The organism is Caryophanon latum (assembly GCF_001700325.1).
In the GTDB taxonomy this organism is placed as follows: Bacteria; Bacillota; Bacilli; order Bacillales_A; family Planococcaceae; genus Caryophanon; species Caryophanon latum.
On the sequence record NZ_MATO01000061.1, the window covers coordinates 1 to 57,671 of the forward strand.

The following is a 57,671-nucleotide window of genomic DNA, read 5'->3' on the forward strand; positions in this document are numbered from 1 at the left end:
GGTGGTGTGAGAGGTCGGGAGTTAATCACTCCCTCCTACTCGATGTGCGAAATGCTCACGTAGCAGTGGAACGAACGTTTTTGTTTCTGCGTGCAAGCTCATCGTACTAATGAGCCCGTCTAACAGCGTAGTACAAAGCGTCGGCGTTTGTAGCTGCTCAATGAGTAAAGTAGTCGTGTTGCGCAGTAAATCGTCTTGTAGCTCGCCTACAGCTTGCTGGAGCATATCGATTGTTTGCTCTTTTGAAATACCGAGCGTTGTAGATGAAAAGAGCATATTTGGCTGAATGATAGCGATCGTTGCGTGCTGTGCGTGAATCGTGATTTTTTCGACGAGCGCTGTGCAAAGGGTGTGCAAACTTTCTGGGTGTGTATGTGAATGGAAGAAGAGCGTACCATATGAGCCGACCAATCCACGAATGAAAAATACGGTCTCGTCAACCATGTTTTGTGCAAGCGTTGGAAATTGCTTTTTCACAATGAGCTGCACTTTGGACGTAATAATATGGTCGTAGTGCGTAACGTGCTCAAGCAAGCTTTGATTAATCGTGTGAGGTACGTCAGTCATGAGTACTTTGGCGAAGCTTGCGTGCTCAGTAAAACATGTATAAATGTGAAACAAGTATTGATACAGTAAATCGTCGTTAGCATTTGCTTTAGTGACCATTGAGTCAATACTTGTGATTAAGTTTGTCATAAAGTGATGAATCATGGCTAGAATGAGCTCGTCCTTTGATTTGAAAGATAAATAAAAAGCACCTTTCGAAATGCCTGCGCGCTCGGTAATTTGCTGAACGGATGTCGCTTCAATGCCTTGGCTTGCGAACAATTCGAGGGCACTTTGTATAATAAGTTGTTTTTTGAGCATAATATGAACACCCTCCGTTGCGATTAATTGACTTTTGACCAAGTAGTCATTAGTATAAGAAATGTTCTATTGAAAGTCAAATTTCATAAAGGTAGGTGCAGTTGTGAAAGGTTTAGTAAATTTCGTGCTGAAAAATAAGCTTGCTGTATGGTTATTAACGATTATTATTACAGTCGGCGGTATTTATTCAGGTACGCGAATGAAAATGGAGTCGATTCCGGATATTTCGATTCCATACTTAATTGTAATGGGGGTTTATCCAGGGGCAACACCAGAGCAAGTAATGGAAGACGTCTCGATACCGATGGAGAAAGCGCTTGAAGGTTTAGAGGACGTGAAGGCGGTATTTTCAACATCATCATCTAACGTTGCACAAGTACAAATTGAGTATGAATACGGCGTAGATATGGATGAGAAAAAACGTGAACTACAATCAGCGGTGGATGCGATTGCGTTACCTGAGGAAGTAGAAGCGCCGTCGATCATGGCGATTAGCATGAATATGATGCCAGTTGTGGCGTTATCGGTGAGTGACAAAGATGGAGATGTTGTTTCACTTACAGAAAAAGTAGAGAAAACGGTATTACCAGCGATTGAAAAAATTGATGGTGTAGCATCTGCATCTGTAACAGGCCAGCATTTAAATGAAGTACAATTCACATATAATACTGAAAAAATGGCTGAGCTTGGTGTAACAGAGGAAAGCATTAAGCAAATGATTGAAGCGAGCGACTTATCGTTATCGCTTGGTTTATATGAGTTTGACAAAGGGGAAGAAGCTGTATCAGTTGATGGTAAAATTACGACAGTTGATGCGTTAAAGGAGTTTTTAATTCCAGTAACGCCGACAGCTGAAAATCCATCACCAGTCGTTCCACTTGGTGAGCTTGCAAAAATTAAAGTAGTAGGTAAAGTGCAATCGATCTCTCGTACAAATGGCGAGGATGCAATTGCGATTCAAATTATTAAAGCACAAACAGCGAATACTGTAACAGTCGTAAACGCGGTAAAAGATTTAATCGAAGAGCAAAAGGATGAAAACCCATCTTTAGTAATCGATGTAACACTTGACCAAGGTGAGCCGATTGAAAAATCAGTATTTGCAATGATTGAAAAAGCATTGTTCGGTGGCGCGATTGCCGTATTAATTATTTTACTATTTTTACGCGACTGGCGTTCGACAATCATTTCAATTATTTCGATTCCAGTGTCAATTTTCATGGCGTTGCTTGTTTTAAACTGGTTAGAAATTACGTTAAACATTATGACGCTCGGTGCGATTACAGTCGCAATTGGTCGTGTAATTGATGACTCGATCGTCGTAGTGGAAAACATTTACCGACGTTTACATTTAAAAGGTGAGAAGCTAACAGGTCGTGCGCTCATTCGTGAGGCGACGATTGAAATGTTCAAGCCAATTTTATCGTCAACGTTAGTAACGATTGCGGTATTCGCACCACTAATCTTCGTAGGTGGTATGGTTGGAGAGCTATTTTTACCGTTCGCATTAACGATGTCGTTTGCGCTAATCGCATCATTAATCGTAGCGATTACAATCGTTCCAGCATTATCGCATACGATGTTCTTCAAAAAGCTATATAGCGAAAAAGAAGAAAGCAACCATAAAGAAGTTGGCAAAATGGCACTTTGGTTCAAGCGCGTATTAGAGAAATGCTTAAACCATAAGTGGATTACGTCGATTTTATCGATCGCATTATTAGTCGGTTCATTAATGTTAACGCCAATTATCGGTTTCTCATTTATGGGATCAGAAGTAGAGAAAATGATGTATGTAACGTATACACCAGCAACAGGTGAAACGATGCGTGAGACGTTACACAACATTGAAGAAGTAGAAGAAGAAATGAACTTCCGTAAAGATATCGACATTACGCAACTATCAATCACGACAGAAGCAGGGGCAGACCCAGCTGCTATGATGATGGGTGGCGGCGGTGCTGGTGGCGGCTTAATGTACTTAATTTTCGATGACAGCATTTCAAATGATGCGTTCATGAAAGCACAAGATGACATTATGGCGTACTTAGAAGGCTTAGACCAATCAGGTACATGGAAGCAACAAGACTTCTCAATGGGTATGTCGTCAAACTCTGTGAGCTACACGTTCTACTCAGAAAATTTAGATGATTTATTAGCAGTGATCAAAGAAGCAGAAGAAGCGTTACAAGATGTAGACGGTTTAGAAAACGTATCATCGGATGCAGAAGATCCATACGTAGAGCACGTATTTAAAGTAGAGCAAGAAAACGTTTTACAATACGGCTTAACGACTGGTCAAATTGTGATGGCGTTATCACAAACGTCGACAAAAGAAGTGTTAACGACAGTCGAGCATGACGGTCAAGACATTGAAGTAATCGTACAGCGCGAGGCGAAAACAGCAGCGAGCAATATCGATGACGTATTAGCGACAGAAATTTCAACAGCGACAGGCGAAATGATGACAATCGGTGAGCTTGTTGATGTAGAGAAAAGTTCAACATTAACATCGTTAGCACGTTCAGAAGGTGAATATTACGCTTCTGTATCAGCAGATATTACAGAATCGGATATTTCAGGACCAACGACGGCAGCACAAGAGGAAATCGACAAAATCGATCTTCCAGAAGGTGTAACGATTAATGAAGCAGGTGTATCAGCAGACATCGCTGAAACATTTACAAAGCTTGGTGTAGCAATGGTTGCGGCAATCGCGATCGTCTACTTCATCTTAGTTGTAACATTCGGTGAAGGATTAGCACCGTTTGCGATTTTAACATCGTTACCATTTGCGGTAATCGGTTCATTCGTCGGCTTATTAATTACAGGTCAAACGATTTCAGTTTCAGTAATGATGGGTCTTCTTATGTTAATCGGTATCGTTGTAACGAATGCAATCGTACTCGTTGACCGCATTATCCAAATGGAGCAAGAAGGTATGGATATGCGCGATGCCATTTTAGAAGCGGGTGCAACTCGTTTACGTCCAATTTTAATGACAGCAATCGCAACAATTGGTGCAATGATGCCAATGGCCGTATTAGATGGCGGTGGCGGTTTAATTTCAAAAGACTTAGCAGTAACAGTAATCGGCGGTTTATTCTCGTCTACATTACTAACGTTAATCGTCGTGCCAGTTGTGTACGAAGTGTTATCGAAGCTATTTAAGAAAAACCGTAAAGATGTGCAAGATAACTAAATAACATGAAAAGCCGCAGAGAACTGTATCGTTTTCTGCGGCTTTTTTGGCGTTTCAAGTAAGTTAACATCGAATTGGGCGAGCTCTCCACTAGCAATGCGAGCTACAAAAATCGACAAAAAAAGCAGTAGAAGAACATCACGTCCCTCTACTACTACATCAACCGTACAATCGCTCGTAATCACGCTTTAACATGCTCATATGTATTTCATCAACGAAGCGTCCGTTATAGTACGTCGCCTCACGTGCAATGCCTTCCATCATAAAGCCAACTTTCTCATACACATGCTTTGCGCGCGGGTTGTACGCAAGCACTTCCAGCTCTAGACGGTTTAGCTGCACGTCCTCAAACACGTAACGAATGAAGTGGAGCATCGCCTCTGTGCCGTAGCCTTTATCTGCATCGTGCAGCGAATGAAGCATAATGCGCATCGCCCCGCGCTTGTTTCGTTCATCTACATCTAGCAGCGACACTTCACCAAGCATCGCGTCCGTTGTCGTATCGCAAATCGCAAAGTCCATGCGCGAGCGATCACTAGAGGAACGTATAATGAATTGCTCAATCGCCTCGACCGTAAAGCGCTCGGTCGTACTTGTGTAATAGCGAATTTCCTCGTCCTCGGTTGCGGCGTGAATTTGTGTCGCATCTTGCATTTGTAGCGGGCGTAAATATACACGGTTCATGTGAATCACTCCTTTTGTCGTTTGTTTCTATTGTAGAGGAAAATGACGAAAAGTACGTCAAAAATATGTAAGTCGTCGTTGCGAAAAGCGAGAGAAATGCGCATATATGGAAGAAGCAAAAACAGGCACTCATTCGTGAGATGCCTGTTTTTTGTATGATTTAAATTGTAAAGCGTTTTGTAAGGGCTTCTTGTTCTAGCGAGCGGTTAGTAAGCTCATCTGAAATTTCTCCAAGCTGTGCCATAACATCTGCCATGCCAAGTGTTGCAGTTGTGACATCATCAAGCTGCTCTGATTCGGTTTCAATTGCACGTGCCATATCACTAATTGAAGCAGAAACTTCCTCCGCTGAAGCAGAAAGCTCCTCTGTTACTGCAGAAACTTCTGTAATTTCATGTTGTATGCGGGCAAACGCTGTGGAAATATCGTGGAACGTTTGACCAGCAGACTCAATCGTTTTTACACCCACTTGTACGGATAGATCGTTTTGTACAATGGTATTTTCCATGCGTTTTGTCGATTGTTGGATTTCTTCAATTAATGAACCAATTTGAACCGCTGATGTTTTCGATTGTTCTGCTAATTTGCGCACTTCGTCGGCAACAACGGCGAATCCTTTGCCCGCTTCACCTGCACGTGCCGCTTCAATGGCCGCATTTAATGCAAGTAAATTTGTTTGGTCCGTAATATCTGAAATAACTTGAATAATTTTTGTAATCTCGTCCGATTGTGATGCAAGCGTGCGAATTTGAGCCGTCGTTTCATTCGATTTATCCGAAATATCCGCCATTTGTTCTGCTAAATTCAAGATTGCACTTTGCCCTGTTGATGATAGTTGAACAGACTCAACTGCGACTTCTTGCAAGCTTTGTGTCGCTTCTGCAATCCGCTGCACACCACTTGCAGTTTCATCCATCGCAAGTGCTGCATCATTTGCAATCGCCACGTTATTTTTCGCCAACGATAACACATCTTGAATGTTTTCTTGAATAACTGTACTACTTTCATTCGTTTGCTGTAAGCTTTCGTCCATTGTTGTTGCGGTTTGCTGTACATTTTCAACGCCTGACTTAATCGAACCAATGACATCGCGTAACGACTCTTTCATCGTGTTAAATGCTGTCGCAAGGTTTTCAATTTCATCCTTCGTGCGAATATCGATATTAGGAGATGATAAGTCACCTGCTGATACTTTTTGTACGGCATCATTTAGTTGATTAATCGGTGCTGTAATCGTTTTACGTAAGTAGGATAATAGGGCAATCGTTGCTAAAATGATGATAACAACAAGCACTATACCAACGATCGTTGTTGTAGTAGCTGTTTTTGTATTTTCAGTATTCGCAATCGCTAAGCGCTCCGCAAAGGCATCTTGAATCGCGAGTCCTTCTGTATCGAGTGCCATTGCTGCTTTAATACCAGTTGAAAACAATACTTCGCGTGCTTCTTCTGGTTTACCTTCATCTACAAGTGCGACGATACTAGCCATTTCGTCTTTAAACGTTTGAAATGCGCTTTCGAGTGAAGCGATTGTATTTGCTGAAACCGTATCGGCGCTAGCAGCTTGTTCATTCATTGAATCCATAAACGCATCAATCTCTTGCATACCTACTTCATAAATGTCTCTACCTTCCTCTTGTCCAGCTGTATATGCTTGTACTTGGTAAGCAATACGTGTTAAGACGATTGAAATGTCTGCAGTTGACAGGAGTGCAGGGGTTAACGTATCGATGCTATTTGTGTACACCTTGTCTAGACGCTGCAGTTGCATAATAAAGTTACCACTAACTAAAATAGTAAGTACGACCATTACACTAAAAACAATTGTTAATTTTCGATTAATGGACATGAAAATCCTCCTTGATTAGTTATACTGAAAAACAATTTTATTATGTATAAAGGTTAGATATATTTCTTTTTATACAGTTCTAAATACTTGTATTATTTCCATTTATACAGCAGTTCAAACATTTGGAATGTCAACGCTAAACTGGACAAAAATTATCGGGGTTGCTGCTTGAATTTCATAGGCGTTAAATCATATTCTTTGGCAATATCCGCACGCGTCTATCCATTTTCATTGAGCTTCATCATTTGCAGTTTAAATTCGGCTGTATACGTTTTTCGTTGACGTGTCATCAAAGCACGCTCCCTCAATTTAGTAGTTTAAGTTTACTTGTTTTGACTCTTTACGATAACTTAAGGTTACAAAAACGGTTTAGGCATGAGCCGATGCGAACGCTAATGATGGCAATAGTCGTCTTGTTCGCCAAAGTCTAAAGGAAAGCAAGATAGTGTCTTTATATTGTACCTAACCAGCAATATCGGTTGATGGGAGAGTAAAGAAGAAATCTTTTATACTTTAGAACCCCACTCATTTATAGGTGGGAGCGTCAGTTGTGGTATATTTAATATTATAGATGTAAGTAAAGGAGTATGAAAAAATGGCAAAAAGTTTAGTAATTGCCGAAAAACCATCCGTTGCACGTGATATTGCAAACGTATTGAAATGTACGAAAAAAGGAAACGGGTTTTTAGAAGGCGACAAATATATCGTCACGTGGGCGCTTGGACATTTAGTGACGCTTGCAGATCCAGAAACGTATGATGTGAAATACAAAACGTGGAATTTAGAAGATTTACCGATGCTGCCTGACAAAATGAAGCTCGTTGTCATGAAGCAAACAGGGAAGCAGTACAATGCGGTAAAATCACAGTTAACGCGCGGTGATGTAAATGAAGTCATTATCGCAACAGATGCAGGACGTGAAGGAGAGCTTGTCGCACGTTGGATTATCGAAAAAGCGAACGTGAAAAAGCCGCTGAAACGTTTATGGATTTCATCTGTAACGGATAAGGCGATTAAAGAAGGGTTTGCGAACTTAAAGCCAGGGCAAGCGTATGAAAATTTATACCATGCTGCAGTTGCGCGTAGTGAAGCGGACTGGTATATCGGTTTAAATGCGACGCGTGCATTAACGACGCGCTTTAACGCACAATTAAACTGCGGTCGTGTGCAAACACCAGTAGTTGCAATGGTCGCTGCACGTGAGGACGAAATTAAAAACTTCAAGCCACAAACGTATTACGGCATTGAAGCGAAAACGAAAGATAACTTGAAGTTAACGTGGCAAGACGCAAAAGGCAATAGCCGTAGCTTTGACAAAGATAAAATTGATGCGATTGTGAAAAAACTTGGCAACAATAACGCACAAGTAGTTGAAATCGAGCGCAAGCCGAAAAAATCATTCGCTCCAGGTTTGTATGATTTAACGGAGCTTCAGCGTGACGCGAACAAAATTTTCGGTTACTCAGCAAAAGAGACGTTAAACATTATGCAAAAGCTATACGAGCAGCACAAAGTATTAACGTATCCACGTACGGATTCACGCTTTATTTCAAGCGATATTGTCGGCACGTTACCAGAGCGTTTAAAAGCGTGTGGCATCGGCGAATATCGTACGTTTGCGAACAAAATTTTAACGAAGCCAATTAAAGCGACGAAAGCGTTTGTGGACGATGCGCGCGTATCAGACCACCATGCGATCATTCCGACAGAGGAGTACGTGAACTTTGCGAACTTCAACGATAAAGAGCGCAAAATTTACGATTTAGTCGTGAAACGTTTTTTAGCTGTGTTATTCCCAGCGCATGAGTTTGAGCAATTGACGTTACGTGCGAAAATTGGCGATGAGCAATTTGTCGCCAAAGGAAAAACGATTACAGTTGCAGGTTGGAAAGAAGTATACGAAAACCGCTTTGATGATGAAGAATCAAACGATGATATGAAGGAGCAAGTTTTCCCGCGTATCGACAACGGCACGACGTTAAACGTGCAATTAATTGCGCAAACGTCAGGGCAAACGAAGCCACCAGCACGTTTCACCGAGGCAACGTTACTGTCAGCGATGGAAAACCCGACGAAATATTTACAAACGAACGATAAGCAATTAGCCGAAACGTTAAAATCAACAGGCGGGCTTGGCACAGTAGCAACGCGCGCAGACATTATCGACAAACTATTTAACTCGTTTATGATCGAGCAGCGCGGTGGTAAAGACATTTATATTACGTCAAAAGGTCGTCAGCTACTTGATCTAGTACCAGAGCAGCTGCGTTCACCTGAAACGACAGCACAGTGGGAACAAAAGCTGGAGCTGATCGCTAAAGGGAAACTGAAAAAAGAAGTATTCATTAACGAAATGAAGCAGCATACGCAAAAAATCGTAGCCGAAATTAAGGCGAGCGATAAAAAATATAAGCACGACAACATTTCAACGAAGTCATGCCCAGATTGCGGCAAGCCGATGCTTGAAGTAAACGGCAAGCGCGGCAAAATGCTCGTATGCCAAGACCGCGACTGCGGACATAAGAAAAATGTAGCACGTGTCACGAATGCACGTTGCCCACAATGTAAGAAAAAGCTTGAGCTACGCGGCGAGGGCGACGGACAAATTTTTGTATGTAAATGCGGTCACCGTGAGAAGCTATCTGCATTTGAAGCGCGTCGTAAAAAAGAAGGCGGCGGTAAAGTCGATAAGCGCAGCGTACAAAAATTCATGAAAGAGCAACAAAAAGAAGCGGAGCCAATTAACAACGCATTTGCGGATTTGTTAAAAGGCATGAAGTTTGATTAAATTTATATAACAGAGCCATTAATGAGAATGTAAAAAGTCTCATTAGTGGCTTTTTCGTTTTACCCCTAAATAAAAGGGAATAGTATACAAATACCCTAATTATGACCACCATCTATGCTAGTAGCTTGAGCGACATGAACAAATAACACGATTTTACGAAGTGCAAAATGACTAATATTGTATATTTTTGTGTGAGTAAAAAATCATTATTTATAGATAATTTTAGATTTTTTATTTATTTTTAGGAGTAAATACTTATGTGAAGATATATTTTTTATTTATAAACTTTCACTAGTAATTTGTAATTATTTTTACAATTTCGTTCATTTCATCATTTTTTCACATTCTGTCTACGAAACATTTTTGGTAAACTAGGTGAAAGAATAATGGACATATAGCGACCAGAACAGAAAGGAGGACATTTGTATGAAAATTTCATCGTTAATGATACAAGACCGTCAATCACAGTCCCAAACGTTAGAGGAGCGCCGTAAAGCAATAGGGCGTAAAGACGCAGGACAAGCGTACCGTAAAAGCGCAGAATATTTTGGAGAAAAGCGCAACGATGCGTTAAAAGCATTAGAGGACTTACTATCAGGGAAGCTCGATAAAGAGACGAACAGCGATGTAACGGATAAGCCAAGATCGAAGGAAGAAGAGCTTAAGCAACCAGAAGTACAGCAGGAAATTAAGCAGCTTCGACAAACGGATAAAGAAATTCGTGCGCATGAGCAGGCACATAAAGCAGTAGGTGGCTCATTAGCAGGGCCGGTTAGCTACGAATATACGACAGGGCCAGACGATAAGCAATATGCGGTAGCAGGCGAGGTGCCAATTAACGCGCCGCAAATGGAAGATAAGGAAGAGATGCTGACGATTTTGGAGAAAGTTCGTCAAGCAGCACTTGCACCAGCAGAGCCATCTGCACAAGATTTACGTGTAGCAGCAAACGCATCAGCGCAAATTCAGCAGCTTCGTGGGGAAGTAATGCGAGAAGATGCTGTTGAAGAAACGGAAGAAATTCCTGATTATGTAACTGCTTCGACGAAAATCGATATTCCAGAGCGTTTCACACGCGAGCAGCAGCTAGATGGCTCGAAGGAAACAGCATTTGATAAAGACTATTCGCAAATATTAGCAGAGCGTAAAAAGCTATTAGCGTTAAACAACTACCAATCTCATATGACAATGGTGAAAAACGGTTACCGCGATCCACTAGAATCGAAACTATCACTCATTGCGTAAGGGGCTGTCATATTGGCAAACAAGATACAAAAGACGAACGCGATTCGTCTCGTAGAACAACAAAAGGTCGCGCATGACATATTTCAATACGATGTAGACCGAGACAATGTAGACGGCATAACGGTTGCACAAAAAATTGGGCATCGCACCGACGAAGTGTTTAAAACGCTCGTTGCTACAGCCGGCACATCGAAATATTTCGTGTTCGTTATTCCGGTACAAGCAGAATTAAATTTAAAGCTAGCGGCAAAAGTCGTTGGCGAGAAAAAAGTGGAGATGCTGCCGGTGAAGGAGCTGCTCGGGCTGACAGGCTACGTGCGTGGCGGCTGTTCACCGATCGGCATGAAAAAGCTATTTCCGACTGTGATTGATGCATCGGCACAAGCATTGCCGCACATGATCGTCAGTGCAGGGAAGCTCGGTATGCAAATGCAGCTGGCGGTGGATGACTTAGCGCGTTTAACGAAGGCGACGATTGCACCGATTACACAATGATGTGAGATATAGCTCCGTTTAAGACAAAATAAAGCGTTATCGGAAATATGAATTTTTCCGATAACGCTTTTTTGCTATTTTGCTACGCTCCGTCATCGTAACGTTTTTTACGTGTCAGGAAGCGGGCTTCACTGTCGTTAAGTCGTATTTCGATGTCATGTCGTCTAAGTTTTGCACGAATGATGATAAATCGTTTACTGTGTGCTGAAGAGATGTTACCGTCGTTTCTTGTACATCAACGGCTGCTACGACGTGTTGCGTTTCTGCTAATACTTGCGTTGATGCAACAGTTGATTCGTGTAGGGCGCCGTGCACTTCCTGCATACTTTGATGCATTTCCTCTGTCGTGATCGTAACTTCGCTTACGCGTGATTGTACATGTTTTGCTGCTTGTAGCACGTCTCGTAAATTGTCGCTAATCGCTGTTACGAGTGCGGCACTTTCTGTAACTTCGCTCGTGCTATGCTCCATGCTCGTTAATACTTGTTGTGTTACATCTTTAAAATCTAAAATGTGTGTGCGAATATCCTCAGCTGATGATTTCGTCATTTCTGCAAGCTTTTTCACCTCGCCCGCAACGATCGAGAATCCTTTACCAGCTTCACCGGCACGCGCTGCTTCGATTGCGGCGTTTAATGCAAGTAAGTTCGTTTGCTCGGCGATGTTTTGGATTACAGTAATCATGTCTTCGATTGATGTGTAGCGTGCTGATAAAACGTTAACGTTATTCGCTGTTTCGACAACTGATGAAGCGACTTTCGTTACTTTCGTTGATACGGCATTCGCATCGTCTGCATTTTTTTCGATTAATGAAGATGCTTGCTGTAAGCTTTCGACTACTTCCTCGACCGATTGTGTAATGCTCGTTACACCTTCGTCTAACGCTTCCATCGCTTGGAACGATTCCTCCGCTAAACGTTGCTGCTGCTCCATACTACCGTTAATTCCTTGCACGCTCGTTTTTAGCTGACGCTGTGCTTCATCTACTTGAGTTGACGTGCTGTTTAACGAGTTCGTCGCATCGTTCATTCCTTGAGCCATCGTCGTTAAATCGGCAATCATCGTATGCACATGCTCAATTGCAGATGTGAAATCTTTGGCGAATGTCGAAATGTCGTCGTTGTTTGACGTGTCGATGCTATGTGCTGTTTGAAGTGCTTGTTCGATTGCACCTGCTTCTAGTTCGTTTGCAGCGATTCGCATTTTTTCAACGGGCTTCAACGATTTGGCCACGTATAAATAAATAGCACTAATGCTTAGTAAGCTCATTACGATAATGATACCGATAATTAGTGGTAACGTCGTTGTAAGTGAAGCGCTTTGAATCGTTTGGATAAATGACACTTCTTCGTCAACACCGACAATGGCGAATGTGTTACCTGAGCTATCTTTTAATGGTACGTAATTTGATAGGAAGTTACCCCAACCTTCAGCCTCGACAAATTCTGTATACGAGCCTTCTTGCTGTAAATTTCGCTCAATTAATGCGTAATCGATCGCATCCGCCTCATCTCCATATCCGTAAGTTTCATCACTCGTTAAATCACCTGCATCGACAAGTACTCGGTTTAAAATGCCTTCTGGTGCCGGTGCTACAACATATAAATACGTAATTTTGTTAGCTTCTAATAATGTCGTTAATTGTTGCTGAAGTTCGTTATATAATGTTTCGTCATACGTGTTCGCGAGCGTTTCGTATTTCGTCGCATCGAGCTGGTCTGCAATATGTGCGACTGTCATCGTATTGTTTTCGGAAATCGTATGTTGGATGACGTTGTTGATTGTCATATAAACGACGAAGCCAATTGAGATAGTTAATAATAGAATGACGGCGACTAATATATAGAAAAAGCGTTTTTGTAAGCTTGATGTTTGGTTAATCATAATAATCTCTCCTCTTAGCTGTTTGTTACATATAAAATACCTTCTAAATGATAAAAATAAACGCTTCTTTAAGTCTAAATAACTAATTCGTTCTTTCGGATTGTAACGTAAAAAAATAAAATTAGGTAGCAGGACGTTTTATTGCATGAAAAAAATGCTTTTTCCATGAAAAAAGTGAATTTCATAGAAAAAGCAAATTAAATTAGTTCATTTTCAGTTTTTTTACAAAATAAAATAATATAAAATACTCCCACTAATGACGATGTTGTGCACGAAAAAGACGATTCCCCATACTTGTGCTGGTATTTTCGTTTCATTTGCTAGCACATGAGCGTCGTGATAAAGTCTCGGTTCATGCCACGCCAGCAGTAAAATACGATAGCCTCCATAAAGCGCTGCAACGAAAAGTAACGCGACGAAAAAGTAGCTAACGTGTAAAATGAACCATGTAGGTGTGTACAATAACGTGACAGCAAGCAAGCTAATGAAGCCGAGCAGCCAAAAAAAGCCGTACATATTACGAATAAATACGAATGAAAATATTGCGATCATGAGATAACCATATAGTGCAAACGCCGCATGAAAATGGATTAGCCAAATGAACAAAAAGGAAATGTAACACGGCAGCGTATAGCCAGCGAGTGTCGTTAAAATGCGTGAAAACTTTTTTGACGACGTGCTAACGACACTGCCGCTTAAATTATGATGTAGTGTAATTTTTTTGATGCGCCCAGACGTAATGAGCGCAACGATTGCATGTGAAAATTCATGCACGAGCGTGTAAGGCACTTCAACAACTTGCTTCACCGCGATAATGAGGCGGTTGCGATAGCCGAAGTGGTATAAAATATATTCTAAAAACGTTACTGCGATTGCGATGGCGCAGTAAAGTGTAAACAAGTACATATTGAACATTAAAACACCCCCTTCAACTATTGTAAAAAATACAAACAGTTACTACAAGTGCATGCAAAGAACTGTTCAAAAAGGTGTATAATAAAGGGCAGAAAATGAGGTGTTTTGATGATTTCTCGCATCAATCAATGGCTTCAAAAAATGATGCCGATTTTTACACCGCTTAGTTTAGTAATCGGTGTGCTACTCGATGAATGGATGATTCCGCTACTATTTTTAGTGCCGTGGCTATTTGCGTTCATGACGTTTGCGGGCAGTTTGACGATGAACTTGTCTGCGTTCAAAAGCTTTCGTCGCTATAGCGTTATCATTGTCGTAACGATTGCGTTTTTACATATTGTGATGCCGCTTTGGGCGTATTTCATCGCCGAGTTGTTATTTAACGATCCACTTTATACGATTGGCTTCGTGCTTGCAGTCGCTGTACCGACAGGCGTGACGAGCTTCATTTGGGCAGCTGTAACACGTGGCAATTTAGCGCTATGCTTGTCGATTATTTTAATTGATACGGTGCTGTCGCCGCTTGTCATGCCAGGGCTTGTGCATATTGTGGCAGGCGACACGATTCACGTCGATATTTGGCCGATGATGGTCGATTTACTGCTTATGATTGTTCTGCCGTCAATTGCCGGTGTGCTCGTCAACGAATGGACGGACGCGCGTGTTAGTAAAACGATGGCTGCGACGTTTGCGCCATTTTCGAAAATTAGTTTATTTTTAATTGTCATGATTAATAGTAGTGCAATTGCGCCGTATGTCGAAAATATTACGTGGGAGCTAGCAAAAATTATTGCGGTCGTGTTTTTCGTTGCGCTATCTGGCTACGTCATTTGTTACGTAGTAGGGAAGCTCGTATGGAAAGATGAGGAGCTCGTCGTGACGTTTGTGTTTACAGGTGGTATGCGAAACATTTCTGCTGGTGTTGTGCTTGCTACGACGTATTTTCCAGGGAAGGTTGTCATGCCAGTCGTCTTTGGCATGCTGTTTCAACAAATACTCGCCTCGCAGTTTCATCGTTTGCTTATGAAGCGGCAGGAGCGTGCATAAAAAATGAAAAGCTGTGCTAAACGGGGAATGTAACGTTGGCACAGCTTTTCGTATTCGTTATCGTTTATTTCACCGCGGCGTGCAATAAGTTTTTCGCTTCGACGCGTGCGATGAATTCACATAAGCGCTCTTCTGAAACGAGTAAGCCGACGCGCACGTAACCTTCGCCGTATTCGCCAAAGCCGTTACCCGAAGCGACTGCTACGTCACATTCATTAAGCAGTGCGTCCGCAAATTGTGCGCTCGTATAGCCTTCAGGAACGCGCAGCCACGCGAAAAATGATCCTGTTGGTGCTGTAATGTTCCAGCCGATGCGATGCGCTTCTTCAACGAGCACGTTGCGACGGCGTTCATATAAATCGCTTAGTTCATCAAGCTCGTGCAGCTCCTTCGTTAATGCGGCAACTCCTGCGTGCTGAATAGCAGGGAAAATGCTGCAAAACAGGTGGTCTTGAATTAAGTTAATCGCGGCAATGATGTCTTTGTTGCCGACCGCAAAGCCGATGCGCCAGCCTGCCATGTTAAACGACTTCGATAGTGTGTACATTTCAACGCCGACATCTTTTGCACCTTTTGCTTGCAGGAAGCTTACTGGTCGCTTGCCATCAAAGCCGATTGCACCGTACGCAAAGTCGTGTGAAATCGCGATGTTATGCTTTTTCGCAAGTGCGACCGTTTCCTCGAAAAATTCAAGTGTCGCCGTTGCACCAGTTGGGTTGTTCGGGTAATTTAAGTACATGAGCTTTGCTTGCTCAAGCGTTTCAGCATCAAGCTTCGTATAGTCTGGTAAAAAGTCGTTGTCCGCAGTGAGTGGCATCGTTTTCATTTCGGCACCAGCAAGCACGACGCCCGATAAATAGTCAGGGTAGCCTGGGTCTGGTAGCAGCATGACGTCACCTTCGTTTAGCAGCGCCATTGGCAACTCAACTAAACCGATTTTCGTACCGCCTAAAATCGCCACTTCCGTTTGTGGGTCGATGTCGACGTTGTATGTAGTTTTGTAAAAGTCTGCTGCGGCAATGCGAAGCTCCTCGATACCACGAAACGGTGAGTACTTATGCGTTTGTGGATTTTGTGCCGCCTCTTGAAGCGCTGCAATAATGTGCTGTGGTGTCGGCTGGTCAGGATTACCTTGCCCTAAATTAATAATGTCGCGTCCTTGTAATAGCGCTGCGTTCACCTTTTGTACGAGTGCAGCGAAAAATTGATCAGGTAGTTGTTGTAGTTTTCGTGAAAATTCCATGCGTTTTCCTCTTTTTCCGAATATAATGAAAATAATAAGATTAATGATAGTATTTTTCATACAAAAAGTCTAGGTGGTGCACAATATGAAAATCGGATGTATTCAAATGAATATGGGGTTTGGTAAAGTCGAGCAAAACTATGAGCGTGCAGAGGTGCTCATTCGTCAAGCAGCAGAGCAGGGCGCTGAAATCATCGTATTACCGGAAATGTGGAACTCAGGCTATGCGCTTGAGCAATTAGATGAGCTAGCAGATGTACACGGTGAGCGCACGCAAGCATTTTTATCCGCTTTATCGAAGGAGCTTGGCGTACATATTGTCGGTGGCTCGGTATCGACGAAGGAAGAGGACGGCTTCTACAATACGATGTATACTTACAACAAAGATGGCGAAAAAGTCGGCACGTACAATAAAGCGCATTTATTCCGCTTAATGGACGAGCATTTACATTTGCAGGCGGGCGACAAAATGAATCGCTTCGCACTTGGTGACATTGAAGCGGCCGGTGTTATTTGCTATGACATTCGATTCCCTGAATGGCTGCGCGCACATGCATTAGCCGGCGCAAAAGTGCTGTTCGTATCAGCGCAATGGCCGACGCCGCGCATCGATCATTGGAAAACGTTATTGCAAGCACGTGCGATTGAAAACCAATGTTTCATTATCGCCGTCAACCGCATTGCGAACAAAAAGGAAAACTTCAACGGACAATCGATGGTGATTGAGCCGTGGGGAGATGTGCTTTGGGTCGGTGGCGATGACGAAGAGCTCGCAATTATTGATGTTGATTTCTCTGTTGTCGATGAAATTCGCGCACGCATTCCGGTATACGACGACCGTCGCCCAAGCTTATACGAGGATGTTGTGACGGTAAAATAATACCGATTGTAAAAAAATCATTCGAAGCCGCATCGTTTCGAATGGTTTTTTTATGCGACGTTTTGTTTTCTATCATTTTCCAAATAAATTATAATAGAGGAGAGGTGATGATATGAACGGAGCAATGATTTTTGTTGATTTCGAATTTCAAGCAGAGCGCGGTATGCCGTTAAAGCTTATTGAAATCGGGGCGGTGCGTATACATAACGGGGAAGTCGCTACATTTAGCTCGCTCGTACGCCAAAAAGGAATTCAAGCAGAGGTGCTAGCATTTACACGCATTCAACGTGAACAATTACAGAAAGCACCGCTATATCAAGACGTCTCGGAGCAGTTTATCGAATTTGCGGGTAATGCCCCGACGTTTATTTTTTTTAGCTCACAAGACCGTGAAATTTTTTACGCCAATCGTTTTTGGGAGGAGCTCGTTGCTAGCAGTAGGCTCATTGATTATCAAGAAAAGCTAATGGTGCATTTAAATGAGCTTCGGAAGCCTTCACTCGTCGCATTGCTCGCACAGTATGACGTCCAGCATGAAGTACAGCACCGCGCGTTAAGCGATGCTGAGGCGCTGCGCAAACTTTACATCGCGTCAAACGGTGATGCTATTATTGAAGCGCAGCAAACGACAAAGCTATTTGCACCGTTTGTACGTCGTTCGTTTGACAATCGACGAGAAACAATTTCAGTAACGCTATACGAATATGATGTGTTAACGAAGGATCGGCAAACGTATACATGGCATTTTATAGTACCGCAGCAGGAGGTCGAAGTAGAAATTGAGCTGTCACATAGCGGCCTACTTAGTTCGATGCGCACGACGGTCATCGAAAAACAGCTGCTATACGGGCGCACAGCAGAAAGCGAAGCAGCATTCGTACAAATTAATGAGCAACTTACAGATGGCGCGTTGTTTGCACCGAGTGAGCGCTGCGGTTTAATGAATGTTTTTTTTGACTACGGCATGACGCTTCGAAAATGCACGCTATTGCCATATTATTTACTTGAAGGGCATACGTATAATAAGGAGCAAACGGAGCGCGTCTCTAAAATGATGAAAAATGCGCACTATCGAACGACGACGCTAAACGGAGCGATTTTTGACGTCCTTGAGCAATACGAAGATCAACTGCTACGTTATATGACCGAAACAGCACTTATATAATAACGCGAAACTAGTAGAGGGAGCAGCACTGTTTCTTCTAGTAGTTTTTTTCATTTTCTCATCATAGTAGAAGCAAGATATATATTCAAGATATATATTAATGAAGACAGAAAATTCTGTTTAAACAACAGTAGAACGATTACGAAAAAGGACGACGAAAACACAAAATATAACTAACAATATCAAAAAAATATCACTAGCTATCGGCGTATTTACTCGTAAAACGATTGTGTGAAGTATTTGTGAAAAAATGCACAAATACAAAATTGTTATTGGATTTTTCATGTTTGTTTATTAAACGTTCGCGCATACTAAACGGCAATATTGTTAGCACTATGTAACGTTTGGTGCTAATCTTTCGTTTATTCATCGATTGTTTTTCATCGTTCGGTAAATGATTTTATCGATTTTTATATGCGGAAAATAAACGTTATTATTATTTTGATATATAAAAATGTCCATGCAGGGAATGACTTACATTTGTTAGTTCGAATGTAATGAACTTAGCATACGGGTAATATTTTCATTAACGGAGCGTCGGAATGCTATATATGATAATAATGCCGCAATTAAATCACAAGCAGCACAATCATTTCGCCAGTTTGAAAGCGGCGTGATTATTATTTCAAAAACAATGTCTATTGGATTAGGTCAGATGTTCCAATTTACAAAAAAACGCACGTAAACAATGTAAGAAAAATAGGTTGAGTAAAATAATGGTATTTTATTGAGGGATTTTACCTTCCAAATATGAATAGCTAAATACAGTAGAAATAAATGAGGAAATGATAAATGGGAGCTGTCTATTCAAATAGCAAACCTAAAAATGTTAAAAAAACGTCTGAATATCTATTTTTTATTATGATTAGTTCGAAAGTCTTTTATTACTTTTGCGTATAATTTCTGTTAGTTACGAGACTATTTGCTCTTTTTTAAAAAGTAGGTAAAAATGTCTATTTTATTTGCTATAATGAATAAAAAGGATGACGGGAGAGGTGAATGCAAAGTGAAACGAATGAAAACGATTGGGCGAATTGCTGCATTTACAATGATGCTCGCTGTATTTCCAAACGTAACATCAGCAGCCTCATTTACAGATGTATCAGCAAAGCACGGAGCGAAGCAAGAAATCGAATATTTAGTAGATAAAGGTGTTATTAAAGGCTTCCAAGATGGGACGTTTAAGCCGCAAAAAGAAGTAACGAAAGCCAATGTCGCAACGATGTTAGCACGTGCATTAAAATTAGACTTAACAAATGTAAAAAATCCAAACTTACCAGACGTACCGACAACACATACTTCATATAAAGAGATCGCCGCGGTAGTGAACGCAGGCTTCATGCCAGGTGGCGAATTTAAACCATACGCAGCGATTACACGCGGTGAAATGGCACGTGCGATTACAAATGCATTCGGCTTAAGTGGTGATGGGCGCGTATCATTTAGTGACGTAAATAGCCAATATTGGGCGTATAAATATATTGATGCATTAGCGACGAACGGCATTACGATCGGTTACGAGGACGGAACATTCCGCCCAGCCGCGTCATTAACACGCGCGCAGTTCTCAAGCTTTTTAGCACGTGCGTTAGATCCAGCATTTGTGAAGAAAAATGATGCATCGGGAGTTTCCACTATTCCAACAGTGTCAGCATCGAAAAAGCCTGCTGGAACAGTAAGCTTTAACTTCAACGAAAACTATATTTACACATATTCAACGCGCACGATTGCAGGTGGCGATCAATGGCATAACGAAGAAATGAAAGCAATCGGCAAAAACGGCGATGGTTGGATGGTTTGGGAAATGAACGTAGCGAAAAAGGCGACATACAAATTCCAAACACGCAATACGACGAACAACTTCGAATACACATTGCCACAAGCAGCAACTTCTGTAGGTGGGCACGTTTACCAGCTACCATATGACGCAGAAATCGGTAGCACATGGGAGCATAAAGGTATTTCGTATAAGCTAGTAGCGATTAAAAACACGCATACTACGAAAGCTGCGACGTTTAAAAATGTTTACGTCGTTGAATCGATTGAAAACAATAAAAAGATGCAAACATATTATGCGAACGATTTCGGTGAGATTTTAAAATTAACGGCTGACGGACAAGTACAGCGCGAATTAATTCGTATTAAATTAGTGCATTAAAAAACTCCTATTCAAAGCGATGGTGCTTTGAATAGGAGTTTTTTTATTGTTGAACGGTTTTCGTTGCCGCAACGAGTGCTTCAATTGATGCCCAGTCGTCACGCGTTAACGCATCGACAATTTTACTGCCGACGATCACACCGCTACTCATTGCACCGAGTGTTTGTACGTGCTCTGGTGTTGAAATACCGAAGCCTGCTAAAATTGGCGTCTTCGTGTAAGTCGCAAGCTGTTTGAAGTGCTGCTCTAGCTCGTCTTGGAACGCTTGGCGCGCACCTGTAATGCCGTTTACTGTTACCGCGTAAACGAAGCCTTCGCTCGCCGCTGTTAGTTTTGCAATACGTTCAGGTGAGCTTGTCAGTGATACGAGCTGAATTAAATCAACTTGTTCATTGCGAAGTGCGCCGTGAATGATGTCGCTTTCTTCTAGTGGCATGTCTGGAACGATAATACCTTCAATGCCGGCTGCTTTTGCATCTTTTGCGAACGCTTCTGCGCCGTACGCTAAAATCGGGTTTAAATACGTCATCGCAACGAGTGGCACTGTAATATCATCGCGGAATGACGCAAGCTCTGCAAGCACTGTGCGAAGTGTTACGCCGTGCTTTAATGCGCGGTAGCCAGCTTCTTCGATCGTTGGGCCGTCTGCAACTGGATCAGTAAACGGAATGCCGACTTCGATTGCTGTGACACCAATTTGTTGCAGACGTAAAATTGTCGGGCGAAGCGTTTGTAAGCCGCCATCACCAGCCATAATATACGGTACGAACGCCTTGTTGCCGGCTGCTTGTACGCTTTCGATTGCTGCTGTTAATGTGCTCATGATTGGCTTCCTCCTAATGCATCGATTAATGTGTGCACGTCTTTGTCGCCGCGACCTGATAAACAAACGACGATGATGTCATCTTCTTTATATTGTTTCGCAAGCTTCGATACGTATGCAATTGCATGCGCACTTTCTAACGCTGGCAAAATACCTTCTGTTTTACAAAGTAGCTTCACACCTTCAAGCGCTTCTGCGTCGGTAATATGTGGGTATTGCACGCGACCGATATCGGCTAAGTAGCAATGCTCTGGGCCGACGCCTGGGTAATCAAGCCCTGCTGAGATCGAATGTGCCTCTTGAATGAAGCCGTTGTCATCTTGCATTAAATACATAAGCGCTCCGTGTAATACGCCGATTTTACCATCGTGAATTGCGGCGGCGTGCTTGTTCGTATCAACACCGTGACCTGCTGCTTCGACACCGTACATCGCGACTTCTGCATCGTCGACGAACGGATAAAACATGCCGATTGCGTTACTGCCGCCACCGATACATGCAACGACCGCGTTCGGTAGGCGGTTTTCTTTTTCAAGCATTTGCGCCTTCGTTTCGTCACCGATAATGCGCTGGAAATCACGCACGATTAACGGGAACGGGTGTGGACCGAGCGCCGAGCCTAAAATGTAATGCGTATCGTCAATGTGCGTTACCCAGTAGCGCAGCGCTTCGTTTACGGCGTCCTTTAGCGTTGCTGAACCTTTTTCGACTGGCACAACTTTCGTACCGAGCAGCTCCATGCGGAATACGTTTAGCTGCTGACGGCGAACGTCCTCAGCACCCATGAACACGACGCACTCTAAGTTAAGTAGGGCACACGCAGTCGCTGTTGCAACACCGTGCTGACCTGCGCCTGTTTCAGCGACGATTTTCTTTTTGCCCATGCGCTTTGCCAGTAGTGCTTGACCGATTGCATTATTAATTTTATGCGCGCCTGTATGGTTTAAGTCTTCACGCTTTAAGTAAATTTTCGCCCCGCCAAGCTCCTTCGTTAACCCTTCTGCGTAATAAAGAGGTGTTGCGCGTCCAACGTATTCACGTAAGTAATAGGCTAATTCCTCTTGAAATGCGTCGTCGTTTTTTGCGACTTCGTATGCGTCCTCAAGCTCCTGTAATGCAGTCATTAATGTTTCAGGCACGAACTGTCCACCGAAGCGGCCGTAGTAGCCTTTTTTATCTGTAGCTGTCATTGTAATACTCCTTTTGCGGCCTGTAAAAAGGCACGAATTTTCCCCGAATCCTTTTGCTTCTCTGTTTCGACACCGCTTGAAACGTCCACGCCAAACGGTTGCACTTGTGTAATGGCATCGGCTACGTTGTCTGGATGCAGTCCACCTGCAACGATCACTTTGTCGTTTGGAATGCCTGCGTGCTGTAGTAGCGACCAATCAAACGTATGCCCGCTCCCACCGCGGAAGTCCGTTCCTGGTGCATCGAATAAATAGTAATTGACGTTATAGGCAGCGGCTGCTTTGACGTCGTCTGCTGTTTTAATTGAAAATGCTTTAATGGCAGGCAAGCCGACTTCATCGATAAACGATTGTGGCTCGTCGCCGTGATATTGAATGTAATCAAGCGGTACTGCTTTTGCTAGCTCATGAATGCGCTCGGCTGTTTCGTTCACAAACACGCCGACTTTTTTTACGTGCGGCGGAATGTGTGCAGCGAGTGAAGCAGCTTCTTCAAGCGTCACTTCACGGCTGCTTTTTGCAAATACAAAGCCGATGAAATCCGCGCCATTTTGTACTGCGACGTCGACGTGTTCCTTTGTGCGCAGCCCGCAAATTTTTACGTGCGTCATTGTGCTACTCCTAAAGGTACGCGTAATGCATGAATTGCCCCTTGCACCGAATCGCTTTTCATTAACGATTCGCCGACAAGTACAGCGCGCGCACCAGCTTTTGCAACACGCGCTGCATCCTCGCTCGTCCAAATGCCACTTTCGCTAATGAACACGCGCTCCTCATCGAACGGGAAGACTGCCGCAATTTCTTCCGTATGAGCTAAGTCGATTGAGAAGTCGTGTAAGTTACGGTTGTTGACGCCGATAATTTTTGCATTAATCGCAAGTGCACGTTGTAGCTCCTCAACGTTATGTGTTTCTACTAACACGTCTAGCGATAAGCTCGTTGCGTAGCGGTGAAGACGGTCTAGCTGCTCGTCGTTTAATGCCGCAACGATCAGTAATACGACCGATGCGCCAGCTGCTTTTGCGTAATCGATTTGCACTTCATCAATGACGAAATCTTTGCAAAGTAGTGGAATGTCGATGGCGTTTGCGACGTTTTTTAAATCTGCAAATGAACCTTTGAAATATTTTTCGTCCGTTAATACCGATACGCACGCAGCACCAGCTTGTTCGTATGCGCTCGCCTGTGCGACAGGGTTTGCCCCTTCAGCGATGAGCCCTTTAGATGGTGAGGCACGCTTCATTTCGGCGATTACTTGTACGTGTGTGCTGCTACGAAGCGTTTCAAACAATGATGGACGCTTTTTTTCGACTGCTACTTCTGTTGGCGCTTGTGCTTTTAATGTTACAAGCTCCACTTCTTTTTGCGCTAAAATTTCCGTTAAAATCGTCATGAACGAGCACCTTCTTTTTTAATTTTTTCACTAAATGCGATGACTGCTTGTAATTTGTCGTTTGCGCGCCCTGATAAAATGCTGTCGCGCGCCATTTCGACACCTTCTTTCACGCTTGCCGCATGTCCGTAAGCGAAGAAGCCGATGCCGCTATTAAGTAATACGGTATCGAAGTAAGGTGATTGTTTGCCATTTAATAAGTCGCGTAAAATTTGTGCGTTTTCTTGTGCGTCGCCACCGCGAATTGCTTCAAGCGGCGTTTCAGGTAAACCTGCATCCTCAGCGCGTAACGCAAACGGAATGAGGTCTCCGTTATCGACGAGCACGAACGTATTTTGCCCTTCTAATGACGCTTCATCCATGCCGCGTGTACCGGATACGACGACAGCGCGATCACGTCCGAGCATTTGTAATACTGACGCATATTCCATGACGAAGTTCGGGCGGTTAATGCCGACAAATTGCGTCTTCAGTGGCACTGGGTTTGTCAGTGGTCCGACTAAGTTGAAAATCGTTGGCTTGCCGATTGCACGGCGAATTTCGCCAAGGCGCTTTAATTTCGGGTGAACGCTCGGTGCATATAAAAATGCGATACCTTCTTGCTCAAGCAATGTGAGCGTTTCTTCAACAGTTGCGAACGTATGAATGCCGAGTGCCTCTAATACGTCTGAGCTTCCTGATTTTGACGAAATTTTACGGTTGCCGTGCTTCGCGATCGGAATGCCACCGCCAGCTAATACGAAAGCGCTCGTCGTACTAATGTTGAACGTATCAAGTCCGTCGCCACCTGTACCGCAGTTATCGATGTAAATGCCAGCTGGTGCGTCTACTTGTAGCGCGTACGATTTCATAACTGTTGCTAGTGCGGCGACTTCGTGTGCTGTTTCGCCTTTTTGCGATAGCGCCACTAAAAATGACGCAATGTCGTCTGCTGGTGTTTGTTCATTAAATAAAAGCTCCGCCGCAACGAGCATGTCGTTAAACAATAAATGCTCGCCTGCTAAAACGTTTTGTGTAAAGTGCTGTAATGTCATTTCGTTTCCTCCGTTCGCTTTGAAAACGTTGCGTCAAATGCATTTGTGAAATCGAGCTGTCCGTTAAAGCCGATGTAGCCAAGCGCGTTATGAACGTGTTGCTGCATCGTGCACGTCGTCAGCGCATCAATCGGGTGTAATACTGGTGAAAGCTCTGATTGCAGTACGCTGTGCAAGTGAATGGCATCAAAGCTATGCAGTGCGGCTGTATGCTTTAGTAGCTGGACAGAAGCGGCAGTGCTCACTTTTTTTAGCTGCTCTGTGCGCGCTTCAATTTCCATTGCGTGTAGCTTTGCAATTTCTTCGTTTTGGCGTAAATCTTGAATGAGCACGGCGTTTTCACGGTAGCTGTTCCCTTTTGCGATGCCACCTGTAATAATGTGCGTTTGGACGTGCTGCTGTTGCACGTTAATGAAGCTTTCAGGCGCTGTGCCAAAAACCGTTTCGTCGGCGAACTCGATGTAATATAAGTACGCAGACGGTTTTTCCTTGCGCAGCTGACGGTACGTTTCGAACTCATCACGATGCGGTAAGATGTCGCCGTTTGTTAAATCATTGACGATTTCTTCGATGTTTGGCGTAATCGTTTCAGCGTCGATGTTCGTATGAATGATCGTTACCTCGTCTGTCATATGATCAAAAATGATAACTGTCTCATAAATGTGGAAATGAACGATTGGCTGCTCCTCGTGCTGAATGAAGCCGATTGCACCGCCTGAAAACGGGAAGTGCGTCACATTTGAAATACGTGGCATTAAGCGTTTTAGCAAAATGTGCAAGTTGCCTTCGTGCGTATACGTGTTGTCTGTTGCGCGCACGTATTCCGTTAATCGTTCGCCGCGCCCTTTATACGTTTTGCGCGGGTTGCTGCCGATGAACGAGTAGCGTCCGCTATTTTCATGCTTGACTGAGCTTTCTAATAAAAATTTTTCGCTTCCTTTTAGGCGACGGAATAATAAAATCGGTGTTAACGAGTCGCCGTTAAATGTATGCATCGTCGTGCGTGAACTACGTTTTTCCATAAAAACTCCACTCCCTTGAAATAAAGGTTCTTTTTTGTGTTTCTTTGCTGTAACGATTGTTTAGCATGTAGTAGGTGAGAGCGCACGGCGAGACTCCTTCGGGAAAAGCTCGTGACTCATGACCAACATCGTGTTCGCCGCCGAGTCCCAGGAAAGCGAGCCGCATAGCGCGATCACTACATCATGACAAGAAAATAAAAAAAGCCCCTACATGCTTTTACACATGTAGAGGACGATTGTTACCGCGTTGCCACCTCAAATTAGAAGTACCGCTACTTCCATCTCAAGCTCCCTTGTAACGTAGGGAAGACGTCTGGTATTAACAGCTCTCATAAGTCCATTCGTATAAACGGTATACTAGTTTGCACCGACCACTAGCTCTCTATTAATACGTCGTTTACAGTACTCTTCTTATGTCATCAATTTCTCAGCTATACTCTGCTCAACTTTTCTCTACTCAAATCCGTTCGAAAAGTTATTTTTGATTGTAGAGGAAAATGTCGTAAATGTCAATATTTTCAGATAACTATTAATAGGTAGTAATGCAACATGACATGAGCGTGTAAAAAAATAATCGTGTCTCGCGATCGCTATGCATAATACGTCAAATACTGTTGTGAAAAGCACTATACACGTCTATATCATATTAACATGGACGAAAAAAAGAAAATGAACGATGTACTTCATTACACGATAACGATATATTTTATTATTTTTAAAAAAGAAAATTGCTTGATGTAGCAATATTTTGTATAATCGAGAAAGGATATTAACAAAATATTCAAATAAAGGGGAATTTACAAATCAGGGGAGGAATGCGTCATGATGGACACGCAACTAGTATTAACGTCTTTTTTAAAGCGTGCAGAAACGTACTTTGCGCATAAAAAAATTATTTCACGAACAAGTGACACAGTAACGCACGAGCTTACATATGGGGAGTGGGCAAAGCGTACACGTCGATTAGCGAGCGCATTAACGAAGCTCGGCATGACAAAGGGGACAAAAATTGGATCGTTCGCATGGAATCAGCATCGCCATTTGGAGGCATATTTCGCTGTGCCATGTACAGGCGCGATTTTACATATGGTAAACATTCGTTTATCGGAGGAACATTTAATTTACATCATTAATCATGCGCAAGATGAAGTGCTATTAATTGATGTTGATTTATTGCCGATTATCGAAGGCATTCAAGATCAGTTAACGACAGTGAAGCACTACATCGTTATGACAGATGATGAAACGCTTGAAACGACATTACCGAACGCGATGTCGTACGAGCAGCTATTAGCAGAAGCTGACGAAAGCTTCGAATTCCCGGAAGATTTAGATGAAAACTTACCAGCGGGCATGTGCTACACATCAGCGACGACAGGGAATCCTAAAGGCGTTGTGTACACGCACCGAGGTTTATACTTACATAGCTTAATGCAAGCGGCGACTGACTCGATGGGTATTTGCGAGCGTGATACAGTGTTACCAATCGTACCGATGTTCCACGTAAACGCATGGGGCTTACCGTTCACGAGTGTCAATGTTGGCGCAACACTCGTATTACCTGGACCACAATTTACGACCGGCTTAATTGTTGACTTAATCGAACAGCATCGCGTAACGGTAACAGCAGGCGTGCCGACAATTTGGCTCGGCGTGCAGCAAATTTTAGAAAAAGAAACGCGCGATATGTCGTCGTTACGTACAATTTTTGCGGGCGGCTCGGCATCGCCAAAAGGGCTTATTCGCACGTTTGAGAAGAAGTTTAACATTCCGTACACAATTGCTTACGGTATGACCGAGACGACGCCAATCGTATCACTCGGCACGAAGCAATCATGGATGGACGATTATTCTGAAGAAGAATTAGCAGACGCATTATCGACGCAAGGGATGACCGTAATGGGCGTTGAATCAAGCATCGTAAACGAGGACGGAGAAGTACCATGGGACGGTGAGACGATGGGAGAGCTACGTCTTCGCGGTCCGTGGATTTCACACGAGTACTACAACGACGAGCGCACGTTAGATGTGTACCGCGACGGCTGGTTATACACAGGCGACATCGCAGTGCGTACGAAAGACGGGCTCATTAAAATTACGGATCGCACGAAAGATTTAATTAAATCAGGCGGCGAATGGATTTCTTCTGTAGATATCGAAAACGCCCTCATGTCACATGAAGCAATTTTCGAAGCGGCAGTAATTGCGATTCCACACGTGCGCTGGCAGGAGCGACCACTTGCATGCGTCGTACTACACGAAGGTGCAGAAGTGACGAAGGAGGAAATTTTAGAATACTTATCGACGCAGTTTGCGAAATGGTGGATTCCAGATGATGTTGTATTTTTAAAGGAAATTCCGAAAACGTCTGTCGGTAAGTTTTTAAAGGCGAAGCTGCGTGAAGAATTAAACACGCTATACCCGATGCAGTTGTAAAATGACTAGGTTGTTGATTAGCCTTTTTATGGTTCATCACCGTAAGCTGGGGTTGACGTATAAAAGTTGCTTGAAACGAGAGGCGGACTCCAGCGGGAAAAGCGCGAGCCTCGAGACCCCGCAGTCGTGAGGCACGAACGACGAGGAGGCTTGAGCCGCGCCCGCGGAAAGCCTGCCTCGACGTGAAAAGCAACCCCAAGTTATGGTGAAGAGCCCTTTTTATACAATTAACGCTGAAAATAAATGCTACATGTTAATAGTAAGGAGCGTGCGCCGAGCCCGAGGGACGCGAGCCGCAACACGCTTCTGCTAATCAACAGATTGGATAAAATGATAAAGGAGCTGTTCGAAAAATACATTTCGCACAGCTCCTTTCCTATGTAAAGACCGCCTAACGCAGTCTATTTCATCATGTTTTCAAATGATAAACGTTTATTTAACGTATACATAATCGGCATACCAATGGCAAGGACGATAAACTCGCCAATTGCTAAGTACAGCCACGTTGCGAAAAATGGCAGCTCAAGGACGAGATTTAACTCATACGCAATAATAAACATCGTCGTCGTAAAGAGCAGCGAGTTCATGACAAGTCGAGCCCAAATATTTTTTACAAACTTAAAAATGATGAGCGCGATCACGAACGTAATAATCGTATGACCGACACCGAAAATTAAATCGGCAACACCTAAGCTAGAAAATAGCCAGTTCGAAATAAAGACGCCAATGACGACACCGATTCCGTATTTCGGGCTAAAGACGATTAAGTGATTAAACATTTCGGAAAAGCGCAGCTGCACCGCTCCGAACGATAGTGGCGCAAATATCATTGTTACCGCGATGTACAACGCTGCAATAATACCGCTCACTGCTAAAAATTTTGTGTTCATATTCATTTCTCCTTAGTTTTTTTGCGTGGGATGGTTACGAACCACGGTGTATTGACACACAAGGCTTTATTGTAAAGCTTCACACGTCTGACGTCAAATGAATAAAAGAAGAAGTCACTATGTATTTTAACTGTTGGAAATTTCAGAATGTTGTTGACTGATAGAAAATTCAGTATTAATATAAACGTTATCTTGAAACAATTCAGCACTTCAACGTAATAAAAGGGGGAAAATAAATGAAGAAAACAAAATGGACGCTCATGCTCATGTTACTAGCTGTTATAACAGTACTTGCAGCATGTGGCGGAGAGGACGAAGCAGCAGATGATTCGTCTTCAGATACAGGAGAAAAAACGTATAAAGTCGGCATTACACAATTAATGGAGCACCCGTCACTTGATGCGGCGAGCGAAGGGTTTAAAGCAGCATTAGAAGAAGCTGGTTTAAACGTAGAATACGATGCACAGCTTGCACAAGGCGATAACAGCTTAAACACAACGATTGCACAAAACTTAGTAAACAGCGACGTTGATTTAATTTTCGCAAACTCAACACCGTCTGCACAAGCGGCGTTAGCACAAACGACAGAAAAGCCAATCGTTTTCACATCGGTAACAGATGCAGTAGCAGCACAGCTCGTTCAATCGATGGAGCAACCAGGTGGTAACGTAACAGGTACGATTGATTTACATCCAGAAACGATCGACAAAACGTTAGCATTCGCACAAAAGTTACAATTAAAAACAATCGGTATGGTGTACAACGCGGGTGAGCCGAACTCTGTAGAGCAAGTGAAGCAAGTAAAAGAAAAAGCAGCGGCACTTGGCTTAGTCATTCAAGAAGCATCAGTATCAACGTCTGCGGAAGTAAAGCAAGCAGCCGAATCGTTAGTCGGTAAAGTAGATGGTTTCTACATCATTACAGATAACACTGTTGTATTAGCGTTAGAATCAGTAATCGAAGTAGCGAATACGAACAAATTACCACTTCTTGTAGGCGAGCTTGATTCAGTAGCGCGCGGCGGTTTAGCAGCGTACGGCTTTGAATATTACGACATCGGCTTTGAAGCAGGGCAAATGGCTGCAAAAATTTTAACAGGTGAAGCAGCACCAGCTGATTTACCAGTACAATATCCGCAAAACTTAAAACTATTAATCAATAAAGAAACAGCAGATACGTTAGGTTTAGACATTCAAGACTCTTGGGGCGCGGAGCTTTTACAATAAACGAAAGGGCAGTTCTGTGAAATATAGCAGAGCTGCCTTTCTTTATGTGAAGCAAAAAGCGTACGGCGAAATGAACGCATCGTCAGTTCAATATATTCATTCAAAATAGAGGAGGAACAATATGTTTACCGCAATTTTCGGTTCGGTCGAGCTCGGCATTATTTATGCGATTATGGCGCTCGGCGTATTTATTACATTTCGTATTTTAGACTTTCCAGATTTAACGGTAGATGGTAGCTTCGTAACAGGGGCAGCAGTTGCAGCGGCGATGATTACGCTCGGCTACAATCCACTGCTTGCGACATCTGTAGCGATCGTTGCCGGTTTTATTGCAGGGTGCTGTACAGGTTTACTGCATACGAAAGGAAAAATTAATGCGCTATTATCAGGGATTTTAATGATGATTGCGTTGTACTCGATTAACTTACGCATTATGGGGACGACGACAGAAGCGGCGACGCGTCCAAACATTCCACTATTAAATACAGAGTCGGTTTTCTCTTTATTTGGCTCATGGTGGACGACGCTGCCGATTGATGAAAGCGTTAAAAATATGTTAAGCAGCTTTGTGACAGGTGCGATTCCGTCAACGGTAGGTACGATTGTGTTAATGATCGTCATTACGCTATGTATTAAAGTAATTGTTGACTGGTTTTTAAAAACGGAGATGGGCTTAGCGATTCGTGCGACAGGCGACAACAAGCGCATGATTCGCAGCTTCTCGGCAAATACAGATAACTACATTATTTTAGGGTTAGGTTTATCAAATGCGCTTGTGGCGTTTTCAGGTGCGCTCGTTGCACAGTATTCAAAATCAGCAGATGTGAGCATGGGTGTCGGCATGATCGTCATCGGTTTAGCTTCTGTTATTATCGGTGAAGCAATTTTTGGTACGAAAACGATTGTGCGCACGACGCTAGCTGTTATTTTAGGTGCGATTATTTACCGCATCGTATTAGCGATTGCGCTGCGCATCGAATGGTTAGATGCAGCAGACTTAAAATTAATTACGGCAATCATCGTTATTTTAGCGCTCATTTTACCGCAAGTGCTTGCGAAAATGAAAGAGCGTAAACGTAAAGCAAAACGAAAAGAGCAATTTCGCAACAAAGTAAGGGGGAATCCAGGTGCTTAAATTAACGAACATTAATAAAGTATTCAATGAAGGCACACCAGACGAAAAGGTGGCGCTCGGTGATATTAATTTACATTTAGCACCAGGAGACTTCGTAACGATTATCGGCAGTAACGGCGCAGGGAAGTCCACGATGATGAATATGATTTCAGGTGCGCTTACACCAGACTTTGGCACAATTCACATTAATGGCAAAAATGTGACGGGTGATGCAGAATACAAGCGCGCACGTCATATCGGTCGCGTATTCCAAGATCCGATGGCGGGTACAGCACCGTCTATGACAATTGAGGAAAACTTAGCGATTGCATATAACCGTACGAAAACGCGCACGCTCGGCTTCGGTGTGAACAAAAAGAAAAAAGACATTTACCGTACAGCGCTTGAAATGCTGTCGCTCAATTTAGAAAATCGTTTAAACGCAAAAGTCGGCATGCTGTCAGGTGGTGAGCGTCAGGCGTTGTCGCTACTTATGGCGACGTTTACACAGCCGTCAATTTTACTATTAGATGAGCATACAGCGGCACTCGATCCGTCGCGTGCAGAGTTGATTACGAACATTACGAAGCAGCTTGTGGAAAAAGATTCGCTTACGACGCTCATGGTCACGCACAACATGCAGCAAGCGCTCGACCTCGGCAACCGTCTCATTATGATGGATAAAGGGCAAATTATTTTAGAAGTTGGTGAAGCGGAAAAGGCGAACTTAACGATTCCGGATTTAATGGCGGCGTTTGAGAAAATTCGCGGCGAGAAGATGAACAGCGACCGCGCGTTACTTGGATAAATAATATGAAAAAGGGTGTGTGAAAAGTTTCGACTTTTCACACACCCTTTAATCGTTATACGAGCAGCGCAAATAGCGTGCTATCGTTATTTACTTCTTTATATTCAAAGCCGTTTTCAGCCATGCGTTTTAGTAAGCCAGGGTAATCGTCTGGGTGCGATACTTCGATGCCGACAAGGGCTGGTCCGCTTTCTTTGTTGTTTTTCTTCGTATACTCAAACGTCGTAATGTCGTCGTTCGGTCCGAGTACAGACGTTAAAAACTGACGAAGTGCGCCTGAACGTTGTGGGAAGTTGACGATGAAGTAGTAAAGTAAGCCTTCATAAATAAGTGACTTTTCTTTAATTTCTTGCATGCGTCCGATGTCGTTGTTACCACCGCTAATAATGATGACAACCGTTTTACCTTTAATGTCATTTTTATAAAAATCAAGCGCTGCTACTGGTAATGCACCAGCTGGCTCTGCAACGATTGCGTGCTTGTTATACAGCTCTAAAATCGTCGTACATACTTTGCCCTCTGGAACGGTAATGACATCATCTAAATAGTGCTGGCACACATTGTACGTGTAATTGCCGACACGTTGTACTGCCGCACCGTCGACGAACTTTTCGATATGTGGTAACGTCACTGGCTCTTTATGCTCGAATGCAGCGCGCATACTTGCTGCACCAGCTGGCTCGACGCCGATTACTTTCGTTTGTGGCGACAAGCTTTTCACGTATGCGCCAACGCCTGACATTAAACCACCGCCGCCGATGCTGCCGAACACGTAATCCATCGGTGCTTCAATGTCGTTCATAAATTCAACAGCGACTGTACCTTGCCCAGCCATCACGTCGACATCATCGAACGGGTGAATGAAAATTTTGCCGTGCTCGTCGCAATAGCTTTGTGCTGCTGTTGATGATTCATCAAACGTATCGCCTGCTAAAACGATTTCGACAAATTCACGTCCGAACATGCGCACTTGTGTTACTTTTTGCTTCGGCGTCGTCTTTGGCATGAAAATCGTCGCTTGAATTTGTAGGTGAGCACAAGCGTACGCAACACCTTGTGCGTGGTTGCCGGCACTCGCACAAACGACACCTACTGGACGGGCATCTTTTTCGATTTTTTTAATTTTGTAATACGCACCGCGCAGCTTGAATGAGCGCACGTGCTGTAAATCTTCTCGCTTAAAGTAAATGTTCGCATCGTACAACTCTGATAAATAATCGTTACGTTGCAGCGGTGTGTGCGCTACGACATCTTTTAAAAAATGATGAGCGATGAGCACATTTTCCACTTGTAACATTTTTGGTTCTGCAACTTCCATTAGTCAATTCCTCCGCATAACTTAAAAATCGTGTTGCACTATTCTATCATATTTTCCACTGCCATGATGAAAATATTTTGTTAATTCTAAAAATTGTGTGAGCATGAAAGCGCTATAATTTTGTGGGGCGCAAATTGGCATTATTTTGCTTGAACTTTTATAATGAATAAAAGGAGTAATTTTTTTGAAAAATGAAACTTTTTTTGCGTGAAAGCGTAAGCAATAGTATAGCAACAAATTACACATGTAAGGGAGTTGTATATTCGTGGTAGTGAATTTGCAAAAAGGGCAACGCATCGATTTAACAAAAGGAAATGCGGGTCTTTCGCGCTTACAGGTCGGCTTAGGCTGGGATCCTGTTGAGCAAAAGAAAAGCGGTGGTTTGTTCGGTGGTGGCGGTGGCGCAAGTGTCGACTGTGACGCATCGGTAATCATGCTGCAAAACGATCGTTTAGTCAACCAGGAAGATGTTGTTTATTTCGGGCGCAAAGCAAGTATAGATGGCTCTGTGAAACATTCAGGAGATAATTTAACGGGTGAAGGTGCAGGGGATGATGAAACAATTTTCATCGACTTAAATGCTGTACCGACTCAATATAACAAATTAGTATTTGTCGTAAACATTTACGAGGCGAAAAAGCGCAATCAAGATTTCGGCATGATTCAAAATGCGTATATTCGCGTGTTAAATCCGGCGAATAATGAAGAGCTTTTACGTTACAACTTAACGGATAATTATGGCGGGCAAACAGCTCTTATTACAGGCGAAATTTATCGCAACGGTAATGAGTGGAAATTTGGCGCAATTGGAACAGGTACGACAGATGACGGCTTAAGTGGCGTAATCAATCGTTACCGTTAATACATGAACATATTTAAAGGAGGAAACATTACATGGTAGTTTCATTATCAAAAGGTCAAAAGGTAGATTTAACGAAAACAAATCCAGGCTTAACGAAGGTACATATCGGTTTAGGCTGGGACACGAATAAATATGATGGCGGGCAAGCTTTCGACTTAGATTCTTCAGTGTTTTTATTAGGTGAAGACGGCAAAGTAACAGGTCCAGCAGATTTCGTCTTTTATAACAACACAACAGGTGGTAACGGCTCAGTTGTGCATTCAGGCGACAACTTAACAGGCGATGGCTCTGGTGATGATGAAGCTGTAGTGATCGCGTTAAATGACGTACCGGCAAGCATTCAACGTATTACATTTACTGTAACGATTCATGATGCAGATGCACGCGGTCAAAACTTCGGTATGGTATCAAATGCATTTATTCGCGTTGTAAATGAAGGATCAGGAGAAGAAGTTATTCGTTACGACTTAGGTGAAGACTTCTCAATCGAAACGGCATTAGTTGTTGGTGAACTATATCGTCATAGCGGCGAGTGGAAATTTTCAGCGATCGGCTCAGGCTACCAAGGCGGCTTAGCAGCATTATGTAACGATTTCGGTTTACAAGTAGGTTAATAACAACAAGAAAAATGTCCAGCGCTCGCTCGACATTTTTCTTTTCGACATTTGTTGTAATGAAGTAAACGAAATGTAAATGGGGTGACTAGCTCGTAACGAGAGGCGGACTCCAGCGGGAACAGCCCGAGTGTCAAGACCCCACAGCTGTGAGGGACGAACAGCGAGGAGGCTTGCGCCGGGCCCGCGGAAAGCCTGCCTCGACGTGAAGAGCGAATGCGCACATATTCTTCTAAATTCAAGGGGGCATTCCAATGGCAATTCAATTAAGCAAAGGTCAACGCATTGATTTAACGAAAAATGATCCATCACTTCAAAATATTGTAATCGGCTTAGGCTGGGATGTGAAAACGTTCGACGGCGGTCAAGATTTTGACTTAGATGCATCCATTTTTTTATTAGATGAATCAGGGAAATGTCGCAGCGACAACGATTTCATTTTTTATAACAACTTGCAAAGCTCAGATGGCTCAGTGACGCACTTAGGTGACAACCGTACAGGTGAGGGCGATGGCGATGATGAGCAAGTGACGATTAAGTTATCGCAAGTGCCAGCGAATGTGCACCGCATTGCGATTACGGTAACGATACACGACGCCGAGCAGCGCAATCAAAACTTCGGGCAAGTGACGAATGCATTTGCGCGCTTAGTAAATCAAGATAACGATTATGAAGTGTTGCGCTTCGATTTAGGTGAGGACTTCTCAATTGAAACAGCGGTCGTATTTTGTGAGCTATATCGCCACGGTGCGGAATGGAAATTTAACGCAATCGGTTCAGGCTACCAAGGTGGTTTAGCGGCGCTCGTGCGTGCATACGGCTTATCAGTTTAACAACATGCGAAAAGGTGATACGTGGAAACGGATCACCTTTTTTGTATACATGCAGACTAGTTAGTTTGTTTTTTGGGAAAATAGGGTAAATATGTGGGTAGTAAAATTGTGATATACAGCAGAAAGGAGATTAGTTTATGCGTTTTTTTTCATACAACGAAGAGCGAAATGACGCGATTTTTTTTAAGCAGCCGATGCAGTTTAACAAGCTGACACCGCGCGAGGATTTAGCGTATTGTTTAGGCGGTGCTTTGTATATGCCAGCAACGAGACGCGGCTTAGCGCAAGAAGTATTAATGAAAAAGCATCCGTATTTAACGTCGATGATTATTGATTTAGAGGATGCGGTTGGTGATGAGGAGCTAGAGGAAGCGTTTCATATTTTAATAGGGAACATGCGGGAGTTTCAAGGGTTTATAGACGACGGTATATTAACGATTGACGATTTGCCGCTTATTTTTGTGCGCGTTCGAAATCCAGAGCAGCTAGCAGAAGTAATTGAAGCGTTAGGCGATACACAAGCGGTATTAACGGGCTACGTATTTCCGAAGTTCGGTCAAACAAATGGCAAAGCATTTTTTGAGCAAATCGTTGCGCAAAACGAGCTTGGTTACACGCTGTACGGCATGCCAATTTTAGAGTCCGACGACGTCATTTTTAAAGAACGCCGCTTTGACAGCTTGCTCGCCATTCGTGAAATTTTAATTGAATACTATGACTACGTGTTAAATGTACGCATCGGCACGACGGATTTTTGTGGCTTATTCGGCATTCGTCGCCGTGTTGATTCAACAATTTATGATGTGACGATTGTGCGTGATTGCATCGCGGACATCATTAATATTTTAAATCGCACCGAGCATCGATTCGTCATTTCTGGCCCGGTGTGGGAATACTTTACGAACAAAACGCGCATGTTCCGTTCGACGCTTCGTGAAACACCGTTTAGCATGCGCTACGGTCAAATTGGTTTAGAAGCACGCGAACAGCTCATTAACGAATACGTTGACGGCTTAATGCGCGAGGTGTTTTTAGACCAAATTAACGGGCTTGTCGGCAAGACGATCATTCATCCGACCCACATTTTGCCAGTGAACGCATTGTACGTCGTGACACATGAAGAATATATGGACGCTGAAAACATTTTACGAAATAGCGACGGACAAATTGGTGTACAAAAAAGTATGTACAATAACAAAATGAACGAAATGAAGCCGCATTTTCACTGGGCAGAGCGTATTATGCATCGCGCGCGCACGTATGGTGTATACAATCCGAATGAGGACTTCCGCTCGTTACTATTAGAGGAGGCGATTCGTCATGACAAAGTACTCGATTCTTAATCAAGTGCATGTCGATGTACAAATTACGAACAATCCGTACGCTTTTGAGGAATCACAGCTATTTGAAATGGCGATGCGTATTAATAAAAAACGCAGCTTCTTATTCATTAGCAACGTGCTAGGGAAACATATTGCCTTACCGCCGCAAATTCCTTTGCTGCTCGGACAGCTATTAGCGATGCGCTACATGGACATTGTGCATCATAAAGCAGATGTGCGTGCGCAGGCAGTAGCAGAAACGATTAAGACGCGCGACAACTTACACGACAGCTTACTTGCGTTAGAGCAGCAGCCAGTCATTGCACCAGAGCCGATGAAAGTAATTGGCTTTGCAGAAACAGCGACAGCGCTCGGACATGCGTTTTTCAATGCATTTACGGGAGACGTCGAATACGTACATACGACGCGTGAGCATGTGATTAACTTAACGCCGTTGACGACGTTTGAGGAGGAGCATTCGCATGCGACGACACATAACGTGTACATGCAAAATAGCGCATTTTTCGACGGCGATGCACAAATTGCACTCGTTGATGATGAGCTAACGACTGGGCAGACGAATTTAAATATTATTGCGCAAATTATCGCGCGCTTCCCACATAAAAAGCGTTTCGTCATCGTGTCGATTTTAGATTGGCGCAGCGACGAGCATCGAAAAGCGTACCGTGATTTTGAGGCAGCACACGGTATTATGATCGAAGAGGTGAACGTGCTGGAAGGTCGCATTACTGTTCGCGGCGAAGCACCCGAAGAACGCGTTACACATTTTCCAGAGAAGCTACTTACACCGACGATTACGACCGAGACGATTCACCTAGGTGATGCGTATTACATGAACGAGCCATCAAAGCAAGACGACGATACGATTTGTTACACGCCGTACTTTATCGGCAGCGGGCGCTTCGGATTATCGAAGGACGTAGATAGATCCATTCGCACGAAACTTGCATCGGAGCAACGTACATTCGAGCAGCTACGACGAGGTAATAAAACGCTCGTGCTCGGGACGGGTGAATTTATGTACATTCCGATGCGCATTGCCACCTTGCTCGGTGACGGTGTGTCGTATCATTCCACAACGAGAAGTCCAATTTACGCACATCGAGACAGCTACATTTACAATCAGTACACGTTTGAAAGCCCGGAGCATGCTGGTGTGCAAAACTACGTATATAACATTCCAATGAATCATTACGACGATGCGTTCATCATCCTCGAGCGTGTGACGAGTGAGCGCGCGTTACAGCAACTGATCGACGCATTATCAGCAGCACATATTCCACATATCACCATCATTCAGCTAGCAGACGGAAGGGAGTAATTCGCATGAAGACGAAATATGAACCAGATGTATTAGGCAGTTACAGTGAGAAGGACGTCGTATTTTTATTGCGCGACATTAGTCATATTGAAATTGAGCGCGATACGACAGAGCGCGAGCATTTAATTCAAAGCGGCACGCATTATGCGGAAATGTTACCAGTCGAGTTTCAGCCAGGTGAGCAGTATATGGAGCTATTCCATACGACGCTCAAGGAATATGCACAGCGCATTGCAATTGCAACAGGTGTTGTCGCAGAGCAAATTGTGCAAAATCGAGGGCTGGACCACCTCGTTCTTGTGAGCTTAGCGCGTGCAGGTACACCGATTGGCATTTTAATTAAACGTTACATACAGCACGTCTACAACGTAACGGTGCCGCATTACTCGATTTCAATTGTGCGCGACCGTGGCATTGACGAGACGGCAATTGATTACATTTTTGAGCATCATGAGCAGGCAAACATTCAGTTTATCGACGGATGGACCGGTAAAGGAGCGATTACGCGCGAGCTAGTCGAGGCGTGCAACGATTACAATGCGAAGCGAGACAACCGTATTGATCCGGATTTAGCGGTATTAGCTGACCCAGGGCATTGCGTTGAAGTATACGGCACGCGAGACGACTTTTTAATTCCGTCCGCTTGCTTAAATTCAACGGTTTCGGGCTTAGTTAGTCGCACTGTACTGAATCCAGCGTTTATCGAGGAGGGCGACTTCCACGGCGCGAAGTATTATAAAGAGTTTGCCGAGCAAGACGTGTCGAATTATTACGTCGATGAGGTAAGCAGCTACTTTGATGCAGTGAAAGACGACATTCAGACGACGCTACAGGACGTGCTGCAATCGGATCGTACACCGACGTGGCGCGGCATGCAGTCAGTTGACGTCATTAAAGAGAAGTACGACATTGCAAAAACGAATTACATTAAGCCAGGTGTTGGTGAGACGACGCGCGTATTACTTCGCCGCGTGCCGTGGAAAATTCTTGTGAATCCAAAATACGATAACGACTTAACGCATATTCGCATGCTTGCAGCGGAGCGTAACGTACCGATTGAAGTGTATGAACAGATGGAATACTCGTGCTGCGGCTTAATTAAGGACGTGATGAAATGAAGCTATTTACGACCGATTTAGACCGCACACTCATTTTTTCACATCGTACAATTGGCGAGCGAGGCGACGTACAATGCGTCGAGTTGTTTGAAGGAAAAGAGCAGTCGTTCATGTCGCATACGCAAATTAAGTTGCTGCATGAGCTGAAGGAAAGCGCGCACATCGTTCCGGTGACGACGCGCTCACAAATGCAATATGAGCGCATTTCGTTTTTCCAGCAGCAGCTCATTCCATCGTATGCGGTTATGGCAAACGGTGGCATCGTATTCAAGGACGGAAAACGTGATGCACAGTGGGATTCACTTGTGCAGCAACGCATGAAAGACGCGTTACCGATTCGAGATTTTACGACGCGCTTTCAAACGCATCGGGCGCACGATTTTTTCTTGCGTGAATACGAAACGGAAGGGCTGTTTTATATGCTTGCGGTCGATGAAGCGGCGCTGCGACACGATGATTTACGCGCGTTTCAAGACGATTTAGCGACAGAAGGCTGGACGTCGTATTTACATGGTCGCAAGTTTTATGCGCTGCCGTCTACGCTTACAAAAGAAGCGGCGGTGCAATATGTCGCAAGCGAGCTACCGCATACGAAGCATATCGCTGCGGGAGATTCGATGATGGATTTAGGCATGATGCAGCTAGCGGACGTTGGCTACACGCCGAAGCACGGTGAAGTGTATGCACATTACGGTGATGCGTGCCCAGTGAACGTCATTTTAAAGGAAGGTGCAGATTTTGCCGAGGCGATGCTTGCACAAATTTTAGCGACGAAAACGACAGTATAAGGGGGAACTGCATTTGGTAAATTTAAATAAAATTGAATTGACGAAAAAAGGGCAGTCGATCAACTTAACGAAGGGCGCGCAGTCACTTGGTGAAATTCACATTAACTTAAATTGGAATCAGCAAGCACCACAGAAAAAAGGTTTCATGTCGTCGTTGTTTGGAAGTAGCTCAACGAATGTTGACTTAGACTTAGGCTGCTTGTTCGAGTTTACAGATGGCTCAAAAGGGTGTGTGCAGGCGCTTGGCAATGCGTTTGGTCATTTCAACGCACCGCCGTACATCGCACTAGATGGCGACGACCGTACTGGGGCTGTTACATCGGGCGAAAACTTACGCATTAATGGCGCAAAAATTGCCGACATTCAGCGCGTGCTCGTTTATGCATTCATTTACGAAGGTGTGGCAAACTGGTCGGAAGCGGACGGATTAGTAACGCTGAAATATCCAGGTGGCGCCGACATTGAAGTGCGCTTAGATGAGCACCGCAACGGCAAAATTATGTGTGCCATTGCGATGATTGAAAACGTCAACAACGAAACGTTCCGCGTCGAGCGTCTCGTCGAATATTTTGACGGGCATCAGCCAATGGACCGCGCGTACAACTGGGGCATGAACTGGACAGCGGGCTCAAAATAAAAAATAAACGCCGTGAATGGAAATAGAAGTTTTCCGTTCACGGCGTTTTTCGTTTTAAAAAATGAAATGCGCAATGCCTGTCACGATTGGCAATGCGATAACTGTACGCAGTAAGAAAATGATGACTAAATCTTTGAAGTTAATCGGTAGCTTAGATCCTAAAATAAGCCCGCCAATTTCCGACATGTAAATTAATTGCGTTACTGACACGGTCGCGATAACGAAGCGAGTTAGCTCCGATTCGATGCCTGACGCTAAAATCGCAGGTAGTAGCATATCAGCAAACCCAACGACCATCGTTTGTGCTGCTTCTGCTGCTTCTGGTACGTTTAAAAATGCTAAGTAATATTCAAACGGCGTTCCTAAAATTTTAAATAAGTCCGTATACGTCGCTAAAATGAGTGCAACTGTACCGAACGCCATAACAACGGGTGCTACAGCAAACCACATATCGAGCACATTTTTAAAGCCGTTTATGACAAGCTTACGTAAGTCGCGGTTTGCGTTTGCTTTGTTCATCGCATTGTCGATTCCGTACGACAGCACTGTATGCCCAGCTGGTAAATCTTCGCGCGTTGCATCAGCGGGCGCGTCGTTTATATACGTATTACTTTTACTACGCAGCGGGTAAATACGCGGCATAATGAGTGCGAGAATGACGCCACAAAGCACAATCGTTCCGTAATATTGCGGGAAGTATTGCGGCAAACCGACTTCCTCTAAAATGACGATACTAAACGTAATCGACACGACCGAAAACGTCGTCGCAATAATAGCCGCCTCACGCTTCGTATAGTTGCCGTCCTCATATTGCTTGTTCGTTAGCATCACACCAATCGTACCATCCCCTACCCAAGAAGCGAGTGCATCAATCGACGCGCGCCCTGGAATATTAAATAGCGGACGTACAATTTTCACCATGAGCGAGCCAAAAAATTCAAGCAAGCCGAAATCCGTTAAAAGAGGCAAAATAATGCCGGCAAATAGGAAGATGACGAATAAATATGTAACGAGTCCGCCACCACCTGCAAATAATAAGCCGCCCGTATCGCCACTCGTAATCATTTCAGGACCAAATTCGAAGTACACCATTGCCGCAAAAACAGCTGCCAGTACGCGTGTAATCGTCCAAAATAAATTGACGCGAAACAGCTGGTCACTAAACGTGCGTTCGTGGGGCTCAGATGAAAATAATTTAATCATCGAGCCAACTGCGGCTACGATGAAAATAAAGAGTGCAAACGGTTCGATGACGTTGACGACAATGCCATCAAGCCAATTCGCAAGCATAGCGATTGGCACTTTCCATCCGTCATCGAGCTTGATCGGCGTCATAAATAAAAATGCCCCGATGAGCGACGGAATGATGAAGTATAACCAGCTACTTAAGCTGTAGCGTTTGTTCATATAAATCGACCTCATTTATTGTAGTTTTTGAATATTTATTCAGCATACCGATTTTTTAACGGTGTGTCTATTTGTATGAAAAGAGATTGTTTTTTCAGTTTGTTTTGTCGATTGTGCATCGAAATTCGTTTCGTTGCGATTGAGTAAAAGTAAATATAAATGGATAAGCATGTTAATACGTCATTCAACTTTTGTCTTTGCGAGTACTTTCCGCTCGCTTCTTGCTATAATAACGTCGCATGAATAGCTGAAAACAACCGATTCAGATATATGCAAAATGAATGTGACATGTCCGCTACTTATTTTATTTTCCCTTAGCTAGTATGCATGAAACGGACTTTGCTATAATAAAGGTAGTGTTATTCGAAAGGAGTTTTTTCGGTGGAATTAGTAAATAAAGAACATTTACAGCAGCTTATTGATGCGTTTGCAAATAAGGACGTATTCATTCATTTAGAAACGACAAATGGATCGTATGCGGCACATTTTAATGAAGCGGTATTTAATGCAGGGGCGTTTATTCGCAACGTTAAACTGCGCTATGAGCTAGGAAAAGTTGTGAGCGATCATCCACATCGTGTCGGTTTAAAGCTAGAGCACGGTTGGGTATACGCACAAGGCATTACACATTACGAGGTAGATGAGCACGGTCGCTTACTGATGGCTGGCTTAGATTATGAAGGGAAGCTTGCGGTCGCACTACAAATTAGTGAAACACCGTTTGCTTATTAAGGAGGTAGCGATATGTTTACAGATCAACGTCACGTACTCATCGTCTTCCCGCACCCAGATGATGAGGCGTTTTCATGTGCCGGTGTTGTGCGTCAAATGACGAAGCGCAACATTCCGGTTACGTATGCGTGCTTAACGTTAGGTGAAATGGGGCGTAATTTAGGTAACCCACCGTTTGCGACGCGCGAATCACTTCCTGAAATTCGTCGCGAAGAATTACGAAAAGCAGCGGATGCGATGGGCATTCAGGATTTACGTATGTTCGGTTTACGCGATAAAACGATTGAGTTTGAAGATGACGAAAAAATGGTGCAGCTCGTTAGTGATTTAATCGATGAGCTGAATCCTTCGTTAGTCATTACGTTTTTACCAGGCTTCTCTGTGCATCCAGACCATGAGGCGACAGCACGCGCGGTAGTCGAAGCGGTTCGTCGCATGCGAAAAGACGAGCGCCCGACAATTATTGCAGTCGGCTTCGCAAACGATACGGTCGATAAAATGGGCTTACCGCACATTAAAGTCGATATTACGGACGTGAAAATGGATAAGCTAGCGGCGTTACAAGCGCACGCATCACAAACAGCGTGGATGATTGCCGAAAGTGAAAAACGTGAGGAAACAGCGGACGAGCTATCGGACAACTGGCTGACGACCGAAGCGTTTTATGTCATTGAACACGCGGAATAAAATAAGTAAACAATGTTGATGATCGCGCTGTTGGCTCGCTTTCCTGGGGCTCGGCGGCGAACACGATGTTTGTCATGAAGGCAGTGCTACATGGACGTAGCGCCCACCGCCTTGCTCAAGCCTCTTCACCGCTCATCTTTCGCGGCTGTGGGTCTTGAGGCACCTGCTCCTGCGATTACTCGTCGCAAAAAGAATTTTAGCTGTTTCCTAAGGAGTCTCGCCATGCGCGTCCATCAGCTATCTCTTACTACAAATCAAAGGGTTGTGTTAAATGTCGAATGGACGTTAACACAACCCTTTTTTCATATTTATGCTGTTACTGTATCAAGCTTCGTAATTGTTACAGCTGGTGCGTCGAATCGATTTTTCGCGCCGTGCATGACCGGTCCGACGAAATCGTTTAGCGCCCAGCCGTGCTGAATCGCCGCTGCAACGAATTCCTTCGCCGCAAATACCGCGTCGTTAATCGATAAGCCGTTCGCTAAGTTTGCCGTAATCGCCGCTGCGAACGTGCAGCCCGCGCCGTGATTCCAAACTGTATCGAACTTTTCTGTTTCAAGTAAGTAAAAGTCTTGACCGTTGTAAAATACGTCGACAGCTTTGTCGTGCTGAAGCTTTTTACCGCCTTTTACGACAACCGCTTTTGCCCCGCGCGCGACGATTTCTTTTGCGACTGCCTTTACGTCGTCCACCGTTTTTGGTGTCGGCATTTCGGCAAGCTGACCTGCTTCAAAAAGATTCGGTGTCGTCACTGTAGCGTATGGCAATAAATGCTCAATCATCGCCTTCGTGTTGCCAGGATTCAACACTTCGTCATCGCCTTTACAAACCATAACAGGGTCAATTACGACGTGCTTCGTGTTCGCGCGTTGAATGGCGTCACTTGCGATTTGAATAATTTCCTCTGAAGCGAGCATTCCGGTTTTAATGGCGTCAATGCCTGTTGAAATGGCCGTGTCAATTTGTGCTTTTAATAAATCTGTCGGAAGTGGTGTTACTTTATGTGACCATGTTGTTGGATCCATCGTAACAACGACTGTTAATGCGACCATGCCGTACGTGCCGTGCTCCTGAAATGTTTTTAAATCAGCTTGCATCCCTGCGCCGCCTGATGTGTCCGAACCAGCAATTGTTAATGTCTTATGCAATGTCATTGAAAACCCTTCTTTCCTTCAAGTACAATAGTAAATATTAAAATCAAAACTGTTGATTAGCTGATTAGTCGACTGCTCGCGTCATGCGGCTCGCTTTCCTGGGGTGTGGCTTGAGCCTCCTCGCCGCTCCGACGTCGCGTCTGCGGGGTCTCAAGTCTCACGCTTTTCCCCAAGGAGTCTCGCCGCACGCGCTCAGCCTCACTGCACTGCATTATATTTATGCAGCTAATCAGTAGGTATGAATTAGTATAAAGGGCAATTGACTATAAAAAAATATCCAGAAAACATCATTTTAACAAGGTCAGTTATACAAAAGGAGATTGATGATGAAGAAAATTTTCCAAAACGATTGGCAAGACGTGCTCGGAGACGAATTTCAAAAGCCGTATTACTTACAGCTGCGTGAATTTTTGAAGGAGCAATATGAAACAGCGACCGTTTATCCAGCGATGGACAACTTATGGAGCGCGTTTCATACGACGAGCTATAAAGATGTGAAAGTTGTCATTTTAGGACAAGACCCGTATCACGGACCGAATCAGGCGCACGGGATGAGCTTTTCGGTGCTACCAGGTGTGCTACAGCCGCCGAGCTTGCGCAATATGCTAAAGGAATTGCAGGAGGATATTGGCTGTACAGTTCCGAACCACGGCTATTTAATCGATTGGGCGAAGCAAGGTGTGTTGTTATTAAACACGGTGCTGACGGTGCGTCAAGGTGAGGCGCATTCGCATAAAGATCGCGGCTGGGAGCAATTTACCGATACGGTCATTCAAAAGCTTAATGAACGCGAAGAGCCGATTATTTTCGTGCTATGGGGGCGACCAGCGCAGCAAAAGCAAAAGCTTATCGATACGACGAAGCATGCGGTACTTACTGCGCCACATCCAAGTCCACTGAGCGCACATCGCGGCTTTTTCGGCAGTAAACCGTATTCGCGCATTAATGAGCAGCTTGCCGAATATGGACAGCCGCCGATTGATTGGTGCTTGTGCGATCTATAAAGGGCGCTTCTCAGCTAGCATGAAACGTGGTACATTTTAAACAGAAAGTAGGCGTAGTTGATGAAAGTCGATTGTTTTAAATGCGCATATTTACGAATTACATGGGAGCCGGCGCATCCACGTGCGTGCGAGGCACATGGCTTTAAAACGAAGCAAATCCCATCTGCCGTCGTAAAGCAAACTTCAGGAATGGAGTGTTTATATTTCACACCGAAACGAGGGACGGCGAAATGATTTCAAAGGAAGCATTATTACAGGCGCTTGCGAACGAGTTACAAGCAGCACAAGCAGGCGACGAGCAAGCAACGCGCGATGCACTGCTTGCGATGCGCACGCTATGTGATGTCGCATTACAGGCAAAGCGTACTGCGGCGCCGTCAGTTACTTCGCTACAGCAAGTGACCGTTGCCCCGACGCTTCAGCCAACGCGCATCGAAGAAGACGGCGCAAATGGTGATTCGATTTTTGATTTTTAGAAAGGACGTAAGCAAATGAAAAAAGCAATTATTGCCGGTGCGGTACATGCATTTTTAGCAGTAGCACTTGGCGCATTCGGAGCACATGCATTAGAGGACATTCTCGATGCGTACTCAACAGATATTTGGGAAACAGCAATTCAATATCAAATGTTCCACGCAACAGGATTAATGGTGATCGGTATTTTAATGAAAGTATTAGGGGAGTCAAAGCAATTAACGTGGGCAAGCCGCTTAATGCATGCAGGGATTTACTTCTTCGCAGGTAGTTTAATGGTGCTTGCACTAACAGGCATCGGTGTACTTGGTGCGATTACGCCAATTGGTGGTGTGCTATTTTTAATCGCTTGGGCACTTGTTATTACAGCTGTTGTGAAAGCGAAGTAATAAAATGATGAGAAAAAGCGCGTACACTTTGCTGTGGCGCTCTTTTTTGTATAGGAGGACATACGATGATTCAGCAAATAATCGAACAGCAATTTGACGAAATGGTCGCCATTCGTCGTCACTTACATATGTATCCAGAGCTATCATTTCAGGAGGTCGAAACACCAAAATATATTGCAAATTATCACCGCAAGCTCGGCTTAGACGTACGCGAGCAAGTTGGTGGACGAGGCGTCGTCGCAACACTTCGCGGCAGTAAACCGGGCAAAACGGTAGCGATTCGTGCAGACTTTGATGCATTGCCAATTCAAGAGGAAAACGACGTAGCGTACAAATCAAAAAACGACGGCGTTATGCATGCATGTGGTCATGACGGACATACTGCCATTGCACTCGGTATCGCACGCGCACTCGTTCAAATGCAAGATGAGCTCGCAGGAAACGTCGTATTCATTCACCAATTCGCTGAGGAGCTCGCACCAGGTGGGGCAATCGCGATGATTGAAGATAACTGCTTACATGGTGTCGACGTCATTTTCGGCACGCATTTATGGGCACCGATGCCACTTGGCGACATTCAAGTGCGAAGCGGTGCGATTATGGCAGCAGCAGACGCGGTATATATCGACATTCAAGGGCGCGGTGGTCACGGTGCAGAGCCTCACGAAACGGTCGATGCGGTGTTGACAGGCTCACAGTTCGTTACAGCGGCACAGTCGATCGTGTCACGCAAAGTCGATCCACTAAAATCTGCCGTCTATTCAATCGGGCATTTTGAAGCAATCAATTCGTTTAATGTTATCGCCGATCGCGTCCATTTAAAAGGAACGGTGCGTACGTTTGATGACGATGTGCGCGATTTAATGGAGCGTGAAATTGAAACGACGTTAAAGGCGGTATGTGACGCAGCAGGTGCGACGTATACATACACATATAATCGCGGCTATCCACCGGTTGTGAATCACGAGGCAGAAACGGAATTTATCGCAAGCTGCGCAAAGCAGTACGGCAATGTGAGTGTGACACCGCCGATGATGATTGGCGAGGACTTTGGTTATTATATGCAACATGTACCAGGTACGTTTTTCTTCACCGGCGCACGCAAGCCAGAAGCGGACGTCGTGTATCCACATCACCACGCACGATTTGAGTTTGATGAGCGTGCGATGATTGTTGCGGCGAACGTGCTGCTTCATGCGACGATCGAGTATTTAGCTAGCTCAAATGGCGATGCTTAGTTTTGCGGCAAAATGATGTAACGTACAATCATTTATCGCGCTTAAGTGCAAATGTGCCATTTCACCAGTTTAGCGCAAAATGAAAAGATAGAAATGATACTGCAAAATAGTTTATTGTAGTACAAGAACTTTCAAAAGGAGAGCTTGTATAATGCATAAACTATCCATCTTAATTAGTATTTTTTTAAGTGCAATTTTAGCGTTTGTTATTAGTGGCTATTACGGTATTACACCGCATCCATATTTCTTTATTATTTTAGTGGCGCTTGGGTTATTCGTTCAAACGATCATTTTCATTTTACAGTTCAAAGATATTGAAGAACCAGAAGGCAAGGCGAAAGAAGTTAAGCGTTAATTGAAAAGAGGAGTGTGCAAATTTCGCACACTCCTCTTTATTAGTATTGATTTCGAGTTGCTTTTCACGTCGAGGCAGCCTTTCTGCAAGTTCTTCCCACAGCAGTCCGGCTTTCGTTTAAACGGTTAAAAACTTCACTAATTTTTCGTCTGTCGCAATGTTGCCGACGAAGAATGAACCGAACTCGCCGTAGCGTGCTGATACTTCATCAAAACGCATTTCGTACACTAATTTTTTAAATTGTAATACGTCGTCTGCAAATAACGTTACGCCCCACTCGTGGTCATCAAAGCCGATTGAACCAGAAATGATTTGCTTTACTTTCCCTGCGTAGCCGCGACCAATCATGCCATGTGAACGCATTAATCCTTTACGCTCGTCCATTCCTAGCATGTACCAGTTGTCGTTACCTTGACGGCGCTTATCCATCGGGTAGAAGCATACATATTGCGCGCGTGGTAGCTCAGGGTATAAACGTGAGCGCACGTGCGGGTTTTGATATGGATCTTCATTTGATTCGCCTGCTAAGTAGTTTGATAGCTCGACTACTGATACGTACGAATACGCTGGAATTGTGAAATCTGCAATTTTTAATTTGTTAAACGCTGCTTCGATTTCTTGTAGCTCGTCCATCGTTTCACGTAACGTCATGAGCATGAAATCTGCCTTTTGACCAACGATTGTATAAAAAGCATGCGCGCCTGTTTTGGCAACATCTGCTTCGTTTAAGTTTGCTAAATATGCTTGGAACTCCTCGATTGCTTCTTGACGCTCTGCTTCGTCGACTAATTTCCAAGATGCCCAGTCCATTGAGCGGAAATCGTGTAATACGTACCAACCATCTAATGTAATTGCTGCTTCATTCATCGTTATAAACGCTCCTTTTAGTTAAAAATCTTTTCTCTCACAGTGTAGCATAAAATAAAAAAACACGATGGCAAAAAGCGTTCCCACACCGCAACAATTTGTGTATGCTTACATATGTAAAGGGAGATGCGTGTTGATTAGCTAGTCTATTGGCAGGCGTGTATTGCGGCTCGCGTTTCCGGGGCGTGGCTTGAGCCTCCTCGTCGTTCGTACCTTACGACTGTCTCACGCTTTTCCCTAAAAAGTCTCGCCGCACGCGCACTGCCATTAACATGCAACATTGATAGAACTGCGCCTGCACACTCGTGACTTTAGTCGTGAGAAGTTCATTTCAGTATAAAAACGGCTAATCAACAGCGCTAACAAAGGGGAGAACAGTTATTATGATTTTGCATCAACCAATTTGGCGCTTTATTGACCAATCGATTACGAACAAAATGAAATCACCGCTTGAGTCATTCGCAACGGACGACACGCTTTGTGAGGCAGTCGGTGCAGGCAATTCACCGTGGACGATTCGCACGTGGGTACACGATGCATCGGTCGTACTCGGCATTCAAGATCATCGTCTGCCACATTTACATGATGGGCAAGCGTATTTACAGCAGCGCGGCTACACACCAATTGTGCGCAACTCAGGCGGCTTAGCGGTCGTGCTTGATAGCGGCATTTTAAACGTGTCACTCATTATGTCAGAGCACGATACGCGCCTATCGATTGACGATGCGTACGAGGCGATGGTGTCGCTCATTCGCCTGTTGTTTCCTGGAGCGGCAGAGCGCATCGAAGCTTACGAAATTGTCGGCTCGTACTGTCCAGGGAGCTTCGATTTAAGCATCGACGGCAAAAAGTTTGCAGGAATTTCTCAGCGCCGCATGCGTCAAGGAATCGCCGTGCAAATTTATATTTGTATTGAAGGCAGTGGCGCAGACCGAGCAGCACTCATTCGCGATTTTTACAGTGAGAGCTTAAAGGGCGAGACGACGAAGTTTCAATACCCACAAATTACGCCACACGTCATGGCATCGATTAGCGAGCTCATTACGCCGATGACCGTAAGCGATGTTGTGGCACGACTGCAGCACGTCGTTATGGAGCTAACTAACGATATGCGTTACATGCCGTTTACCGAAGAAGAAAACACACGTTATGTTTATTATTTGACGCGCATTTTAGAGCGTAACGACAAAATGCTCGACAATATGGACAAACGATGAACAGAGCCGCTGTAAAAGTGCAAACACATTCTTTTTCAGTTGAAAGTCATTCGTTTTTTGCGGTAAAATAGCGTATTGAATGATTAGAATAGAAAGGGTTGAAAACGCAAGTGGCAAACGAATTTAAAGTTTGTGATGAGTGCCAAGCTGTCAACTTGAAAACATTAATTCCGAAGTTAAAGGACATCGATCCAGACGCGACGATTGAAATTGGTTGCCATTCTTATTGTGGCCCAGGACGTAAAAAAACATTTACTTTCGTCAACAGTCGCCCAGTAGCTGCCTTAACAGAGGAAGAGCTAATGGAAAAAGTAAAAGCAAAACTGAAAATGGTGTAACAAAAGTGTATTCGAATTTTTTCGGATACACTTTTTTTATTGTTTCTGCTACAACTACCGCCTGCATTTCAGAACATACATTTACATATTACAAGCGCCGATTTTGATATATATACAAGGTGATTGAAATTTAGAATGTGAACGAGGCTCTCGAAACAAGAGGCGGACTCCTGCGGGAAAAGCGTGAGCGAGAGACTACAGGCTCGAGCCACGCCCGCGGAAAGCCTGCCTCGATGTGGAGAGCCGACGAACAAAATGCTAAAATACATTCACCGTCTATATAGATAGAATATTTTTGTGAGTATATAGTTTCAATTTTTTTGAATATAATTAGTATTTTTATATCTAATTTGATTTGGCTAGAATTTGTAGTAAAAGTAGGTCTAATTGACTCTTTTTGATTATTACGAGTCAAAGTTGTGGTGTTTTTTAAGAGAAAATCAAGTTTTTCTTATGTGATAATAGAAAGAATATTGCTGAATCTATTTATTTTTCAATAAATCAAACAATATCGGATCATTTAATGTGAATAAAATATCTGAAAAAATGAAACAATTTAACTATTATTATTAAAGAAAAAATAAATTTACCGAAATATATAGAGATATTATTGATAATATTTTCCCGTTAATTGGTAATGTCTAATTTTTTTGCCTGCTAGAAGTCTAAAGAACTACATTTTATTTTTCCTTTATTATATTTTATGTATTGGAACTACTTCTGCGCGCAAGTTTATGAAATGGGGGGAGAAATATTAAAGAAATGAAAGGTTCATCACCGTAAGCTGGGGTTGACGTATAAAAGTTGCTTGAAACGAGAGGTGGACTCCAGCGGGAAAAGCGAAAGTTTCTTTTGCGACGAGTAACCGCAGGAGCACGAGCCTCGAGACCCCGCAATCGTGAGGCACGAACGACGAGGAGGCTTGAGGAAGGCGATAAGCGCCACTACACGAGCCATCGCCTTCATGACCAACATCGTGTTCGCCTCCGCGCCCGCGGAAAGCGTGTCTCGACGTGAAAAGCAACCCTAAGTTATGGTGAAGAGCCAAATGAAAGTAATTTTTGTTTAATGTAGCTAGCTAAATTCAGCTTCATAACAATTTTATAAGCTGTGAGACATGTGGATAGTCTATATTGATCGCCTTGAAATGAAATTGCGAAATTTTTGTGAAACAATTTAGCTATATGTATTAAAGAAATCAAAAATTACTGAAAAAGTGTAGACATTACTAATTCTTTTTTAGTATTATTTGGTAATGTAATTTATATTTATGTTTTAATTAGGTGACAAAAGGACTGAAAGGGTTATCTTTTTGAAACGTGAGAAAGGGGAGAGCGGTTTTTTGTTTTAGATCAATAAGAAAAGGGGGAGAAAGTTTTGAAGAATGTTAGGCTTGTTTCATTACTTGCAACAGTAATCCTTATTTTAAACATGGTATATCCAGGTTTATTAGGATTAACGTACGCGAATGCACAAAATGAAACAACAAGATCGGCAGGCGCTGGAACTGACGGGTTAAGCTATGCCGGTAATTATTACAATGATGTACCAGATGCCCGAAGTAATTTACTCGGTGCAGCACAAAACTTCCATATTTTTGCGGAATCAGTCAAAATTAGTGCGCATACAAATGGTAACATTGCGACGAAAATGCTTGAAACTGCCGGAAGTAACTGGGGAACGAATGTAAAAGGTAATGCAGAATTAGGTAGCATTGCTGCAGAAATTCATTACATTCAAGATTTTAAGGATTTTCATGGGAATCCGATTGTATTACGTGGAGACTACGGCGTGAAATTAGTTGTAGGCTCGGACATTGAATTATCGAATCAAAATAATTCGGAGTTCTTCTTGAAAAGTAAGCATATGAGCGATCGTAAAAAAATCGATAACTTCAAAGCGGATAACGTGTATAAAGTTCTTCATAAGGAGCAAGCAGGTGCCGCACCTTATATCGATTTTGATGCAGAGTACAAAAAGTTATATGCACAAACAAAAACATTAGCAACTATAGGTAAAGGTATTACGATTATTTTTGATGAGCATTATAAAGGTGCCGGCAAAATTATTAAAGACGGCGTCGAAACACCGTTTAATTCATCAGAAATTGATCAAAATGAATGGAACAATAATAAAACAAATAATCAAAAATTAGCGGAGCTTGCGGGAGTATCAACAGCAGATTTCGAAAAGGCAACAGTAATTAACGTAATTGATATGAACTCTCGTAAAGTAGATCTATCAAATGCAGAAGCATATGACGGATACGTTTATGTTACTTTACCACTTGAAATGGTAACGGCAAGCCAACCAATTTATTTCGAAGGGCTTGAAACAGAGGCATTCAATCGAGATATTATCATTAACGTAGATACAAAAGGTGCAGATACGACAATTCAAAGCCAAATCCAATTAAAGTATAAGGATGGCAGCAGTCGTACACCACATGAAACAGAATTATTCTCAAACAGTACGATACTTTGGAACTTCGTAGACAGCACGAAAGATGATTACGTGTTCACAGGTAAATTGCATGCGGGGAATACGGTGCAAGGTTCAATTTTAGCACCAGGATCTGATTTCACAAGTGGACAAAACATTGATGGAAGTATCATTGTTAAAACATTCTCAGGTTCAACTGGGGAAACACATCGCTGGGATTTCCAAGGTGATAAAGAAGTATTTTTAACGCCGAAAGTTTGTGAAAATGTAGAAGTTTCACTTGTAGATGTAGCGAATGGAACAAAAGTTACTGTAAACGAAACAACATATACAGTAGCCGATGGGAAAATTACGTTACCGTCAACATTAGCAGGCGATTTATATGAAGTGAAAGTAGGAGACAGCGTAGTAGGTGAAATTATTATTAGTGGAGATTGTACAGCAGTATACACTTCTAATGGTGAAACACCGCCAACTTCTGAAGCGCCAAAAACAGGTGAATTAAATGTAGAAGTTGAATTTATTGAAGCTGTCGGTTGTGAAAAAGTGACAGTAACACTTAAAACAGCTGAGGGTAATCAAGTAGAAAAGATTACAGTCGGTGAGACGATTTACGGTATCACTGCTGATCAAGTTGTTGTAGACGGAACTTTATATGAAGTGACGGAACAAGACGGCAAAAAAGTTGTTGAAGTCGATTCAAAACAATACGATGTGACAGCATACGATATTGAAATGACAGAATCAACTCCAACAGCAACATTTACGAATTTACTACCCGGCGAATATAAAGTTGAAACGAAACAATCAACATGTATCGTACCAACAAACCCTGAAAATCCAGCTGTAACAGTGGATCCAGAAAACTCGCCGACAGTGAAGTTTGAAGAAACAAAAGAAGAGCCAAAAACAGGTAACATCGAAGTACCAGTAACGTTCATCGGTGGAGCAGGTTGTACAGAAAATGGTGACGTAACAGTAACGTTAAAAGATGAGCAAGGAAACACAGTTCAAAAAGTAACGGTAGCTGACAAAGATTACGGAATTTTAAACGGCAAAGTGATTGTAGACGGAACAGTGTATGAAGTTGTAGCAGGCAAAGTAACGATCAACGATACAGAGCTAACAGCAACAGATTACGTACAAACTGTAACGAAAACAGGCGCAGCTGAAGAAACAGTAACGACAACATTCACAAACTTAGTGCCAGGCAACTACACAGTGAGCGTGGGCAGTGAAGAATGTATCGTACCAACTGAAGAAAATCCAGGGAACGAAACGCCAGGAACAGAAAATCCAGGCAATGAAAACCTAGGAGGCTTAGAAAATCCTGAAGAGCCGACGACACCACCAAGCGTGACAGTCGAAGTACCACCAGGTGAGAGAGTAGAAGTACCATTTGAAGAAACACGATCAACAGATGAGCCAACAACAAGCACTGTGAAAGTACCAGTGACATTTGCAGAAGGTAAAGGTTGCTTAGAAGACGGTGCAGAAGTGACTGTAACGTTATTAACAAAAGACGGTAAAGCAGTTCAAACAATTACAGCACAAGACGGAACAGTATACGGTGTTTACAACAATGAAGCGATCATTGGCGGAAAAGTTGTAGCAGTAGAAATTTCAGAAGGTGCAACAACAGTGACAGTAAATGGCGCTGACTACACAGTAGGAACAGCAGTACAAACTGTAACAAAAGCAGCAGCAAAAACAGTTGAAGTGGTATTTGAAAACTTAGTACCAGGCGAGTACACAGTCGTTGTAGAAGCAGATGACTGTATCGTACCAGTTGAAGAAGAGCCAGAAAACCTTGAAGATCCAACAACTGTAAACGTTCCTCCAGGTAAAACAGAGGAAGTACCATTTGAAGAAACACCACCAACATGTCTACAATCTGTGAAAGTACCAGAAAACGTACCGAGCGATAGCACAGTAACAATTGGTGATAAAGAAGTACCAGTAACAGAAGTGCCAACGGATATACTACCAGGCACATATACAGTGAAAGATAAAGATGGCAACGAAATTGGTGAGATTACAGTGGTACCACCAACGGACGAAAATCCATGTACATCAATTGAATTCACATCACCAGTATGTACAACATTTGAATTACAAGTAACAATCGATGGTCAGCTTGTACCAGTAACAACACCAGTGAAGCTTGTTTCAACGACAAACTCAACTGCATCAGTTACAGCACAAGCAGGTGAAAATGGCATCGTAACATACAACGATCCATTCACATTAGTACCAGGTGACTACAAAGTTGTAATTAACGATGTAGAGTACGGTACAGTAACAGTTCCTTCATATGATAAAGAAACATGTGAAACGACAATCTTCAATAATGGAGGAGCACCAGAAGTACCATCACCAACTGAAGAGCCGGGACACATCGAAGTACCAGTAACGTTCATCGGTGGAGCAGGCTGTACAGAAAATGGTGACGTAACAGTAACGTTAAAAGATGAACAAGGCAACACAGTTCAAAAAGTAACAGTAGCTGATAAAGATTACGGAATTTTAAATGGCAAGGTGATTGTAGACGGAACAGTGTACGAAGTTGTAGAAAGCAAAGTAACGATCAACGATACAGAGCTAACAGCAACAGATTACGTACAAACTGTAACGAAAACAGGCGCAGCTAAAGAAACAGTAACGACAACATTCACAAACTTAGTGCCAGGCAACTACACAGTGAGCGTGGTAGATAACGAAGAATGTATCGTATCAACTGAAGAAAAACCTGAAGAGCCGACGACACGACCAAGCGTGAATGTAAATGTGCCACCAGGTGAAAAAGAAGTAGTACCATTTGAAGAAACACCAAAAGAGCTAGGAACAGTGAAAGTACCAGTTCAATTTGCTGGTGGCTTAGGCTGCTTAGAAGATGGTTCAGTAACAGTATCATTAACGTCTAACGGCGAAGAGGTACAAAAAATTACAATTGGCGACAAAACTTACGGTGTAACAGCAGGTCAAGCAGTTGTAGATGGTAAAGCATACGTTGTAAAAGATGGTGTCATCACAATTGGCGACAAAACGTACACACCAGAAAAGTATGAGCAAGTTGTAACGAAAGACGGCTTCAATAAACCAACAGCATTATTTGAAAACTTAGTGCCAGGTGAATATGAAGTTGTTGTAACAAGTGCAGAATGTATTACACCAGAAACACCAGAAACACCAGAAACACCAGGTGAAAATCCAGAAACGCCAGGTGAGAACCCAGGAACACCAGGTGAGAACCCAGAAACACCAGGTGAAAACCTAGAGGAGCCAACGACACCGCCAACAGCGATCGTACCTCCAGGTGAAACATCAATCGTACCATTTAACGAAACACCGAAAGAGCCAGGTGAATTACAAACACCAGTAACATTCATCGGTGGTTTAGGCTGCTTAGACGATGAGTCAGTGACAGTTTCATTAATGTCAGAAGGCAAAGTTGTACAAGCCATTACAGTAGATGGTAAAACGTATGGTGTAACGAACGGTAAAACGATCATCGACGGCAAATTATACATTGCGAACGTAGCAGGTAAAATTAAAATCGGTGACAAAACGTACACACCAGTAACGTACGAGCAAGTTGTGACAAAGGAAGCAGATAGCGAAGTAACAGCACTATTTGAAAACTTAGTGCCAAGTAATTACGAAGTTGTCGTTTCAATGGCAGACTGTATCGTACCAGAAACACCAGCAAACCCTGAAGAGCCGACGACACGACCAAGTGTAGAAGTTCCAGAAGGTGAAAAAGTTGAAGTGCCATTTGAAGAAAAACCGAAGCAACCAGGAACTTTACAAGCGACTGTTAACTTTATCGGTGGCGCAGGTTGTACAGAAAACGGCGACGTACAATTACAACTATTCGCAAAAGATGGCACGACAGCAATTAACTACATTCAATTAGACGGCGTGAAATATGGCGTACTTAACGATGAAGTTATTATTGATGAAAAAGTATATACAATTAAAGATAACAGTATCACAATTGACGGCACACCGACGAAAGTTGATGTGAAACCGTACATTGTAACAATTAAGAAAACAGGTACAAATAAAGCAATCGCACAATTTACAAACCTTGTGCCAGCTGAGTATGTAGTAAAAGCAATTGATACCGACTGTGTAGAAACAGAAAACCCATCAATTGATGTACCACCAGGCATTCC

General features: G+C 43.4%; 46 protein-coding genes, 1 pseudogene, 1 riboswitch and 1 other annotated feature (1 of these 49 running past the window's edge). Of the genes and pseudogenes, 30 read left to right on the forward strand and 17 right to left on the reverse strand.

Going from position 1 to position 57,671, the window contains the following annotated elements; translation table 11 throughout:
• Positions 1 to 21 precede the first annotated feature (21 nt).
• Positions 22 to 867 carry a TetR/AcrR family transcriptional regulator gene (locus A6K76_RS13640; RefSeq protein WP_066466050.1) on the reverse strand — a complete coding sequence of 282 codons (846 nt, stop codon included), beginning with the start codon at positions 865 to 867 and terminating at the stop codon, positions 22 to 24.
• 103 nt (positions 868 to 970) lie between these two features.
• On the opposite strand from A6K76_RS13640, the gene A6K76_RS13645 reads away from it, so the two are divergent.
• Positions 971 to 4,066 carry an efflux RND transporter permease subunit gene (locus A6K76_RS13645; protein WP_066466052.1) on the forward strand — a complete coding sequence of 1,032 codons (3,096 nt, stop codon included), beginning with the start codon at positions 971 to 973 and terminating at the stop codon, positions 4,064 to 4,066.
• Between the two features lie 159 nt (positions 4,067 to 4,225).
• Here the strand turns inward: A6K76_RS13645 and A6K76_RS13650 are convergent, their stop codons facing one another.
• Positions 4,226 to 4,750, reverse strand: a complete 525-nt coding sequence (locus A6K76_RS13650) for a GNAT family N-acetyltransferase (RefSeq protein ID WP_066466053.1) — start codon at positions 4,748 to 4,750, stop codon at positions 4,226 to 4,228.
• A 160-nt stretch (positions 4,751 to 4,910) separates the two neighbouring features.
• Positions 4,911 to 6,599 carry a methyl-accepting chemotaxis protein gene (locus A6K76_RS16835; protein ID WP_066466054.1) on the reverse strand — a complete coding sequence of 563 codons (1,689 nt, stop codon included), beginning with the start codon at positions 6,597 to 6,599 and terminating at the stop codon, positions 4,911 to 4,913.
• A 595-nt stretch (positions 6,600 to 7,194) separates the two neighbouring features.
• Between A6K76_RS16835 and A6K76_RS13660 the strand changes: the two genes are divergently transcribed.
• From A6K76_RS13660 to ybaK, 3 genes are all read left to right on the forward strand, one after another.
• Positions 7,195 to 9,387: a DNA topoisomerase III gene (locus A6K76_RS13660; RefSeq protein ID WP_066466055.1), complete on the forward strand. Its 2,193-nt coding sequence runs from the start codon at positions 7,195 to 7,197 to the stop codon at positions 9,385 to 9,387.
• Between the two features lie 426 nt (positions 9,388 to 9,813).
• Positions 9,814 to 10,632 carry a putative metalloprotease CJM1_0395 family protein gene (locus A6K76_RS13665; protein WP_066466057.1) on the forward strand — a complete coding sequence of 273 codons (819 nt, stop codon included), beginning with the start codon at positions 9,814 to 9,816 and terminating at the stop codon, positions 10,630 to 10,632.
• A 12-nt stretch (positions 10,633 to 10,644) separates the two neighbouring features.
• On the forward strand, positions 10,645 to 11,127 hold the full coding sequence (gene ybaK, locus A6K76_RS13670) for a Cys-tRNA(Pro) deacylase (protein ID WP_066466063.1): 483 nt from the start codon (positions 10,645 to 10,647) through the stop codon (positions 11,125 to 11,127).
• Between the two features lie 114 nt (positions 11,128 to 11,241).
• Here ybaK and A6K76_RS13675 read toward each other — a convergent pair whose 3' ends face one another.
• On the reverse strand, positions 11,242 to 13,011 hold the full coding sequence (locus tag A6K76_RS13675; RefSeq protein ID WP_066466064.1) for a methyl-accepting chemotaxis protein: 1,770 nt from the start codon (positions 13,009 to 13,011) through the stop codon (positions 11,242 to 11,244).
• Between the two features lie 222 nt (positions 13,012 to 13,233).
• Entirely contained in the window at positions 13,234 to 13,926 is a 693-nt protein-coding gene (locus A6K76_RS13680) for a M50 family metallopeptidase (protein WP_066466065.1), read from the reverse strand.
• A 108-nt stretch (positions 13,927 to 14,034) separates the two neighbouring features.
• On the opposite strand from A6K76_RS13680, the gene A6K76_RS13685 reads away from it, so the two are divergent.
• Positions 14,035 to 14,973, forward strand: a complete 939-nt coding sequence (locus A6K76_RS13685; protein WP_066466066.1) for a bile acid:sodium symporter family protein — start codon at positions 14,035 to 14,037, stop codon at positions 14,971 to 14,973.
• Between the two features lie 64 nt (positions 14,974 to 15,037).
• On the opposite strand, the gene A6K76_RS13690 is transcribed toward A6K76_RS13685, so the two are convergent.
• Positions 15,038 to 16,216, reverse strand: coding sequence for a pyridoxal phosphate-dependent aminotransferase (locus tag A6K76_RS13690; RefSeq protein WP_066466067.1), 1,179 nt, complete (start codon positions 16,214 to 16,216; stop codon positions 15,038 to 15,040).
• Between the two features lie 85 nt (positions 16,217 to 16,301).
• Between A6K76_RS13690 and A6K76_RS13695 the strand changes: the two genes are divergently transcribed.
• The 3 genes from A6K76_RS13695 to A6K76_RS13705 all read left to right on the forward strand — a co-directional run bounded on the left by A6K76_RS13695 (position 16,302) and on the right by A6K76_RS13705 (position 20,419).
• Entirely contained in the window at positions 16,302 to 17,096 is a 795-nt protein-coding gene (locus A6K76_RS13695; protein WP_066466068.1) for a carbon-nitrogen family hydrolase, read from the forward strand.
• Between the two features lie 112 nt (positions 17,097 to 17,208).
• Entirely contained in the window at positions 17,209 to 18,261 is a 1,053-nt protein-coding gene (locus A6K76_RS13700; RefSeq protein ID WP_066466069.1) for a 3'-5' exonuclease, read from the forward strand.
• A 1,015-nt stretch (positions 18,262 to 19,276) separates the two neighbouring features.
• Positions 19,277 to 20,419 carry an S-layer homology domain-containing protein gene (locus A6K76_RS13705; protein ID WP_245672000.1) on the forward strand — a complete coding sequence of 381 codons (1,143 nt, stop codon included), beginning with the start codon at positions 19,277 to 19,279 and terminating at the stop codon, positions 20,417 to 20,419.
• 43 nt (positions 20,420 to 20,462) lie between these two features.
• Here A6K76_RS13705 and trpA read toward each other — a convergent pair whose 3' ends face one another.
• Genes trpA through A6K76_RS13735 form a run of 6 tightly spaced genes read right to left on the reverse strand, consistent with a single transcriptional unit; the run spans position 20,463 to position 25,881 of the window.
• Positions 20,463 to 21,242, reverse strand: a complete 780-nt coding sequence (gene trpA / locus A6K76_RS13710; protein ID WP_066466073.1) for a tryptophan synthase subunit alpha — start codon at positions 21,240 to 21,242, stop codon at positions 20,463 to 20,465.
• Entirely contained in the window at positions 21,239 to 22,432 is a 1,194-nt protein-coding gene (trpB, locus tag A6K76_RS13715; protein ID WP_066466075.1) for a tryptophan synthase subunit beta, read from the reverse strand. The genes trpA and trpB overlap by 4 nt, the downstream gene beginning before the upstream one ends.
• Positions 22,429 to 23,043 carry a phosphoribosylanthranilate isomerase gene (locus tag A6K76_RS13720; RefSeq protein ID WP_066466077.1) on the reverse strand — a complete coding sequence of 205 codons (615 nt, stop codon included), beginning with the start codon at positions 23,041 to 23,043 and terminating at the stop codon, positions 22,429 to 22,431. Before A6K76_RS13720 ends, trpB begins: the two co-directional genes overlap by 4 nt.
• Positions 23,040 to 23,825, reverse strand: coding sequence for an indole-3-glycerol phosphate synthase TrpC (gene trpC, locus A6K76_RS13725; RefSeq protein WP_066466078.1), 786 nt, complete (start codon positions 23,823 to 23,825; stop codon positions 23,040 to 23,042). Before trpC ends, A6K76_RS13720 begins: the two co-directional genes overlap by 4 nt.
• Entirely contained in the window at positions 23,822 to 24,859 is a 1,038-nt protein-coding gene (gene trpD / locus A6K76_RS13730; protein ID WP_066466079.1) for an anthranilate phosphoribosyltransferase, read from the reverse strand. The genes trpC and trpD overlap by 4 nt, the downstream gene beginning before the upstream one ends.
• Entirely contained in the window at positions 24,856 to 25,881 is a 1,026-nt protein-coding gene (locus A6K76_RS13735; RefSeq protein WP_066466080.1) for a chorismate-binding protein, read from the reverse strand. Before A6K76_RS13735 ends, trpD begins: the two co-directional genes overlap by 4 nt.
• A 225-nt stretch (positions 25,882 to 26,106) precedes the next feature.
• Positions 26,107 to 26,310 (reverse strand) — a binding site (T-box leader).
• A gap of 393 nt (positions 26,311 to 26,703) precedes the next feature.
• Between A6K76_RS13735 and A6K76_RS13740 the strand changes: the two genes are divergently transcribed.
• On the forward strand, positions 26,704 to 28,317 hold the full coding sequence (locus A6K76_RS13740) for a long-chain fatty acid--CoA ligase (protein ID WP_066466081.1): 1,614 nt from the start codon (positions 26,704 to 26,706) through the stop codon (positions 28,315 to 28,317).
• A gap of 401 nt (positions 28,318 to 28,718) precedes the next feature.
• Here the strand turns inward: A6K76_RS13740 and A6K76_RS13745 are convergent, their stop codons facing one another.
• Positions 28,719 to 29,207, reverse strand: coding sequence for a QueT transporter family protein (locus A6K76_RS13745; protein ID WP_066466082.1), 489 nt, complete (start codon positions 29,205 to 29,207; stop codon positions 28,719 to 28,721).
• Positions 29,208 to 29,213: 6 nt separating this feature from the next.
• Positions 29,214 to 29,258: riboswitch (PreQ1 riboswitch) on the reverse strand.
• Between the two features lie 185 nt (positions 29,259 to 29,443).
• Here A6K76_RS13745 and A6K76_RS13750 point away from each other — a divergent pair.
• From A6K76_RS13750 to A6K76_RS13760, 3 genes are all read left to right on the forward strand, one after another.
• Complete coding sequence (locus A6K76_RS13750) at positions 29,444 to 30,433, forward strand: ABC transporter substrate-binding protein (RefSeq protein WP_066466086.1); 990 nt, start codon at positions 29,444 to 29,446, stop codon at positions 30,431 to 30,433.
• A 121-nt stretch (positions 30,434 to 30,554) separates the two neighbouring features.
• On the forward strand, positions 30,555 to 31,568 hold the full coding sequence (locus tag A6K76_RS13755) for an ABC transporter permease (RefSeq protein ID WP_066466087.1): 1,014 nt from the start codon (positions 30,555 to 30,557) through the stop codon (positions 31,566 to 31,568).
• The gene (locus tag A6K76_RS13760) at positions 31,561 to 32,355 is read left to right on the forward strand and encodes an ABC transporter ATP-binding protein (protein ID WP_066466088.1); all 795 of its coding nucleotides are present in this window, start codon (positions 31,561 to 31,563) and stop codon (positions 32,353 to 32,355) included. The genes A6K76_RS13755 and A6K76_RS13760 overlap by 8 nt, the downstream gene beginning before the upstream one ends.
• Before the next feature lie 55 nt (positions 32,356 to 32,410).
• Here A6K76_RS13760 and ilvA read toward each other — a convergent pair whose 3' ends face one another.
• Positions 32,411 to 33,673, reverse strand: coding sequence for a threonine ammonia-lyase IlvA (gene ilvA, locus A6K76_RS13765; protein WP_066466089.1), 1,263 nt, complete (start codon positions 33,671 to 33,673; stop codon positions 32,411 to 32,413).
• 265 nt (positions 33,674 to 33,938) lie between these two features.
• On the opposite strand from ilvA, the gene A6K76_RS13770 reads away from it, so the two are divergent.
• The 8 genes and pseudogenes from A6K76_RS13770 to A6K76_RS13805 all read left to right on the forward strand — a co-directional run.
• Positions 33,939 to 34,535, forward strand: coding sequence for a TerD family protein (locus tag A6K76_RS13770; RefSeq protein ID WP_066466090.1), 597 nt, complete (start codon positions 33,939 to 33,941; stop codon positions 34,533 to 34,535).
• A gap of 32 nt (positions 34,536 to 34,567) precedes the next feature.
• Positions 34,568 to 35,149 carry a TerD family protein gene (locus A6K76_RS13775; protein WP_066466091.1) on the forward strand — a complete coding sequence of 194 codons (582 nt, stop codon included), beginning with the start codon at positions 34,568 to 34,570 and terminating at the stop codon, positions 35,147 to 35,149.
• 254 nt (positions 35,150 to 35,403) lie between these two features.
• Positions 35,404 to 35,982 (forward strand): TerD family protein, encoded by a 579-nt coding sequence (locus tag A6K76_RS13780; RefSeq protein ID WP_066466092.1) that lies wholly within the window; start codon positions 35,404 to 35,406, stop codon positions 35,980 to 35,982.
• A gap of 137 nt (positions 35,983 to 36,119) precedes the next feature.
• On the forward strand, positions 36,120 to 37,325 hold the full coding sequence (locus A6K76_RS13785) for an HpcH/HpaI aldolase/citrate lyase family protein (RefSeq protein WP_066466097.1): 1,206 nt from the start codon (positions 36,120 to 36,122) through the stop codon (positions 37,323 to 37,325).
• A complete protein-coding gene (locus A6K76_RS13790; RefSeq protein ID WP_066466099.1) occupies positions 37,303 to 38,646 on the forward strand; it encodes a phosphoribosyltransferase family protein in 1,344 nt (447 codons plus the stop codon). Before A6K76_RS13785 ends, A6K76_RS13790 begins: the two co-directional genes overlap by 23 nt.
• 5 nt (positions 38,647 to 38,651) lie before the next feature.
• On the forward strand, positions 38,652 to 39,764 hold the full coding sequence (locus A6K76_RS13795) for a cysteine protease StiP family protein (RefSeq protein WP_066466100.1): 1,113 nt from the start codon (positions 38,652 to 38,654) through the stop codon (positions 39,762 to 39,764).
• On the forward strand, positions 39,761 to 40,552 hold the full coding sequence (locus A6K76_RS13800; RefSeq protein ID WP_066466102.1) for an HAD family hydrolase: 792 nt from the start codon (positions 39,761 to 39,763) through the stop codon (positions 40,550 to 40,552). The genes A6K76_RS13795 and A6K76_RS13800 overlap by 4 nt, the downstream gene beginning before the upstream one ends.
• A gap of 16 nt (positions 40,553 to 40,568) precedes the next feature.
• Positions 40,569 to 41,189: pseudogene (locus A6K76_RS13805) on the forward strand (TerD family protein); the annotation flags it as partial.
• Between the two features lie 54 nt (positions 41,190 to 41,243).
• On the opposite strand, the gene A6K76_RS13810 reads toward A6K76_RS13805, so the two are convergent.
• A complete protein-coding gene (locus A6K76_RS13810; protein ID WP_066466104.1) occupies positions 41,244 to 42,596 on the reverse strand; it encodes a YjiH family protein in 1,353 nt (450 codons plus the stop codon).
• 381 nt (positions 42,597 to 42,977) lie between these two features.
• Here A6K76_RS13810 and A6K76_RS13815 point away from each other — a divergent pair, with 381 nt between their 5' ends.
• Both A6K76_RS13815 and bshB2 read left to right on the forward strand, forming a co-directional pair.
• Entirely contained in the window at positions 42,978 to 43,328 is a 351-nt protein-coding gene (locus A6K76_RS13815; protein WP_066466105.1) for a YojF family protein, read from the forward strand.
• Between the two features lie 12 nt (positions 43,329 to 43,340).
• Complete coding sequence (bshB2, locus tag A6K76_RS13820; protein ID WP_066466106.1) at positions 43,341 to 44,015, forward strand: bacillithiol biosynthesis deacetylase BshB2; 675 nt, start codon at positions 43,341 to 43,343, stop codon at positions 44,013 to 44,015.
• Positions 44,016 to 44,323: 308 nt separating this feature from the next.
• Here the strand turns inward: bshB2 and thiD are convergent, their stop codons facing one another.
• Positions 44,324 to 45,169 carry a bifunctional hydroxymethylpyrimidine kinase/phosphomethylpyrimidine kinase gene (gene thiD, locus A6K76_RS13825; RefSeq protein WP_066466107.1) on the reverse strand — a complete coding sequence of 282 codons (846 nt, stop codon included), beginning with the start codon at positions 45,167 to 45,169 and terminating at the stop codon, positions 44,324 to 44,326.
• Positions 45,170 to 45,495: 326 nt separating this feature from the next.
• Here thiD and A6K76_RS13830 point away from each other — a divergent pair, with 326 nt between their 5' ends.
• The 5 genes from A6K76_RS13830 to A6K76_RS13855 all read left to right on the forward strand — a co-directional run bounded on the left by A6K76_RS13830 (position 45,496) and on the right by A6K76_RS13855 (position 48,629).
• Positions 45,496 to 46,173, forward strand: coding sequence for a uracil-DNA glycosylase (locus A6K76_RS13830; protein WP_066466108.1), 678 nt, complete (start codon positions 45,496 to 45,498; stop codon positions 46,171 to 46,173).
• A 230-nt stretch (positions 46,174 to 46,403) separates the two neighbouring features.
• Positions 46,404 to 46,649 (forward strand): YwdI family protein, encoded by a 246-nt coding sequence (locus tag A6K76_RS13840; RefSeq protein WP_066466115.1) that lies wholly within the window; start codon positions 46,404 to 46,406, stop codon positions 46,647 to 46,649.
• 15 nt (positions 46,650 to 46,664) lie between these two features.
• Positions 46,665 to 47,036, forward strand: a complete 372-nt coding sequence (locus A6K76_RS13845) for a DUF423 domain-containing protein (protein ID WP_066466116.1) — start codon at positions 46,665 to 46,667, stop codon at positions 47,034 to 47,036.
• Between the two features lie 65 nt (positions 47,037 to 47,101).
• A complete protein-coding gene (locus A6K76_RS13850) occupies positions 47,102 to 48,274 on the forward strand; it encodes a M20 family metallopeptidase (RefSeq protein ID WP_066466117.1) in 1,173 nt (390 codons plus the stop codon).
• Positions 48,275 to 48,425: 151 nt separating this feature from the next.
• On the forward strand, positions 48,426 to 48,629 hold the full coding sequence (locus A6K76_RS13855) for a hypothetical protein (protein ID WP_066466119.1): 204 nt from the start codon (positions 48,426 to 48,428) through the stop codon (positions 48,627 to 48,629).
• A gap of 117 nt (positions 48,630 to 48,746) precedes the next feature.
• Here the strand turns inward: A6K76_RS13855 and hemQ are convergent, their stop codons facing one another.
• Positions 48,747 to 49,496 carry a hydrogen peroxide-dependent heme synthase gene (gene hemQ, locus A6K76_RS13860; RefSeq protein WP_066466121.1) on the reverse strand — a complete coding sequence of 250 codons (750 nt, stop codon included), beginning with the start codon at positions 49,494 to 49,496 and terminating at the stop codon, positions 48,747 to 48,749.
• A gap of 383 nt (positions 49,497 to 49,879) precedes the next feature.
• On the opposite strand from hemQ, the gene lipL reads away from it, so the two are divergent.
• The 3 genes from lipL to A6K76_RS13875 all read left to right on the forward strand — a co-directional run.
• Complete coding sequence (gene lipL, locus A6K76_RS13865) at positions 49,880 to 50,713, forward strand: octanoyl-[GcvH]:protein N-octanoyltransferase (protein ID WP_066466124.1); 834 nt, start codon at positions 49,880 to 49,882, stop codon at positions 50,711 to 50,713.
• A 110-nt stretch (positions 50,714 to 50,823) separates the two neighbouring features.
• The gene (locus tag A6K76_RS13870) at positions 50,824 to 51,051 is read left to right on the forward strand and encodes a YuzB family protein (protein WP_066466127.1); all 228 of its coding nucleotides are present in this window, start codon (positions 50,824 to 50,826) and stop codon (positions 51,049 to 51,051) included.
• 1,377 nt (positions 51,052 to 52,428) lie between these two features.
• Positions 52,429 to 57,671 carry part of the coding region annotated (locus tag A6K76_RS13875; RefSeq protein ID WP_211271768.1) for a hypothetical protein on the forward strand (this coding region is incomplete at its 3' end). 2,784 nt of the annotated region lie beyond the right edge of the window, so 5,243 of the 8,027 annotated nt are shown.

Coding starts and splice junctions, on each gene's coding strand:
- A6K76_RS13640 (WP_066466050.1), bottom strand. CDS start 867: ATGCTCAAAAAACAACTTATTATACAAAGTGCCCTCGAATTGTTCGCA.
- A6K76_RS13650 (WP_066466053.1), bottom strand. CDS start 4,750: ATGAACCGTGTATATTTACGCCCGCTACAAATGCAAGATGCGACACAA.
- A6K76_RS16835 (WP_066466054.1), bottom strand. CDS start 6,599: ATGTCCATTAATCGAAAATTAACAATTGTTTTTAGTGTAATGGTCGTA.
- A6K76_RS13660 (WP_066466055.1), top strand. CDS start 7,195: ATGGCAAAAAGTTTAGTAATTGCCGAAAAACCATCCGTTGCACGTGAT.
- A6K76_RS13665 (WP_066466057.1), top strand. CDS start 9,814: ATGAAAATTTCATCGTTAATGATACAAGACCGTCAATCACAGTCCCAA.
- A6K76_RS13675 (WP_066466064.1), bottom strand. CDS start 13,011: ATGATTAACCAAACATCAAGCTTACAAAAACGCTTTTTCTATATATTA.
- A6K76_RS13680 (WP_066466065.1), bottom strand. CDS start 13,926: ATGTTCAATATGTACTTGTTTACACTTTACTGCGCCATCGCAATCGCA.
- A6K76_RS13685 (WP_066466066.1), top strand. CDS start 14,035: ATGATTTCTCGCATCAATCAATGGCTTCAAAAAATGATGCCGATTTTT.
- A6K76_RS13690 (WP_066466067.1), bottom strand. CDS start 16,216: ATGGAATTTTCACGAAAACTACAACAACTACCTGATCAATTTTTCGCT.
- A6K76_RS13695 (WP_066466068.1), top strand. CDS start 16,302: ATGAAAATCGGATGTATTCAAATGAATATGGGGTTTGGTAAAGTCGAG.
- A6K76_RS13700 (WP_066466069.1), top strand. CDS start 17,209: ATGAACGGAGCAATGATTTTTGTTGATTTCGAATTTCAAGCAGAGCGC.
- A6K76_RS13705 (WP_245672000.1), top strand. CDS start 19,277: ATGAAAACGATTGGGCGAATTGCTGCATTTACAATGATGCTCGCTGTA.
- trpA (WP_066466073.1), bottom strand. CDS start 21,242: ATGAGCACATTAACAGCAGCAATCGAAAGCGTACAAGCAGCCGGCAAC.
- trpB (WP_066466075.1), bottom strand. CDS start 22,432: ATGACAGCTACAGATAAAAAAGGCTACTACGGCCGCTTCGGTGGACAG.
- A6K76_RS13720 (WP_066466077.1), bottom strand. CDS start 23,043: ATGACGCACGTAAAAATTTGCGGGCTGCGCACAAAGGAACACGTCGAC.
- trpC (WP_066466078.1), bottom strand. CDS start 23,825: ATGACGATTTTAACGGAAATTTTAGCGCAAAAAGAAGTGGAGCTTGTA.
- trpD (WP_066466079.1), bottom strand. CDS start 24,859: ATGACATTACAGCACTTTACACAAAACGTTTTAGCAGGCGAGCATTTA.
- A6K76_RS13735 (WP_066466080.1), bottom strand. CDS start 25,881: ATGGAAAAACGTAGTTCACGCACGACGATGCATACATTTAACGGCGAC.
- A6K76_RS13740 (WP_066466081.1), top strand. CDS start 26,704: ATGATGGACACGCAACTAGTATTAACGTCTTTTTTAAAGCGTGCAGAA.
- A6K76_RS13745 (WP_066466082.1), bottom strand. CDS start 29,207: ATGAACACAAAATTTTTAGCAGTGAGCGGTATTATTGCAGCGTTGTAC.
- A6K76_RS13750 (WP_066466086.1), top strand. CDS start 29,444: ATGAAGAAAACAAAATGGACGCTCATGCTCATGTTACTAGCTGTTATA.
- A6K76_RS13755 (WP_066466087.1), top strand. CDS start 30,555: ATGTTTACCGCAATTTTCGGTTCGGTCGAGCTCGGCATTATTTATGCG.
- ilvA (WP_066466089.1), bottom strand. CDS start 33,673: ATGGAAGTTGCAGAACCAAAAATGTTACAAGTGGAAAATGTGCTCATC.
- A6K76_RS13775 (WP_066466091.1), top strand. CDS start 34,568: ATGGTAGTTTCATTATCAAAAGGTCAAAAGGTAGATTTAACGAAAACA.
- A6K76_RS13780 (WP_066466092.1), top strand. CDS start 35,404: ATGGCAATTCAATTAAGCAAAGGTCAACGCATTGATTTAACGAAAAAT.
- A6K76_RS13785 (WP_066466097.1), top strand. CDS start 36,120: ATGCGTTTTTTTTCATACAACGAAGAGCGAAATGACGCGATTTTTTTT.
- A6K76_RS13790 (WP_066466099.1), top strand. CDS start 37,303: ATGACAAAGTACTCGATTCTTAATCAAGTGCATGTCGATGTACAAATT.
- A6K76_RS13795 (WP_066466100.1), top strand. CDS start 38,652: ATGAAGACGAAATATGAACCAGATGTATTAGGCAGTTACAGTGAGAAG.
- A6K76_RS13800 (WP_066466102.1), top strand. CDS start 39,761: ATGAAGCTATTTACGACCGATTTAGACCGCACACTCATTTTTTCACAT.
- A6K76_RS13810 (WP_066466104.1), bottom strand. CDS start 42,596: ATGAACAAACGCTACAGCTTAAGTAGCTGGTTATACTTCATCATTCCG.
- bshB2 (WP_066466106.1), top strand. CDS start 43,341: ATGTTTACAGATCAACGTCACGTACTCATCGTCTTCCCGCACCCAGAT.
- thiD (WP_066466107.1), bottom strand. CDS start 45,169: ATGACATTGCATAAGACATTAACAATTGCTGGTTCGGACACATCAGGC.
- A6K76_RS13830 (WP_066466108.1), top strand. CDS start 45,496: ATGAAGAAAATTTTCCAAAACGATTGGCAAGACGTGCTCGGAGACGAA.
- A6K76_RS13840 (WP_066466115.1), top strand. CDS start 46,404: ATGATTTCAAAGGAAGCATTATTACAGGCGCTTGCGAACGAGTTACAA.
- A6K76_RS13845 (WP_066466116.1), top strand. CDS start 46,665: ATGAAAAAAGCAATTATTGCCGGTGCGGTACATGCATTTTTAGCAGTA.
- A6K76_RS13850 (WP_066466117.1), top strand. CDS start 47,102: ATGATTCAGCAAATAATCGAACAGCAATTTGACGAAATGGTCGCCATT.
- A6K76_RS13855 (WP_066466119.1), top strand. CDS start 48,426: ATGCATAAACTATCCATCTTAATTAGTATTTTTTTAAGTGCAATTTTA.
- hemQ (WP_066466121.1), bottom strand. CDS start 49,496: ATGAATGAAGCAGCAATTACATTAGATGGTTGGTACGTATTACACGAT.
- lipL (WP_066466124.1), top strand. CDS start 49,880: ATGATTTTGCATCAACCAATTTGGCGCTTTATTGACCAATCGATTACG.